Genomic DNA, 53,461 nt, shown 5'->3' with positions numbered 1-53,461 from the left:
CCCGGAAAGGACGAGGATGAAACTGCTGCGCTACGGGGCGAAGGGATCGGAGAAGCCGGGACTTCTGGATGAGGACGGCACGGTCCGCGACCTGTCGGGCCACGTGACGGATCTCGCCGGGGACGGCGTCTCGATCGAGGCGCTGGAGCGGATCCGCGCGATCGACCCGGCCACCCTGCCGGCCGTGGCCGAGCCCGGGCGGATCGGGGCCTGCCTCGCCTCGGTTCCCAACTTCTTCTGCATCGGGCTGAACTACGCGAAACACGCCGCCGAGACCGGGGCCGAGCCGCCGAAGGAGCCGATCCTCTTCAACAAGACGACGTCCTGCCTCTGCGGGCCCGACGACGACGTGATCGTCCCGCACGGCAGCGAGAAGACCGACTGGGAGGTCGAGCTCGGCGTCGTGATCGGCAGGCCGGCCTTCCACGTCTCCGAGGAGGAGGCGCTGGACCACGTCGCGGGCTACTGCGTCGTGAACGACGTCTCGGAGCGGGCCTGGCAGATCGAGCGCGGCGGTCAGTGGACGAAGGGCAAGTCGGCCCCGACCTTCGGCCCCGTCGGCCCCTGGCTCGTCACCGCGGACGAGGTGCCGGACCCGCAGGCCCTGGCCCTGTCGCTGAAGCTGAACGGCGAGACCGTCCAGGACAGCGACACGTCCGACATGATCTTCACCGTGCGGCAGATCGTGTCCTACATGTCGCGTTTCATGGAGCTGCGGCCGGGCGACGTGATCGCCACGGGCACGCCATCGGGCGTCGGCATGGGGATGAGACCGCAGCGCTTCCTGCGCCCCGGCGACACGATGGAGCTGACGGTGCAGGGGCTCGGCACCCAGCGGCAGAGGGCCGTCGCCGCCGACTGACCCCCGGGGGGCGGGGCGCCCGTCGGGGGCGCCCCTCACCGCGCGCGGCGCGCCTTCTCGAACCGGCGCAGCAGCAGGCTGAGGCCGATCGTCATCGTCAGGTAGAGCAGCGCGACCACGTTGTAGGTCTCGAAATAGCGGAAATTTCCCGCCGCCGTGACCTTGCCCAGCTGGGTGATGTCGGCCACGCCGAGCACCGAGACGAGCGAGCTGTCCTTCACCATCGCCACGAGGTCGTTGCCGAGCGGCGGCAGGATGGTGCGGATCGCCTGCGGAAACGTGACGAAGCGGAACCTCTGGAAACGGGTCAGGCCCAGCGCCTCCGCCGCCTCGATCTGGCCCTTCTCCACCGATTGCAGGCCCGCGCGGAACACCTCTGCGAGGAAGCTGGCATAGGCCAGCGTCAGGGCGATCACCGCGCGCCAGAGCAGGGGGAAGTCGCGCCCCCGGACCGGCTCCCACCCCAGCTGGCCGCCAACCCAGTTCCGCAGGTCGACGAGGGCGGGGGCGAAGACGAAGGCGACGTAGAGCAGCAGCACGATGATCGGCACGCCGCGCATCACCTCGACATAGAGCCGCGCCGCCTGCCGGGCGACCAGCGACCCGGAGAGCTGCATCAGCGCGAGGAGAAGGCCGAGCAGACAGGCCGAGGCATAGGCGATCGCGGTCACGAGAACGGTGATCCCCAGCCCCTTCAGCAGAAGCTGCAGGACGCCGGCATAGACCTCGTCCGACAGCACCTCCCAGAACAGCCAGAGGATCGTGAGCCCCACGATCACCAGCCACCAGGGAAAGTCGCCCTCGCGTTTGGGCTTCGGGGGATGCGGCGCCATGGCGGCCCCTTCCTGCGGGAACGGGCGGAGCGCAGCTGCGCGCCCCGCCCGACCGGATCGTGCGGTCAGTTCTGGCTCACTCGCCCATGGCGTAGTCGAGGAACCAGCGGGTGTTCAGCTCGTCCAGCGTGCCGTCCCCGGCGAGCGCGGCGATGGCGGCGTTCATCGGCTCCACCAGGTCCGAACCCTGCGGGAAGATGAAGCCGAACTCCTCGGTCCCCAGCGGCTCGCCCACGATCTTGAGCCCGCCCTCGGAGGCCGCGACATAGCCGTTCCCGGCCGTGCCATCGGTCAGGACAAGGTCGACATCGCCGTTGCGCAGCGCCTCGACGCCCGCGCCGAAGGTCTCGAACAGCTGGATGCGCGGGTTCGCCTCGTCGCCGTCGAGCACGTCGTAGACGCCGACATAGAACGGCGTCGTGCCGGGCTGGGCGGCCATCAGCAGGTCCGGGTCGGCGGCGAAGGAGGCGGCGTCGGTGAACCGCTCCTCGTCGCCGCGGACCAGCATGACCATCTGGCTGGTCATGTAGCTGTCCGAGAAGTCGACCACCTCGGCCCGGTCCTCGCGGATCGTGATGCCGGTCATGCCCATGTCGTACTGGCCCTCGGCCACGGCGGGGATCATCGCGTCCCAGCTCGTCGTCTCGTAGACCGGCACGATGTTGATGAGGCCGGCGATCGCCTCCATCGCGTCGTATTCCCACCCGATCGGAGCCCCCTCGGGCCCGACGAACTGGAGTGGCGGATAGGCGTTCTCGGTCGCGATGACGACCTCGCGGCCGCCCAGGTCGGGCAGGTCCTGGGCGAGGGAGGGCAACGCGGTCAGAGCGAGCGCGGCGGCGGCGATGAGTCGGGTCACGAGGGGCAATCTCCCTGAAGGCGGATCGGTTTGGCTGGCACGCAGTATGGGCGGGCCGCCGCCCGGTGCAAGCCCGTCCCCGGGGGGCGGGGGCCGGGCGACCGATCCGCCCTGCCGGGGCGGGCCTGGGGGCCCGGGGGGGACGGCGGCATCGAGTTGCGGGGGCGGGTCGTTGCGCCCGGGGACCAGACGATCCGCGCGGGGCGGAGGATGCCCGGCCCGGCCCCTCCCGGGCCTTTGCAGGCCCGTGGCGCGCGAAGCGGCACAGGGTGGATGTCCGGCGGGCCTGCTGACGGTCCCCTTTTCGGACTCCCTGCCCAGGCAGGAAGGTGGGCGGGGGGCGCCTCGAGAGTGGACAGCAGCGACCCGGACCCCGGCGCATCGTCGCGGAAGCGTCTTCGTCCGCCGCGCCGCCGACGGCGCGGCCCCGGGTTCGACGCCGCGAGGAAACACGGCGCGGCGCGCCCGCTCCATCGGGGCCCTGCACCATCGGGGCGCTGGAGCCGCCCCGAGCTCGTCCGACCGGTGTCGGGTCAGATCGCCCGTTCGAAATGGACCAGCCGCCCCTCCCAGCCCGCCGGCACCGGACCCCAGGGTCCGCGCTCGACAAAGCCGCAGGCCCGGTAGAGCGCCTGCGCCTCGCAATGCAGCGGGCCGGTATCGAGCCGCATCCGCCGGTAGCCCGCCCTCCGCGCAGCCCCGATCGCGGCGGCGATGAGCGCCCGGCCGATCCCCCGCCCCCGGGCGCCCGGGGTCACGAACATCCGCTTCAGTTCCGCGATCCCGGCCGCGCCGGGGCCGAACATGCAGCAGCCGACTGGCGCGCCCTCGCCATCCCTCGCCAGCAGGATGTCCCCGCCGGGCGGGGCGTGGAGCCGGGGCAGGTCGGAGAGCAGGGCGGCGTAGCCCTCGCGCGGGTAATAGGCCGCGATCAGCGCAAGGTCGTCCGGGTAGCGCGCGTCCAGCCAGTCGCGGAACTCCCCCAGCAGCGCCCGCACCGCCGCGTGATCCGCCTCCGACCGGGCCGGGCCGACCCTCATGCCCGGCGCGGCGGGCGATCAGCGCCCCGCCCCCCGCAATCGGGGCAATCGGCGCGGGCGCCGATCCGCATCACCCGCGTCTCGGCGTAGAGCGCGTCGTGGATCATCAGCCGCCCCCGCAGGGGCTCTCCCGCCTCGACCAGGACCTTGACCGCCTCGGCCGCCATCATCGCGCCGACGATGCCGGGGAGCGGGCCCAGCACCCCCGCCTCCGCGCAGGACGGGACGAGCCCCGGGTCCGGGGCCCGGGGAAAGACGCAGCGATAGCAGGGCCCGCCCCGCGCGGGATCCCAGAGCGACAGCTGCCCCTCCCATTGGGTGAGCGCGCCGGCGATCAACGGCACGCCCGCCGCGACGCAGGCGCGGTTCACCCGGTAGCGCGTCTCGAAATTGTCCGTCCCGTCGAGGACGAGGTCGTACTCCGCGATCAGCTCCTCCGCGATCTCCTCCGAAAGGGCCCGATGATAGGGGCGGACCGTTACGAAAGGATTGAGGGCCGTCATCCGCTCGGCGGCGGAAAAGACCTTTGGCGCGCCGATCGCGGCGTCGACATGGATCACCTGCCGCTGCAGGTTGGTCGCGTCGACGGCATCCGGGTCGATCACCCCGATCGTCCCCACCCCCGCCCCGGCAAGATAGAGCAGCGCCGGCGAGCCCAGCCCCCCCGCGCCGACGACCAGAACCTTCGCCGCCTTCAGCCGCGCCTGGCCCGGCCCGCCGATCTCCCGCAGGACGATGTGCCGGAGCGACCGCTCCAGCTCGGCCGCCCCCAGCCGGCCGGGCGGGGCCTCCGCCGCCTCCCGGACCGGGGCCCGGGCGCCGGCTCCGGCCCGGGCCCGCAGCAGCCGCAGCCCCTGCGCGTAGAGCCAGCCGATCCCCCCCGCCGCCGCCAGCCCGATCCAGAGCGCGGCCGATCCGCCCGTCGCGGCGCGCAGCGGGTGCCCGTCCGGCAGGACCAGATGCAGCGCGATCACCGCGACCAGCAGCAGGCCGGTCATCGTCCAGCGGGCCCGGCGCGGGGCCCCGGTCATCGCCCCGATCCCCCAGAGCGCCGCGATCATCACCCCGACGAGGATCATCCCGCGATCCCGGTCGAGCCGAAGCCGCCCGCCCCCCTTGCGGTCCCCTCGGGCACGCCCTCGACGAAGCCGGCCCGGACCACCGGCGCGATCACCGCCTGCGCGATGCGGTCGCCATGCGCGATCCCGACCGGATCCGCCCCGAGGTTCACGAGGATCACCATGACCTCCCCCCGGAAATCTGAATCGACCGTCCCGGGCGCGTTCGCCACGGTCAGGCCCTGCCGCAGGGCGAGGCCCGAGCGCGGCCGCACCTGCATCTCGAAGCCCGGCTCCAGCGCCATCCGCAGGCCGGTCGGCACCGCCGCACGCGCCCCCGGCGCCAGCACGATCCGGCCCCGGTCCGGCAGGTTCGCCCGCAGGTCCGCCCCCGCCGCCCCCGCCGTGGCATAGGCCGGCAGGCCCAGCGACGCGTCGGCCCCCTGCACGAACTCGCAGATCACGCGCGACATGGCCCGCCCCTTATCTTGCCTGAAATACTCCGGAGACCGGCCCGCCATCCGCCGCGCCGACCGGGCGGGGGCGGCATTCCGCAGGGCTCAGGCAAGGGCGGCGGCGATCCGCGCCGCGAGACGTTCGGCCACGTCCGCCTTGCCCATCCGCGGCCAGGGCTCGGCCCCCTCCCCGGTGATCAGCGTCACCGCGTTCTCGGTCCCGCCCATGATTCCCGTCGCCGGCGAGACGTCGTTGGCCAGGATCCAGTCGCAGCCCTTGCGGACCCGCTTGGCCGTCGCATGCGCCACCACGTCATGCGTCTCGGCGGCGAAGCCGACGACCAGTCGCGGCCGCCCCTCCCCCATCCCGGCGACACCCGCCAGGATGTCGGGATTCTCGGCGAAGTCGAGCCGGGGCGGGCCGCCCGCCCCCTTCTTGATCTTCCGGTCGGAAGCCGAGGCGACCCGCCAGTCCGCCACCGCGGCGGCGAAGATCGCGGCATCGGCCGGCAGTGCCCGGCGCACCGCCGCCTCCATCTCGCGCGCGGTCTCGACGCGGACCACCTCCACCCCGCCGGGCGGGGGCGTGTCGGCGGGCCCGGTGACGAAGACGACCTCGGCCCCCGCCTGCGCCAGCGCCCGCGCGATCGCCGTGCCCTGCGCCCCGGAGGACCGGTTGGCGATGTAGCGCACCGGGTCGATCGGCTCGTGCGTCGGGCCGGAGGTGACGAGCACGCGCCGCCCCGCCAGCGGTCCGCCGCCCAGCGCGGCGTCCACGGCGGCGACGATCTCCAGCGGTTCGGCCATCCGGCCGGGCCCGTATTCGCCGCAGGCCATGCCGCCCTCGTTCGGGCCGACCACGCGCACGCCATCGGCGCGAAGGGTGGCGAGGTTGCGCTGCGTCGCCGCATGCTCCCACATGCGGACATTCATCGCGGGGGCGATCAGCACGTCCTTGTCGGTCGCGAGAAGCAGGGTCGAGGCGAGGTCGTCGCTCATCCCCGCCGCCATCTTCGCCATGAGGTTTGCGGTGGCCGGGGCGACGACGATCAGGTCGGCCGCACGGCTGAGCTCGATATGGCCCATCTCGGCCTCGTCCGTCAGGTCGAAGAGATCGGTGAAGACCTTTCGCCCCGCCAGCGCCGAGACCGAGAGCGGGGTGACGAACTCCGCCCCCGCGCGCGTCAGGACCGGGGTCACCGTGCAGCCCCGCTCCGCCAGGCGGCGGATGAGATCGAGCGCCTTGTAGGCCGCGATTCCGCCGCCGATCACGAGAAGGACGTGTTTGCCGTCGAGCATGGGAGGACCCTTTCCGAGCGGCCTGCACCCTAGGCCGGAGAGGCGCGCCCGGCAACGCCCTCACCCCGCTCTCACATCGGCGTTCCCCCGCCTAGGCGGGGCGCGCCACGGGGGGTAGGGTCGCCGCGACCAAGGGATACGGGAGGTTCCGCCCATGCCGCTCCGACAGCTCTGCCTCGCCTGCGCCTTTGCCGGGGCCGGGGCCGCCCCCCTCGCCGCGCAGGGGACGGGGGACGACGATGTCACAACCTTCACCCTGGACAACGGGATGGAGGTGGTGGTGATCGAGGATCATCGCGCCCCGGTCGTCGTCCATATGGTCTGGTACCGCACCGGATCGGCCGACGAACCCCCCGGCGTCTCGGGCGTGGCCCATTTCCTCGAGCATCTCCTGTTCAAGGCGACCGACGACATGGAGGCGGGCGAGTTCTCGGCCACCGTCGCCGCGAACGGGGGCACCGACAACGCCTTCACCTCCTACGACTACACCGCCTACTTCCAGCGCGTCGCCGCCGACCGCCTGCCCCTGATGATGGAGATGGAGGCCGACCGGATGAACGACCTCGCCCTGACGGCCGAGGATATCGAGACCGAGCGGAACGTCATCCTCGAGGAGCGCAACCAGAGGGTCGAGAACAATGCCGGCGCGCTGGCGGGCGAGCAGATCTCCGCGGCGCAGTATCTCAACCACCGCTACGGCCAGCCGGTGATCGGCTGGCAGCACGAGATGCAGGCGCTGCAGATGGACGACGTGCTCGACTTCTACGAGCTCTACTATTCGCCGAACAACGCCGTCCTCGTCGTCGCGGGCGATGTCGATCCGGCCGAGGTCCGGCAGCTGGCGGAAGAGACCTACGGCGCGATCCCCGCCGAGGACCAGCTGCCCGAGCGGTTCCGCAGCCAGGAGCCGCCGCAGCGCGCCGAGCGGCGGGTCATCTTCGACGATCCGCGGATCAGCCAGCCCTATGTCCGGCGCGGCTATCTCGCACCCGAGCGCGATGCCGGCGCGCAGGAGGAGGCGGCGGCCCTGACGGTACTCGCACAGGTGCTGGGCGGGTCGAGCTTCACCTCCGTCCTGTCCGAGAAGCTGGTCTTCGAGCAGCCGCTCGCCCTGTTCGCGGGGGCCTGGTATTCCGGCCTCAGCCTCGACGCCACGACCTTCGGCGTCTCGGTCGCGCCGCTGCCCGGCGTCCCGCTGGCCGAGGCGGAGGCCGCGCTCGACGCCGCGCTCGCCGAATTCCTCGAAGAGGGGGTGACCGAGGACCAGCTGGAGCGGATCCGCGTCCAGCTCCGAGCATCCGAGATCTACGGCCGCGACGATGTCGAGGGGCGCGCCCGGGAATACGGCGCGGCACTGACCTCCGGTCTCACGGTAGGGGACGTGCAGGCCTGGCCAGATATCCTGGAGGCGGTGACGGCAGAGGACGTGATGACGGCCGCGCGCCGCGTCTTCGATCGCGACAACGCGGTGACCGCCTACGTCCTGCCCGATCGCGCCGCGCTGGAGGCGCCGCCGGCCATGGCCCCGACGCTCGGCCAGCCCGCCGCCCCGGCCGGGCTCGCACCCCCTGCCCGGGTTCCCGGGCCGACCCCGGCCGAGGCGCCCGACGAGGCCGGCGCCCCGGCGGAGGTCCCGGTCGACGCTGCCGGGACGATGGACACGCCCGCCACGATGGACACCCCCACGACGATGGAGGGCGACGATCCCGCCGATCCCGCGCCCGACAGCCCCGCCGACACGACCGACACGGAAGGCAACTGACCCATGCTGCGCCTTGCCCTTGCGCTCTCCCTCCTTGCCCTCGCGCCCGCCGCGCGGGCGCAGATCGCGATCCAGACCGAGACATCGCCCGGCGGCGTGCCGTTCTGGCTGGTCGAGGAGGACGCGCTTCCGTTCATCGCGCTCGAGATCTTCTGGAAGGGCGGGGCCAGCCTCGAACCCGGAGAGATCCGGGGGGCGACCAACCTGATGATGGCGACGCTGGAGGAAGGGTCCGGCGACATGGACGCGCAGGCCTTCCAGGCCGCGCGCGAGGATCTCGCCGCCTCGTTCGGCTTCGACGCCTACGACGACAGCGTCGCGGTCAGCGCCCGCGTCCTGACCGAGAACCGGGACGAGGCGCTGGACCTGCTGCGGCAGGCGATCACCGACCCGGCCTTCGCCCCCGCCGACGTGGACCGGGTGCGCGGGCAGGTCCTCGCCGGGCTGGCGCGGGACGAGGTGACGCCGAACCGGATCGCGGGCGACGCCTTCTGGTCGATGGCCTTTCCGGACCATCCCTACGGGTCGAACATGGACGGCACGGTCGAGACGGTCTCGGCGCTGACGCCGGACGACCTGCGCGCGGTCAAGGACATGGTGCTGACCCGCGAGCGGGTCTCCGTCGGGATCGTGGGCGACATCACCGCCGCGGAGGCCGGGCCGATGATCGACGCGCTGCTCGGCGGGCTGCCCGCCACCGCCCCGCCCCTGCCGGCGGCCGCCGAATATGCGCTGGAGGGCGGCGTCGAGGTCATCCCCTTCGAGACCCCGCAATCCGTGGCGATCTTCGGCCAGCCGGCCCCGTCGCGGGACGATCCCGACTTCTTCGCCGCCTACGTGCTGAACCACATCCTCGGCGGCGGATCATTCGAGAGCCGGCTGATGGACGAGGTGCGCGAGCAGCGCGGCCTGACCTACGGCATCGGGACCAACATCCTGAACCGCGACCAGGCCGACATCTGGATCGGCTCGGTCGCCAGCGCCAACGACCGCATCGCCGAGGCGATCGAGGTCACGCGCGAGGTCTGGGCCGACATCGCCGAGACCGGCGTGACGGAGGCGGAGCTCGAGGAGGCCAAGACCTACCTCACGGGGGAGTATCCGCTGCGTTTCGACGGCAACGGCCCGATCGCCGAGATCCTGGCCGGGATGCAGTACCAGGGGCTGCCCGCCAGCTACGTCACCGACCGCAATTCCTATATCGAGGCGGTGACGATGGCGGACATCCGCCGCGTCGCGGCCGAATGGCTGGATGCGGAGGCGCTGCAATTCGTCGTCGTCGGCCAGCCGGAGGGGCTGGAAGAAGCCGAGTGAATCCTGTGGAAAACCGGCGCCGCCCCCTCGCGCGAGCGGGGGCGGCCTGCTAGCCCTAGGGGCATGAACGCGCCGGACCGCAAGATAACCCCCAACGGACGGCAGATCCGCCAGCTCGACGAGGCCGCGATCAACCGCATCGCCGCCGGCGAGGTGGTCGAGCGGCCCGCCTCGGCCGTCAAGGAGCTGGTCGAGAACGCGATCGACGCCGGCGCCTCCCGGATCGAGGTGACGATCGCCGAGGGCGGCAAGCGGCTGATCCGCGTCACCGACGACGGTTGCGGGATGGATGGCGACGACCTGCCCCTCGCCCTGTCGCGCCATGCCACGTCGAAGATCGACGGGACCGACCTGCTCGACATCCATACCTTCGGCTTCCGGGGCGAGGCGCTGCCCTCGCTCGGCGCGGTGGGGCGGCTGACGATCACGACGCGCACCGCGACCGGGACCGGTGCCCGGATCGAGGTCAGCCACAGCCGCGCCGGCGCCGTCACCCCGGCCGCCGGGAATTGCGGCACCACGGTCGAGCTGCGCGACCTGTTCCACGCGACCCCCGCCCGGCTGAAGTTCCTGCGCACCGACCGGGCCGAGGCGCAGGCCGTGGCCGACGTGGTGAAGCGCCTCGCCATGGCCGAACCCTTCGTCGGCTTCACCCTGCGCGACGCGACGGACGGCGAGCGCGTGGTCTTCCGCGCCGATCCCGAGACCGGCGACCTGTTCGACGCGCTGCACGGCCGGCTGGCGGCGGTGATGGGACGCGACTTCGCCGCCAATTCCGTGCGGGTCGAGGCCGAACGCGAGGGAATCGGCCTGATCGGCTATGCCGGCCTGCCGACCTATTCGCGCGGCGCCGGCGTGGCGCAGTTCCTCTTCGTCAACGGCCGCCCGGTGCGGGACAAGCTGCTGCTGGGTGCGCTGTCGGGCGCCTATGCGGACCTGCTGCACCGGGGCCGCTACCCGGCCGCCGCGCTCTTCGTCGATTGCGACCCGCGCGAGGTGGACGTGAACGTGCACCCTGCCAAGGCCGAGGTGCGGTTCCGCGAGCCGGGGCTGGTGCGCGGCCTCGTCGTGTCGGGCGTGCGGCATGCCCTGGCCGGGGCGGGGCACCGCGCCTCCTCGACGGTGGGCGACGGGCTCCTCGGCCGTGCTGTGGCCGAGCCTGCCGGCCCCCGCATCTACCAGATGGACCTCGCCTCGCGCCCCCATCGCCCCTCGGCAGGGGCCGCGCGGGCGGCCTGGGCGGCGCAGGCCCCGGACGGGGGCGATCCGACCGGGGAGGCCGGTTCTGCTGCCGGGAGCGAGGGCGAAGTGAACGGGGCCCTCGGCACCGGATGGCCGGCAGGCCAGGCTCCCCACGCGCCGGAAGGCGGCTTGGACGACGGCCCCGCCGCCTTCGCCCCCTCCGCCCGGGTGGAGGACGCCCCAGCGGACGGCGGCGCGCAATCCCTGCCCCTCGGCGCGGCGCGGGCGCAGCTGCACGAGAACTACATCGTCGCGCAGACCGAGCGCGGCATGATCCTTGTCGACCAGCACGCGGCGCACGAGCGGCTGGTCTACGAAAAGCTCAAGCGACAGCTGCGCGAGACCGGCATCGCGGCGCAGGCCCTGCTGATCCCCGAGATCGTGGACCTGGGGGACGGCGAGGCCCGCCGCCTCCTGGACGCGGCAGAGGATCTGGCCCGGCTCGGCCTGACGATCGAGCCCTTCGGTCCCGGCACGATCGCGGTGCAGTCGGTGCCTGCCCTGCTGGGGCCGAAGGTGAATGCCGCGCGCCTTCTCGCCGATGTGGCCGACGAGCTGGCCGACCAGGGAACAAGCGCGGCCCTGCAGGAGCGGCTGGAGGCGGTCCTCTCCCGCGTGGCGTGTCACGGATCCATCCGCTCGGGCCGCCGGATGCGCGCAGAGGAGATGAACGCCCTGCTGCGCGAGATGGAGGCGACGCCCCATTCGGGGCAGTGCAATCACGGCCGGCCCACATGGGTCGAGCTGAAGCTGTCCGACATCGAGAAGCTGTTCGGCCGCCGGTAAGCCCCGACCATATCAAAAGGAGAAGGCGCATCGACCGCCATCCTGGCCGATGCGCCTTTCGATACCCCTAACAGACCTCAGGCGAGGTACTGGCCCCCGTTCGCCGTCAGGGTCGCGCCGGTGATGAAGCCGGATTCCTCCGAGGCGAGAAACACGACGCAGCGCGCGATCTCCTCCGGCTCGCCCACGCGGCCGACGGGGATCGCGGGCAAGATCACCTCGTTCATCACCTTCTCGGGCACGGCCTGCACCATCTCGGTGTTGATGTAGCCCGGCGCGATGACGTTGACCGTGATCCCGGCGCGGGCCCCCTCCTGCGCGAGCGCCTTGCTGAAACCGATGTCCCCGGCCTTCGCCGCCGAATAGTTGGCCTGCCCGAACTGGCCCTTCTGCCCGTTGATCGAGGAGATGGAGATCACCCGTCCGAACTTGCGCTCGCGCATTCCGCCCCAGACGTTGTGCGTCATGTTGAAGAGGCCGGTGAGGTTCGTGCCGATCACCGCGTTCCAATGGTCGGGCGTCATCCTGTGGAAGGGCGCGTCGCGGGTGATGCCGGCATTGTTTACCAGCACCTCCACCGGGCCGCACTCGGCCTCGACCCGGGCGATCCCGGCCTTGCAGGCCTCGTAATCCGCCACGTCCCACCTGTAGGTGCGGATCCCGGTCTCGTCGGTGAAGGCCTTCGCCTTCTCCTCGTTGCCGGCATAGGTCGCGGCGACGGTATAGCCCGCCTCCTTCAGCGCCTTGCTGATGGCGGCGCCGATACCGCGGCTGCCCCCCGTGACGAGTGCGGTTCTGGCCATGATCTGTCCTCCCTTAATATCCGTTTTCCTTGAGGAACCGCCGTCCGTCCTCCTCGCCGGCGGCCCAGGTATCCCGCAGCTTCTGCGGATCGGTGAAATCGATCTTGTCGGCCGGGGTCTCCTCCCCGGGTTCGACGTAGAGCCGGCCGCTGGCCGGCTCCAGCCCGTCATAGATCCGGGTCAGCATCACCAGCGTATGCCCCTCGTCCGGGTCGGGCATCGGGGCCTGATCGGCCATGCCGCCGTCGATCACCGGCTTGCCGCCCCATTCGGGCGGCTCGAAGACCGGCGGGATGGTCGCGGCCGCGCAGACGAGGTCGAGCAGCTCGCCCCGCCGCGCGGCCGCGTTCGCATCCACGAGCGTCGAGCTGATCCCGATTCGCTCCGCCCACGAGAAATGCGGCGAACCGACCAGATGCAGTTCCGCCTCGTAGGCCAGGGCGGCGGCGCTGCCGGACCAGGTCGGGGCCATGGTCGACGGCGGGTGACCGATCAGGATCTGCGCGGGCCGTCCCTCGGCGACGACGCGCTGGCAATCGGCGTCGATCACCTCGGCGATGGCCTCGCGATACATCCGCTGATGGGGCGTGAGCCCGTCCTCGCCGGGCGTGTCCCAGGCGATGTTGCTGCCGCGATCCGCGAACCGGTCGCAGAGCACGTCCCGCACCTCGGGGCCCCGCCGCGTCATGAATCCCACCAGCGTCATGGACCCCCCGGACACCCCGGCGAGCCGCGCGGGATCGAGCCCGATCTCGTCCCTCACCGCATCGAGGAAGCCTCCCTGCCACATGCAGCGAAGGCCACCGCCCGAGAAGACGAGCTGATCGAAGGGAGGCAGTCGGGCCGTCATCGTCCGCCGCCGCGCGGGGGCCGGCCCCGCGCGGCGCTGGTCCGTCAGGGCCGCTCGACGCACATGGCGACGCCCATGCCGCCACCGATGCAGAGCGTGGCGAGGCCCCTCTTCGCGCCGCGCCGCTTCATCTCGAAGAGCAGCGTGTTGAAGACGCGGGCCCCGGATGCGCCGATCGGATGGCCGATGGCGATGGCCCCGCCGTTCACGTTCACGATCTCGGGGTTCCAGCCCATGTCCTTGTTCACGGCGCAGGCCTGCGCGGCAAACGCCTCGTTCGCCTCGACGAGGTCGAGATCCTCGGGCTTCCAGCCGGCCTTCTCCAGCGCCTTGCGGCTGGCGTGGATCGGACCGACGCCCATGATCGCCGGGTCGAGCCCGGCCGTGGCGTAGGAGACGATGCGGGCCATCGGCTCGATCCCGCGCCGCTCGGCGTTCTCGGCGCTCATCAGCAGCACGCCCGCGGCGCCGTCATTGATGCCGCTCGCGTTCGCGGCCGTGACCGAGCCGTCCTTGGTGAAGGCGGGGCGCAGCTTCTGCATCCCCTCGATCGTGGCGCCGTGGCGGATGTACTCGTCCTTGTCGACGACGACGTCGCCCTTGCGGCTCTTGACCGTGAAGGGGATCACCTCGTCGTCGAACCTGCCGGCCTTCTGCGCGGCCTCGGCCTTGTTCTGGCTGGCGAGGGCGAACTCGTCCTGCTGCTCGCGGCTGATCTGCCACTTCTCGGCGACGTTCTCGGCCGTCTGGCCCATGTGATAGCCGTTGAACGCGTCCCAGAGGCCGTCCTTGATCATCGTGTCGATGTACTTGACGTCGCCCATCTTGTGGCCCTGACGCAGGTTCTGCGCATGGGGCGACATCGACATGTTCTCCTGTCCGCCGGCACAGATGATGTCAGCGTCGCCAAGCTGGATGTGCTGCGCGCCCAGCGCGATGGCCCGCAGGCCCGAGCCGCAGACCTGGTTGATGCCCCAGGCGGCGCTCTCCTGCGGCAGGCCGGCATTGATATGGGCCTGGCGCGCAGGGTTCTGGCCCTGCGCGGCGGTCAGGACCTGGCCTAGGATCGTCTCGGACACCTCGCCCTTCTCGATCCCCGCGCGCGCCACCAGCGCCTCGAGCACCGCGGCGCCGAGATCGTGGGCGGGGGTGGCGGCGAAGCTGCCGTTGAAGCTGCCGACGGCCGTGCGCGCGGCCGATGCGATGACGACGTTCGTCATGGAAGTGTCCTCCTGCTGCCGCCCTCCCCTCCTGGCGGGCGGGGAGTCGGATGGCGTCCTTGCGAGGTAACGTAGGAGGGGCGGCGCGGGCGATCAAACCGTTTCCGGCGCCGCGCTCTCTCAGCGACGCGGCGCCTGCGATGGGGACGCGCCCCGGCCGGGCGAGGGGGCCAGCCGGGGCACGCCGATATGGAAGCCCTGCAGGCAGTCGGCGCCCATCGCGGCGAAGAGGTCGGCGGTGCCGGCATCCTCGATTCCCTGGGCCACGCTCAGCATGTCGAACTGCCGGGCGATGGAGATCAGCGCCGCGACGATCACCTGGTCGTCGGGGCTGGCGGTCAGGCCAGGGGCGAGCCGGCGGTCGATCTTCACCAGGTCGAAGAAGAAATCCCGCATGTGGGTCAGCGCGATCGGCCCCGCCCCGAAATCGTCGAGGGCGAAGGCGATCCCGCGCGGCTGCATCTCGGCCATGAACCCGGCGGTGATCTCGGGCAGGAGCATGGCGGAGGCCTCGGTCATCTCGAGGATGAGCCGCTCGCCCAGGTGCGAGCCGGGACCGACCCGGCTGTCGAGGACGCGGCGCCAGGCGCCGTCGGCGATCGACCGGGCCGACATGTTGACCGACAGGCGCAGGTCCGGCCGCGCGGCGAGCAGGTCGAGCGCGGCGCCCAGCGTCGCCGCGTCGATCCGGCGGCCCAGCGCGCCGTCGCCGACGACGGGGAGGAAGGCGGCGGCCGGCAGCACCCGCCCCCCGGCATCCAGCATCCGGACCAGCACCTCCTGGAAGGCGGGCCGCCGGTCGGCCGCGCCGACCACCGGCTGCAGCGCCAGCCGCAGCCGCCCGGCGGAGAGCGCCTCGGCCACCAGCGCCTCGATGTCGCGGTCGCGGCTGTCGAGCGCGGCCGAGAACGGATCCGCGGCCGGCCCGGACCGGACCGGGCGGGGGGACATCCCGCCGCCCTCCGGCTGCATCTGCTGGATCCGGCCCATCGCACGCCCCACCCCCCGGCGCGAGATCGCCGGTCCCCCGCATTCTGCCCGCGAGCCGCCTAAGGTTGTCTGAACAGCGAAAATTGCGGACATTCCGCGCCGCGCGACCCGCCCGGGAGGACCGCCATGACCCATCGCTGCGCCTGGTGCGGGGCCGATCCGCTCTACGTCGCCTATCACGACACCGAATGGGGCGTGCCCGAACGCGACCCCCGCGCGCTGTGGGAGAAGCTGGTGCTCGACGGGTTCCAGGCGGGCCTGTCCTGGATCACCATCCTGCGCAAGCGCGAGGCCTTCCGCGCCGCCTTCGCCGGGTTCGATCCGCGCCGCGTCGCCGGCTGGGGCGAGGACGAGGTCGCCCGGCTGCTGGCCGATCCCGGCATCGTCCGGCATCGCGGCAAGATCGAGGCGGCGATCGACGGCGCCCGCGCCTGGTGCCGGATCGAGGACGAGGAGGGCGGCTTCACGCCCCTCGTCTGGTCCTTCACCGGCGGCGCGGTGCGGCAGAACGCCTGGCCCTCGATGGCCGAGGTGCCGACCGAGACGGAGGAGAGCCGGGCGATGTCCAGGGCGCTGAAGGCGCGGGGATTCCGCTTCGTCGGGCCGACGATCTGCTATGCCTTCATGCAGGCGACGGGAATCGTGAACGACCACGTCGTGCCCTGCTTCCGGCACGCGGAGCTCTGCTGACCCCAGCGGCGGGGACGGAGAGGGGGCGAGGCCGCCGGCGACGGCGTTTCGCGGGCGCTACCAGCGCGAGAGCGCGTCCTCGTCCGCGTCCTTCGCCGCGACCCAGGCCGCTCCGTCCGCCGTCACCTCCTTTTTCCAGAAGGGGGCGCGGGACTTGAGGTAGTCCATCAGGAACTCCGCCCCGGCGAAGGCATCCGCCCGGTGCGGCGCAGCGGTCAGGACCATCATGATGACCTCGCCGGGGGCGAGAGACCCGTGACGGTGGATCACGCGCGCGCCGGTCAGCGAGAACCGCGTCGCCGCCTCGTCCCGGATCGCCGCGATCGCCGATTCGGTCATCCCGGGATAATGCTCGATCTCCATCCGGAGCAGGCCGCCCGCCACGTCGCGGACCACGCCGGTGAAGCTGACCACCGCGCCGCCGCCCCCCGCGTCGAAGGCGGCGAGCTCGGCGCCGGGATCGAACGTCTCCGCCTGAACGCGGACGTCGCGGACCATCTCAGCCGCCCGTCATCGGGGGAAAGAACGCGACCTCGCGCACGCCGTCCAGCGGCGCGTCCCACTCCGCCAGCTCCTGGTCGAGGGCGACCTTGAGGGCGGACGTGTCGGCGAAGGCGGCCTCGTAGCGCGCCTCGCGGGCGCGCAGCTCGTCCACCAGCGCGGAAACGGTCGGGGCCGACGTTTCCACCCGCTCGCGCGGCAGGCCGATCCGCTCGCGCACCCAGGCGAAGTAGAGCACGTCGATCATGAGGGGTCCCTCAGATGGGGCAGCGCCTTGCGGAAGTAGTCCCACCCGGTGATCAGGGTCAGCGCCGCCGCGACCCACAGAAGCATCACGCCGAAGAACGTGACCCAGCCGGCCGGCCCTTCCGACAGCCGGGCAAGGCCGCTGCTCTCGGGTCCGCCCGCGTGGTTGAGGTAGTCGAGGCCCGTCCCCCAGAAGAGGATGCCGATCGACACCATCTGCGCCGTCGTCTTCCACTTGGCCAGCTTCGTCACCTTCAGCGTGCCGGCGGTCGCGCCGAGGAATTCGCGCAGGCCCGAGACGAAGGTCTCGCGGAAGAAGATCAGCGTCGCCGGCAGCAGGATCCAGGGATTCATGCCCGAGAACCCCGTGATGACGAGCAGTGCGATCAAGACCATCGCCTTGTCCGCGATCGGGTCGAGCATGGCGCCGAACCGGCTCTCCTGCTTCCACAGCCGGGCGAGATAGCCGTCGAACCAGTCGGTGATCGCCGCGCCGATGAACAGCGTCAGCGCCAGCCAGTCCGCCCAGGGGCGGTTGAAGTACAGGAACATGATCGCCACGCCGGGCGCGGCGAGCAGTCTCAGCACGGTCAGGATGTTCGGCACGGTCCAGGTCATCGGGCCTGATGTAGGACGGCGCGGCGGCCAGTGCCAGCCGCGACTGCCCGGCGATGCCCCGTGGCGGCCCCGGCGGCGCCGCGCCGGTGACCCCGTCCGCCGGCCGGACGGGCGCGAAACGGTCCGTCACCGACCGGACGGCGCCGAGGGGCGACGGGGCGCAAGGAGCCGCCCGGCGCCCCTTGCCTTCGCCGGCGCCCGGGGCGAGGGATCGGACGAACCGGAGAAGGGGCAGAGGATGAGCGCGACGGACACGAAGGAATCCGGCAGCCGGGTGGACTATGCCGAGCTGGCCAAGCGCATCGCCGCGCTGGCCGAGGGCGAGCGGGACGTCATCGCGCTGATGGCGACGCTCGCCTGCGAGATCCACCACGCGGATGCGCGCTTCGACTGGACCGGCTTCTACCGCGTGACCGAGCCGGGGATGCTGCGCATCGGGCCCTATCAGGGCGGTCACGGCTGCCTCTCGATCCCCTTCGACCGCGGGGTCTGCGGCGCGGCGGCGCGCACCGGCGAGGTGCAGCTCGTCGACGATGTCGACGCCTTTCCCGGCCATATCGCCTGCGCCAGCTCCACCCGGTCCGAGATCGTGCTGCCGGTCCGCGACGCCTCCGGCGCGCTGATCGCCGTGCTCGACATCGACAGCGACCGCCCGGCCGCCTTCGACGCGGCGGATGCCGAGGGGCTGTCGGCGATCCTTGCCGCGACCTTCGGCGCGCCTCCGGGTCAGGCCCCCCGCACCGGCAGGGGGGCCTGACCCCCCAGGTCGATGACGCCTCGGGACGGCCCCCCGGGGGCGAGGGGCCGCCCCCCTTGTGCCCCGGCCATGCGGGGGGCAAGGGGGGCGCATGACCGCCACCCCCTCCTCCCTCGCCGCCGCGCCGGCGGATGCCGCCCCGCCCCGCCGTCCGGCGCGGGTCGATACGGCGCGGGGGCTGCGCTTCGCCCTGGCGGCCTATGCGATGTGGGGGCTGCTGCCGCTCTACCTCAAGGCTCTGTCGCATGTCCCCGCGCTGGAGGTCGTGGCGCATCGCGGCCTGTGGTCGGTGCCGGTCGCCGCCGCGGCGGTGATCCTGGGCGGCAGGCTCGACGCGCTGCGGGCGGCCCTCACGCCGCGCCTGGTCGCGATGGCGGCGCTGACGGCGGCGCTGATCTCGGTCAACTGGTGCGTCTACGTCTGGTCGGTCTCGGCGGGGCGGACGGTGGATGCCGCGCTCGGCTACTACATCAATCCGCTCTTCTCGATGTTCCTCGGCTGGGCGCTGATGGGCGAGCGGCTGAGCCGGCGGCAGGTCGCGGCCATCGCGCTCGCCGCGCTGGCGGTGCTGGTCCTGACGGTGGAGTCGCGGACCGTGCCCTGGGTGGGACTGACCCTCGCCGCGACCTTCGGCTTCTACGGCTACTTCAAGGCCGCGCTGCCGCTGGGCGCGAGCGAGGGCTTCCTCCTCGAGGTGCTGATCCTCGCCCCCGCGGCGGCGGCGATCCTGTGGTGGACCGGGGCGACCGGCGGTGGCGCCTTCGGGGGCTCGACCCGCGACACGCTGATGCTGGCCGGATGCGGCGTCGCCACGGCGGTGCCGCTGCTCTGCTACGCGACGGGCGCGCGGGGGCTGACGCTCTCGACCATCGGGATCCTGCAATACACCGTGCCGACGGCGATCTTCGCCATCGCGGTCTTCGTCTTCGGCGAACCCTTCGGCACCGGGCGGGCCATCGCCTTTCCGCTGATCTGGGCGGCGCTCGCGCTCTACACCTCGGCGCTGTGGCGGCGGCGATGACGCTCGGCAGCGCCTACGATCCGCCGCAGGATCCGCTCGTGGTGCTGCAGGCCGATCACGAGGTGGTGCTGGTGGACAAGCCCGCCGGCCTGCTGTCGGTGCCGGGCAAGGGCGAGCACCTGGCCGATTGCCTGCTCGCCCGGGTGCAGGAGGCGTTCCCGACCGCGCTGCTGGTGCACCGGCTGGACCGGGACACGAGCGGGGTCATGGTCTTTGCGCTGACGCCGCACGCCCAGCGCCATCTCGGGCTGCAGTTCGAGAAGCGCCAGACGAAGAAGGTCTACGTCGCCCGCGTCTTCGGCGAGCTGGCGGAGCGCACCGGGACCGTGGACCTGCCGCTCGCGGTCGACTGGCCGAACCGGCCGAAGCAGCGTGTCGACCACGAGGCGGGCCGGGAGGCGATCACCGACTGGCGCGTGGTGCGGGCCCGGGACGGCGAGAGCCGGGTGCGGCTGATGCCGCGGACGGGCCGATCGCACCAGCTGCGCGTCCACATGGCCGAGATCGGGCACCCGATCCTGGGCGATCCGTTCTACGCCGAGGGAGCGGCGCGGGAGCATCCCCGGCTCATGCTCCATTCCGAGACGCTGCAGTTCCGACATCCCGATGGCGGCCAGGGCACGCGGGTCACCGCCAAGGCCCCCTTCTGAGGCGGGCGCGGGCGGGTCCGTCCGGCCGGGGTCTTCGCGATCCCTGCGAAGGGGGGGCCGCGGCACCCCGGATCGCCGCATGTCGCTTGTGCGTATTTCGGCGCTGGCCCCCGGCACCGGGCCGTCCTAGCTTCCGCTCGTCCGCGAGGGAGGAGCCCCATGACCGACATCGTCACCGTCGAGAAGCTCGTCAAACGCTACAAGGGCGGCTTCGAGGCGCTGAAGGGCGTCGACCTCGCGATCCGCGAGGGCGAGATCCTCGCCCTGCTGGGGCCGAACGGGGCCGGCAAGACGACGCTGATCTCGGCGATCTGCGGCATCACGATGCCCAGCTCCGGCTCGGTCCGGGTCGGGGGCAAGGACGTGGTGAAGGAGTATCGCGACACCCGCTCGATGATCGGGCTGGTCCCGCAGGAGGTGAATCTCGAGCTGTTCGAGACGGTCTGGAACCAGGTGCGCTTCAGCCGCGGCCTGTTCGACAAGGCCCCCGACGACGCCTTCCTCGAGGAGATGCTGAAGGGCCTGTCGCTGTGGGACAAGAAGGACAGCAAGACGATCGAGCTGTCGGGCGGGATGAAGCGCCGGGTGCTGATCGCCAAGGCGCTGAGCCACAATCCCCGCATCCTCTTCCTCGACGAGCCGACCGCCGGCGTCGATGTCGAGCTGCGCCGTGGCATGTGGGAGACCGTGGCCGAGCTGAAGCGGCAGGGCGTCACCATCATCCTGACCACCCATTACATCGAGGAGGCCGAGGCGATCGCCGACCGCATCGGCATCATCTCCGCCGGAAAGATCCTGCTGGTCGAGGAGAAGGACAGCCTGATGGCCCGCCTCAGCCAGAAGGAGCTGCGGATCGAGCTGGCCGAGCCGCTGGACCGCGTACCCGAGGCGCTGGCCGATACCGGCCTGACGCTGGCCGAGGACGGCCGGCGCTTGGTCTATTCCTACGACACGGCCGGCGGCGGGGGGACGGGGATCACCGCCCTGCTGTCGCGGCTGAAGGAGGGCGGCGTGCGGATGACCGACATCTCGACCCACCAGTCCAGCCTCGAGGAGATCTTCGTCGATCTCGTCGAGCATGACGGCGCCGACCGACAGGAGACCGCGCAATGAATTTCCTCGCCGTCGGCGTGATCTACCGCCGGGAGATGGCGCGGTTCTTCCGCACCTTCCTGCAATCGCTGCTCGCCCCCGTCATCTCGACCTCGCTCTACTTCGTCGTCTTCGGCGCCGCGATCGGCAGCCGGATCGAGGAGGTGGAGGGGGTGAGCTACGGCGCCTTCATCGTGCCGGGGCTCATCATGCTGTCGGTGATGGGGCAGGCCACGTCGAACGCGTCCTTCGGAATCTACTTTCCCAAGTTCTCGGGCACGATCTACGAATTCCTCTCGGCCCCGGTCAGCTTCCTCGAGGTCGTGCTCGGCTTCGTCGGCGGGGCGGCGACGAAGGCCTTCATCATCGGCCTCATCATCCTCGCCACGTCCTTCCTCTTCGTCGACCTGACCATCGCGCATCCGCTGGCGATGCTGGCCTTCCTCGTCCTGACCTGCGTCAGCTTCTCGCTGATGGGGTTCATCATCGGGATCTGGGCCGAGAACTTCGAGCAGCTCTCGCTCATTCCGCTGCTGATCATCACCCCGCTCGTCTTCCTCGGCGGGGCGTTCTACTCGGCCTCGATGCTGCCGCCGCTGTGGCAGACGATCACCCATTTCAACCCGGTCTTCTACCTGATCTCGGGCTTCCGCTGGGCCTTCTTCGAGCAGGCGGACGTGCCGGTCGCGGTCAGCCTCGCCGCGATCGCGGCCTTCACCGCGATCTGCCTCGCCTTCATCTGGTGGATCTTCCGCACCGGGTGGAAGATCCGGGCCTGACGGAGCTGCGGCGATGCTGAAGGGGATCGATCCGCTGCTCGATGCCGACCTGCTCTGGGCGCTGGCGGCGGCGGGTCACGGGGACGCCGTCGCGCTGGTCGATGCGAACTTTCCCGCCGAGGCGCTGGCGCGGGACAGCGTGACGGGGCGGCTCTGCCGGATCGGCACCCCTGATTCGGCAGACGCGCTGCGCGCGATCCTGTCGCTGATGCCCGTCGATACCTTCGTCGGCGATGCGGCGGTGACGATGGATCCGGTCGGCGCACCGGGCTCGATCCCGCCGGCGGTCGCGGAGATGCGGCGCGTCCTCGACAAGGCGGAGGGGCGCGCGGTCGCGGTCACGCCGGTGGACCGCTTCGCCTTCTACGCCGCGACCCGCGCCGCCTTCTGCGTGGTCCAGACCCGGGAGGAGCGGCCCTATGGCTGCATGATCCTGCGCAAGGGCGTCCTTCTCTCGGCGCCCGCCTGAACTTGTAGCCCGGCGGGGCGCGGCCTATGTCGCGGGTCATGGCCCCCTCCCGATCCCTGCTGAGCCGCCCCGCCTTTCTCGCCCGCAAGCCCGTCGTCTCGGTGATCCGCCTCCAGGGGCAGATCACGAACTCGGCGCGCGGGCTGGACGACCCGTCGATGGGCCCCGCGATCGACCGCGCCTTCGCCAAGCGGCCGGTCGCCGTCGCGCTGCAGATCAACTCGCCCGGCGGCTCGCCCGTGCAATCCTCGCTCATCGCAGCGCGGATCCGGCGGCTGGCGGATGAGAAGGGGATCCCCGTCCTCGCCTTCTGCGAGGATGTCGCCGCGTCGGGCGGATACTGGCTGGCGACGGCGGCGGACGAGATATTCGTCGATCCCGGCTCGCTGATCGGGTCGATCGGCGTCATCAACGCGGGTTTCGGGTTGCAGGGCACGCTCGAGAAGATCGGGGCCGAGCGGCGCGTGCACACCGCCGGCCGGTCCAAGAGCTTCCTCGACCCGTTCCGCCCCGAGAAGCCCGAGGATGTCGAGCGGCTCGATCGCTGGCTGACGCAGCTGCACCAGGTGTTCATCGACCATGTGAAATCCCGGCGGGGCAGCCGCCTCAAGGACGATCCCGACCTCTTCACCGGCGAGATCTGGATCGGCCGTCACGCGGTCGAGGTCGGCCTCGCCGACGGGGTCGCGCATCTGCATCCAGAGATGAAGGCCCGGTTCGGCGACAAGGTCCGCTTCCGCCGGTTCGGCCCGAAGAAGGGCCTGCTGAACCGCTTCGGCGCGCGGATCGTCTCGGACGCGATGGCCGAGATCGACGACCGCCTCGCCTTCGGCCGGTTCGGCCTCTGACATGATCGTCAAGGTCGTCCTGCTCTTCCTCGTCTTCATGGCCGTGCTCGCCATGTTCGGGCGCCTGCGCTTCCCCGGTTCGGACCGGATCGCCCGGCTGGGTGGCGGAAAGAAGTGCCGCGCCTGTGGCCGGCCCCGGATCGGCAAGGCCCCCTGTCCCTGCGGAAAGGATCGCGCATGATACTCGACTGGGCCTCGGTCGCGGCGGGGCTGGTGATCCTCGTCCTCGCGGGGGACTTCCTGGTGAAGGGGGCGGTGAACCTCGCCCTGCGGCTGGGGATCCCCGCCCTGATCGTCGGCCTGACGGTCGTCGCCTTCGGCACCTCGGCGCCCGAGCTGCTGGTCTCGGTCCAGGCCAGCCTGATCGACCAGCCGGGCATCGCGCTCGGCAACGTGGTCGGGTCCAACATCGCCAACGTCCTCCTCGTCCTGGGCATCCCGGCCCTGTTCGCCACGCTCCATACCAGCGGCGACGAGACGCGGCGCAGCTACCTGATGATGCTGGGCGCGACGCTGCTCTTCATCGTCGTGCTCTTCTTCGGGCCGCTGGACTGGATCCACGGCCTCGTCCTGCTGGCCGGTCTCGCGGCGATCTTGTGGGACAACATCCGGACCGCCCGCGCCCACCGTCGCGAGCAGCGCGCCGCGAAGGCCGCCGCCGAGGCCGACGAGCTGGCCGAAGTCGAGGGCGCGGATCCCGGCATGCCGGGCTGGAAGATCGGCCTCTACCTCGTGCTCGGCCTCGCCGGTCTGCCGCTGGGCGCGGACTTGCTGGTCGACGGCGCCGCCACCATCGCCGGCCGGTTCGGCGTGTCGGACACGGTGATCGGCCTCACGCTCGTCGCGGTCGGCACCTCGCTGCCCGAACTGGCGGCCACGACGCTCGCCGCGTTCCGGCGCGAGACCGACGTGGCCATCGGCAACGTCATCGGCTCGAACGTGTTCAACCTGCTGGCCATCATCGGGATCACCTCGCTGGTGACCCCGGTGCGCGTCCCGCCCGAGATGCTGCGGACCGACATCTGGGTGATGCTGGCCGCCGCTCTGGTCCTGATGCCCTTCGTCTGGGGGCGCAGCGTGACGCGCGCCGTCGGGCTGGTTTTCTCCGCCCTCTACGCGGCCTACGTTGCGGCCCTGATCCTGATCTGAGGGCGAGACCATGACGATGCGGCGGGCACTGGTCACGGGGGGCGGCGGCCGTCTCGGCCGGGCGATGGCGATCCATCTGGCGGAACGCGGCTTCTCGGTCGCCATCCACTATCACCGCTCCGAGCGGGGGGCGGAGGAAACCGCGGCCGCCTGCCGGGGCGAGGGGGCGGGCACGGTCCTCGTCCGGGCCGACCTCCTCGACGACGGCGAGACGGCGCGCCTCGTGCCCGAGGCGGCGGCGGCGCTGGAGGGGCCGGTCGACCTGCTGATCAATTCCGCCTCGCTCTTCGAGCCCGACAATCTGGGCGGGATCACCGGCGAGAGCTGGCACCGGGCCATGGGCACGAACCTGCGCGCGCCCGTCATGCTGACGCAGGCCTTTGCCGCGCAGTGCAAGGAGCCCGAGATCGACGAGGACGGCGAGGCGCAGGCCCGCGCCCTGGTGGTCAACATGCTCGACCAGCGGATCGAGAAGCTGACCCCGAACTACATGAGCTACACGCTCGCCAAGACCGCGCTCTGGACCTTCACGCGGACCGCGGCGCAGGCGCTGGGGCCGAAGGTGCGGGTCAATGCCATCGCGCCGGGCACCACCCTTCCGTCGGGCGGGCAGGACGAGGCGCAGTTCCGCGCGCGCCGCCGCGAGAGCATCCTGCGTCGCGGCCCCAACCCGCGCGACATCACCGCGGCGCTCGGCTATTTCATCGACGCCCCGGCCGTGACGGGCCAGGCGCTGATCATCGACGGGGGCCAGCACCTGATGTGGCAGACCCGGGACATCCCGCAGCGCGACTGACCCCGCGTCAGAGTTCTGCACCGCGCGGCGGCGCCCCCTCCTTTCGGACCAAACGGGCCCGGAAAATCAGTTGTTTACAAAGCATTCATAATTTTCAATAGCGAAAACAATGCCTTGCAAAGCTGACTAGATTTTAGGCAAACAGTCGAAGGTCCGGGTGCGCAAGGGAAAATCCCGGCTGCCCCGGTTTTCCCCACGAGGTTATCCCCAGCTTCCGTGGATTTCTTCGGCCTTGTGACCCCCCCTCGGCTATTGCAGCCGGACCCCGGAATCACGATCTGGACGCCATGCCCGAGACCCCCTCAGACCCCGGCCCCGACAGCACCCCGCAAGGCACCGCGAGCCGCCCCGCCCGGACCGGCTATGCCTGCATCAAGGGATACCTGCGCACGCTCGACGGCTCGCCCGGGGTCTACCGGATGCTCGATGCCGAGGCGCGGGTCCTCTATGTCGGCAAGGCGCGGAACCTGAAGGCGCGGGTGTCGTCCTATTCCCGCCCCAGCCCGCAGCATTCGAGCCGCATCGCGCGGATGATCCGCGAGACGGCGTCGATGATGTTCCTCACGACCCGGACCGAGACCGAGGCGCTGCTGCTGGAGCAGAACCTCATCAAGCAGCTCAAGCCGCGCTACAACGTGCTGCTGCGCGACGACAAATCCTTTCCCAACATCCTCGTCACCGGCGACCATGCCTTTCCGCAGATCAAGCTGCACCGGGGATCGAAGCGCGAGGCGGGGCAGTATTACGGCCCCTTCGCCGGAGCGGGCGCGGTGCGCCGCACGCTCAACCAGCTGCAGAAGGCGTTCTTGCTGCGCAACTGCACCGACAGCATGTTCGACAGCCGCACCCGGCCCTGCCTGCTCTACCAGATCAAGCGCTGCTCGGGCCCCTGCGTCGGCCATATCAGCGAGGCGGACTACGCCGCCTCGGTCAAGGATGCCGACCGCTTCCTCAAGGGCAAGTCCACCCAGGTGCAGGAGCATCTCGCCGTCGAGATGGAGATCGCCTCGGCCAAGATGGAATTCGAGCGCGCCGCCGCCCTGCGGGACCGGATCCGTGCGCTGACCTCGGTCCAGTCGGCGCAGGGGATCAACCCGCAGGGCGTGGCCGAGGCCGACGTGATCGCGCTCCATGTCGAGGGGGGGCAGGCCTGCGTGCAGGTCTTCTTCATCCGCGCCAACCAGAACTGGGGCAACCACGACTACTACCCCCGCCTCAACGGCGAGGAGGACGCGTCCGAGATCATGGAGGCCTTCGTCGGCCAGTTCTACTCGACCCGCGAGCCGCCGCGGCAGCTGCTGCTGTCGCACGGGCTGGACGAGCCCGACCTGATGGCCGAGGCGCTGGGCGAGAAACGCGGCGGCAAGGTGCAGATCGCGGTCCCCCAGAAGGGCGAGAAGGCCGAGCTGGTCGGCCACGCCGCCCGCAACGCGCGCGAGAGCCTCGCCCGGCGGATGAGCGAGAGCGCGGCGCAGGGCAAGCTGCTGGACGGCCTCGCCGACGCGCTGGGGCTGGACGGGCCGCCGCGCCGGATCGAGGTCTACGACAACAGCCACATCATGGGGACGAACGCGGTCGGCGCGATGATCGTGGCGGGGCCCGAGGGCTTCGAGAAGGGCCAGTACCGAAAGTTCAACATCAAGGACGACAGCCTGAACGGCGACGATTTCGGCATGATGAAGGAGGTGCTGACGCGCCGCTTCTCGCGCCTGCTGAAGGAGGATCCCGACCGCGAGAGCCCGGCCTGGCCGGACCTGCTGCTGATCGACGGCGGCGCGGGGCAGGTCTCGGCCGTCCATTCCATCCTCGCCGAGCTGGGGGTGGAGGACGTGCCGATGGTCGGGGTGGCCAAGGGCGTCGACCGCGACGCCGGCAAGGAGGAGTTCCACCGCCACGGCCAGCGCCCCTTCGCGCTGCGCCACAACGACCCCGTCCTCTATTTCGTGCAGCGCCTGCGGGACGAGGCGCACCGCTTCGCCATCGGCACCCACCGCGCCAAGCGGGCCAAGCAGGTCGGCGCGACGCCGCTGGACGACGTGCCGGGCGTGGGCGCGACGCGCAAGCGCGCGCTCCTGCAGCATTTCGGCTCGGCCAAGGCGGTGAGCCGGGCGAACCTGTCCGACCTGAAGGCGGTCGAGGGGATCAGCGAGGGGCTGGCCGAGAAGATCTACGGCTACTTCCACGAGAACGGGTAAGGGGCGGCGCGCCTCCCGCCGACCGGCGGCAGCGGTATCTTCCTTCCCTGCGAAGGGGAGATCGGCGCGCCCCGATACCGGCGACGGGCGGGGCGAGTGCCCGGGGGGCGAAGCGCCTCGCGGTCCGGCGCGGGGCCGATGCGGGACCGGCGCGGGACCGATGCGGGCCGGTTCGAGGTCGGCTCCCGGGGTCCGTCCCGCCGGGGCGCGGACGGGGCACATCCGGGCCGGGGCGGGACACCGGGGACGGTGCGCCTCAGCCCGCCTTCGCGAGTTCCCAGACGTGACCGCCGGGATCCTGCACGCTGACGGTGCGGACGCCCCAGGGCCGGTCCATCGGCCCGTTGAGCGGGACCAGCCCCCGCGCGCGCAGTTCCTCCGCCGCCGCGTCCACATCCTCCACGCCCAGCGTGTAGACCGCCCTTACGCCTCTGCCCGCAGCGGCGGGGGCGATCAGCTCTTCCACCGCGCTGTCGTGAAGGACGTTGACCAACGTGTCGCCCGCCCTGAAGACGACGGACTCGCCGTCCTCGTGGACCGGCTCCGCGCCGAGGAACGACAGGTACCACGCCCGGCTCGCCGCGAGATCGGCGGTGAAGATCGTCAGCGCCGCCGGCGTGCCGGCCCAGCTCGTGTCCCCCATCTCAGTCCCTCTCGATGGCGATGGCGGTCGCCTCGCCCCCGCCGATGCAGATTGCCGCCACGCCGCGTTTCAGGTCCCGCGCCTCGAGCGCGTGCAGCAGCGTCACCACGATCCGCGCGCCCGAGGCGCCGATCGGATGGCCCAGCGCGCAGGCCCCGCCATTCACGTTCAATTTCCCGCGCGGCACGCCGGTCTCTTCCATGAAGGCCATGGGCACGACGGCGAAGGCCTCGTTCACCTCCCACAGGTCGACCTCCCCGACCGACCATCCCAGCCGCCGCAGCAGCTTCTGCGCCGCCGGGACCGGCGCGGTGGTGAACCAGCCGGGCGCCTGCGCGTGGGAGGCATGGCCCGCGATCCGCGCGCGGACCGGCAAATTACGCGCCTTGGCCACCTGTTCGGCCGCGATCACCAGCGCCGCCGCCCCGTCCGAGATCGACGAGGTGTTGGCGGCCGTGACCGTGCCGCCCTCGCGGAAGGCGGGCTTCAGCAGCGGTATCCGGTCGGCGCGGGCGAGGCCCGGCTGCTCGTCGACCGAGACGACCTTCTCCCCCTTCCGTCCCGGCACGGTGACGGGCGCGATCTCGGCCGCGAAGGCCCCGCCCTGCGCCGCCAGCGCTCGCTCGAGCGAGCCCAGCGCGTAATCGTCCTGCGCCTGCCGCGTGAACCCGTAGCGCGCGGCGCAGTCCTCGGCGAAGGTGCCCATCAGGCGGCCCCGGTCGTAAGCGTCCTCCAGCCCGTCGAGGAACATGGAATCGACGACCTGCCCGTGACCCAGGCGGGCCCCGCCGCGCATCTTCGGCAGCAGGTAGGGGGCGTTCGTCATGCTCTCCATCCCGCCCGCGACCATCAGCCCGGCATGGCCCAGGGCCACCTGGTCGAAGGCCATCATCGCCGCCTTCATCCCCGAGCCGCACATCTTGTTCAGCGTCGTGGCGGGCAGCTCGGCCCCCAGGCCGGCGGCGAACCCCGCCTGCCGGGCAGGGGCCTGGCCCTGCCCCGCGGGCAGGACGCAGCCCATCAGCAGCTCGTCCACTCCGGTGAGGGCGGCCCCGTCCGGCCCGGCTCCGGCGAGGGCGGCGCGAATCGCGGCGCCCCCGAGCTCCGGCGCGGCGAGGGCGGCCAGCGCCCCCTGCAGCCCGCCCATCGGCGTGCGCGCCGCGCCGCAGATCGCCACTGTTCGCATGTCGTGCCCTTTCCGGGTTCGTGCCGCCGCGTTCGTTTCGCATTGCGCGACGCTGCCCCCAAAGGGCCGCGTTCGTTTCACTCTCCCGCCCCCCCGTCCGGCGATCAAGTCCCGGTAGCTGCATGGCTTCCCCCGGCGTCGCGCGATTTCAGCCCCCACCCATGCGCGGCGCCGGGGACTTCCCCTTCCCCCCATCGCCGGCCTAGTGTCCCGCCGATCTCGAGGGAGGATCCCATGCGCGATTTCCACCTGCCAGGCCGGTCCACAATTCATGCCGTGAACGGGATGTGCGCCACGTCGCACCCCATCGCCGCCCGCGTGGCGGTCTCGGTGATGGAGGCTGGCGGAAACGCCGTCGACGCCGCCATCGCGGGCGCCGCGACCCTGTCCATCTGCGAACCCCCGATGTGCGGGCTGGGCGGCGACATGTTCGCCCTCGTCGCCGAGCCGGGGCAGGACGTGGTGGCGCTGAACGGGTCGGGCCGCGCGCCCGACGGGTTCGATGCCGGGCGCCTGCGGGCCGAGGGACACGCGACGATCCCGCTGGACGGGGCCCATGCGGTCACGATGCCGGGCGCGGTGGACGGTTTCTGCGCACTGGCCGAGCGCTACGGCAGCTGGGGCCTGGACCGGATCCTCGCGCCCGCGATCCGCTACGCGGAGGAGGGCGTGCCGGTCGCTCCCCGCACCGCCTTCGACTGGGCGATGGATGCCCACCGCCTGTCCGGCGCGGCGCGGCGGCACTGGCTGGCGAACGACGCGGCCCCCGCCGCCGGAACGCTGTTCCGGGCGCCCGGCATCGCCGAGGTGCTGCGCCGGATCGCGACCGACGGACGCGCCGGCTTCTACGAGGGCGAGGTCGCCGCCGACATGGCCGCCACTCTCGCCGCTCTGGGCGGCAGCCATGTCGAGGAGGATTTCGCCGCCGTCGCCCATGACTGGGCCACCCCGATCTCGACCGGCTGGGGCGGGATGGAGGTGCTGGAGCATCCGCCGAACGGCCAGGGCGCGACCGCGCTGCTGCTGCTCGAGATCCTGAAACAGCTGGGGATCGAGGGTCTCGATCCCCTCGGCGCCGAGCGGGCCCATCTGGAGGCGGAGGCCTCGAAGCTCGCCTACGAGGCGCGCGACCGCTACGTCTCGGACCCCGATCACGGCGGGGTGGAGCGGATGCTGGACCCCGCCCTGGCCGAGCGCCTTGCCGGGCTGATCGATCCCGAGCGGGCCCGGCCCGCGACCCGGCCCGAGGTCGGCGCCGCGCACAAGGACACCGTCTATCTCTGCACGGTCGACAGCGCGGGGCGGGCGGTGTCGCTGATCTACTCGGTCTTCCACGGCTTCGGCGCGGGGATCGCCTCCGAGAAGTTCGGGATCATGTTCCAGAACCGCGGGGCGGGCTTCACCCTGGCCGAGGGGCATCCGAACGAGGGCGCCCCGGGCAAGCGGCCGCTGCACACGATCATTCCCGGCATGCTGCGCCGGGATGGGCGTGTGCTCGGCCCGTTCGGGGTGATGGGCGGCGCCTACCAGCCCTGCGGTCATGCGAGGTTCGTCGCCAATCTGGAGACCTACGGCATGGACGTTCAGGAGGCGATCGACGCGCCCCGCTGCTTCGCCGGGCCGCAGGGCCTGGCCGTGGAACGCGGCTACCGACCCGAGGTGCGGGACCGGCTGGCGGCGATGGGCCACGAGGTCCACACGCCGGAGACGCCGATCGGGGGGGCGCAGGCGATCCTGATCGGGGCGGACGGGGGACTGACGGGCGGCTCCGATCCCCGCAAGGACGGTTGCGCGTTGGGGTTCTGAGGGGCGCTCAGTTCAGCTGCAGCTGGAGCGGATAGGTCCCGTCCTCCATCGGACCGAAGAGGTCCGGCAGGTCGGGATGCTCCACCGGCTCGCCGGAATAGTCGGCGATCAGGTTCTGCTCGCTGACATAGGCGACGTAGTAGCTCTGATCGTTCTCGGCGAGCAGGTGGTAGAAGGGCTGGTCCTTGGCGGGCCGCGCCTCTTCGGGGATGGCGGCGTACCATTCCTCGGTATTGCTGAACCGGGCGTCGACGTCGAAGACGACGCCCCGGAACGGATGCCGCCGGTGCCGGACGACCTGTCCGAGATGGTATTTCGCTCGGGTCTTGATCATCGTCACCATCCTTCGTTCCCCTTGATAGAAGCGCGGCCGGCCTCCTGTCCACAGGGCCGCCGCCCGCGGGGCGCGAAACAAATCGTTGATGCCGCCGCATCCCCGCCATCCCTGTGCCGCAGAATGGCCGCAGGTTCCGGCGGAGCCCCGCCGCCCCCGGGACTGGCTGTTTCATCACCGGGCCGAACCGGTTAGGCTCTTTCGCAAAGCGTCGCAAAGGCGCGAACCCGTCGCAAAGACGAAACGCTGACGAGCGAGAGGCAGATGAGCAGACTCCTTCGCGTCGCGGCCCTGTTGTTGTTCGTGGCCTCCTGTGGGGGGTCGCGGGACATCGAGGCGCCGCGCGATCTCGACAATGCGTGCTCGATCCTGGATCAGCGCCCGCATTTCCACCGCGCCTTCCAGACCGCGGAACGCAACTGGGGCGTGCCGACGGCCGTCCTGATGGCCATGATCTACCAGGAATCGAAGTTCATCGGGAATGCGCGCACCCCCTTCCAGTGGGTGCTGGGCGTGATCCCGGTCGGACGGCAGAGCAGCGCCTACGGCTATTCCCAGGCCCTCGACGGGACGTGGGAGGAATACCAGCAGCAGCATGGCGGCCGCGGGGCCGAGCGCGACGACATCGACGACGCGACCGATTTCATGGGCTGGTACATGAATGCCACGCAGCGCGAGCTGGGGATTCCCCTCAACGACACGCGCAACCAGTACCTCGCCTATCACGAAGGGCGCGGCGGCTACCGGCGCGGGACCTATCGCAGCAAGGCCTGGCTGATGCGCGTCGCGGGCGAGCTCGAGGCGCGGGCCCTGCTGTACCACACGCAGCTCAGCCGCTGCGGCCGGGTCTGACCGGGCCGCTGCCCGCCGTCCTGATCGGCGGGCCGTCCCATGTCGGCAAGTCCACCCTCGCCGCACGGCTCGTCGCGGCGCGGGGCTGGCGGCTGGTCGCGACCGATGCGCTCGGCCGGCATCCCGGCCGGGTCCATCCCGGCCTGCCGGAGCCTGTGGCGCAGTTCTACGACCGGATGGACGACGCGGCGATCTGGTGGTTCAGCCAGGTCCACCACGCCAACCTGCGTCCGCTGGTCGAGGCGGCACTCGTCCCCGGGACGGTGATCGAGGGATCGGCCCTGCGCCCGGACCTTCTCGCGCAGGCCGCCGCCCGCGGCGCCGAGACAGTCCTGCTGACGGCGCCGGAGGCGCTGCTTGCCGCCCGGATCCGCGCCGGGGCGGCGGACCTTCCGGAGAGATGGCGGGTGCGGGCGGAAACCTTCCTGCGCCGCACCCTGCGCGACCGCCGGGAGGCCCTCGACGCCGCCGCCCGGCACGGCATCGTCCCCGTCGACGTCACCGACGGGGGCGCGATGGCCGCGCTGCAGGCGCGGCTCGGGCTCTGACCGGTCAGAAGCCGCGGTTGCCCATCTCGTTGCGGATGTTGAACAGGACGTCGCCGATCGACCCGCCGCTGCGCAGGTCGTTGAGGATCACCGTGGTCTGCTGCCCGGTCTCGTCGGTGACGATCCATTGCCGCAGCTCGACCGGATCGGCAGTGTAGACCATCTGGATGTTGCCGTATTCCGGGTGGTCGGGATCCTGCGCGGTGATCGTCGTGGTCGTGCCGTCCGAGGTATGGCCCGTCACCATCCGCGCCCGCGTCAGGTCCACGTTCGGGGCGAGGATGATCGAGAGCGGCGTCTGGTTCAGCGGGTAGCGCTCGGGCGGCTGGTTCGACCGGCCGTCGAAGACCGCGACCTGCCCGCCGCCCGCCATGACGAGGCTCTCGTCCGGTGCGTTGTATTCGAACCGCACACGGTTCGGCCGCTTGATGTAGATCGTCCCGGTCGAGATCGTCCCGTCCGGGTTGATCTGGGTGAAGCCGCCGGTCGCGGTCTGCAGCTGGTTGAGGTAGTTCGACACCGCGCCGAGCGAGAGCTGCTGGGCGAGCGCCGGCGCGGCGGTCAGGCCGACCAGCGGCAGCGCGAGGGCGGCGGAGAGGAGGGTACGGCGGCGCATGGGCTGTTGTCCTTCGTCTGATCTCGCGGCGAAGCGCCCACAGGGCAATCCGCCGGTCCGGGGTCATATGGGGGCACATGCGGCCCATGTCCCGCGTTAAGCGATATCACGCCGGTCGCGTTCCGATAACGATGGCGCCATGGGAGCGGGCGCGGCGCGGGAACCGCCGGCCGCAGGTTCCCGTTGCCAGTGCGACCGCACCGGATTCCCCGTCCGGGGCGGGATCGCATTCGGAACTGCAGGAGGCACCACCATGCCCGAGAATTTCGCCGGCGGCCTGTCCGCCCAGACCCGCACCAAGGTCTGCGAGCTGCTGAACGAGCGTCTCGCCGACCAGATCGCCCTCACCCTCGCCGTCAAGCAGGCGCACTGGACCCTCAAGGGACCGGGCTTCATCGGCGTGCACGAGCTGCTGGACGAGGTCGCGGATCGCCTGCGCGACGGGGCCGACCTGATGGCCGAACGCGTGACGATCCTCGGCGGCTTCCCCCACGGCACCGCCGAGGCCGTCGCCGAGAAGTCGACCCTCGCCGCCTACCCGACCGAGGAAGAGGACATCGCGGTCCACGTCAAGAAGCTGACCGAGCTGTTCAAGGATCAGGGCGAGAAGGTCCGCAAGGCGCTCGAGGCCGCCGGCGATGCCGGCGACGACGATACCGAGGACCTGTTCACCGAAGTGAGCCGTCAGCTCGACAAGGACGCCTGGTTCATCGGCGCCAACGCCAAGCCGTAGGGCCGGACGGAGTCGCGACGGGAAAGGGGCGCCGAAAGGGCGCCCTTTCTCATGCGCCCCCTTCCCGTATGTCCGGGGCGGCTTCCGCCCCTGCGGGGCCGGAGGGGATGACGAAAACGTCCAGCCCCTCGACGTCCCGCTCCAGCCGCGCGAAGCCGCGGGCGAGGTAGAAGGCCGCCTTGTCCGGCGTCGCGCAGAGATGGCAGGTCGGAAAGCCGGCCCGCGCGGCCTGTTCCCGCGCGGCCCCTATCAGCCGCCCGGCAAGGCCCTGTCGCCGATGGGCGGGATCCACCCAGAGGGCGGCGATCCAGGGCGTCAGGCCCGGCCGGGCGGCGAGGTCGTCCTCGATCAGCAGGACGGAGCCGCGATACGCCCCGCCCTCATGCGCGACGAGGGCGGCGGGGTAGTCCCGCGATGCGATCATCGGGTCCAGCAGCGCACGGTAGCCGGCGAGCGAGAGGCCGCTCTCGCTCCACCAGGCGCGCCAGCCGCGATCCGCGACCGCGTCCGCGAAGTCCGGCCGCACGGAGAGGGGCGAGATCCTCATTCCCTCAGCCCAGCTGACGCTGCTCGCGCAGGTCGTCCGAGGCGGTCTCCTCGGCCAGCACGTCCTCGGGATCGGCGCCTTTCAGGTCGCGCTCGATCTGGGTCATGTTCTCGCGCACCTTGGCGACGTAGGGCGCGTTCCGCTCGGAGGGGATGTTCGGGTCGTAGAGGCTGGCAAGCTCCACCATCGAGCGCCGGTCGCTCGCCTCGAAGGCCCGCGCCATGAGCGTCGCGCGCCGGTGATCGTGGCCCAGCGCCTCGAAGGCCGAACGCCCCGCGCGGATCGAGCTGTCATAGGTCTCGCGCACGATGTCGCGGCAGCCGGCGGCCCACAGCTCGTAGGTGTGGTGCCGGTTGCGGGCGCGGGCGATGACATGCACCTCCGGATGGTGCTTTCCCATGTATTCGACGACGCGCATCGTGCTGTCGGGATTGTCTAGCGCCACCACGACGAGGCGCGCCTCGCCGACCCGCGCAGCCTCGAGGATGTCGGGCCGGGTCGCGTCGCCGAACCAGACCGGCACGCCGAAGGTGCGCAGCATGTCGAGCTGCGAGGCGCTGTAATCGACCACCGTCGTCTTGTAGCCGTTCAGCCGCAGCATCCGGTTGACGATCCCGCCGAAGCGCCCGTGGCCGAGGATCACGATGCTCTCGGGATCCTCGATCCGGTCGGGGGCGCGCCGGCTTCGCGCCGCGAGGCGGGGCGCCAGCACCCGCTCGTAGAGGATGAACAGGCCGGGCGTCGCCAGCATCGACAGCGCCACGACGAGGAGCAGCCGGTCGGCCAGCGCCCCCGGCAGAACCGCGTTCGCCACCGCGAAGGAGATCAGGACGAAGCCGAACTCCCCCGCCTGGGCGAGACCGAGCGAGAACAGGGCCCGGTCCCCGTCGCGCAGGCCGAACAGCGTTGCGATGACGAAGAGCCAGACCGCCTTCAGCGCCATCAGGCCCAGCGTCAGGCCCAGGATCGAGAGCCACCCCTCGGCCAGCAGGGCGAAGTCGATCCCCGCGCCCACCGTCATGAAGAACAGGCCCAGCAGCAGCCCCCGGAACGGGTCGATGTCGGCCTCCAGTTCGTGCTTGTAGGGCGAGGTGGCCAGCACGACCCCGGCGAGGAACGTGCCCAGCGCGGGCGACAGGCCGACGAGGCTCATCAGCAGGGCGATCCCGACGACGAGGCCCAGTGCCGCCGCGATGAAGAGCTCGCGCATCTGGGCCCTGGCCACGTGGCGGAAGAGCGGCTCGGTCAGGTAGTAGCCCCCCGCGCCGACCGCCGCGACGGCGCCGAGCGTGACCAGCGCCGCGCCCCAGCCCGGCAGCCCCTCGACGAGGCTCATGCCCGGGCCGTGATCGCCCGCCGCCTCGGCCGGCATGGCCCCCGCCGCGATCCCCGCCTCGGGCGAGACGGTGCCGTGCTGCACCGCCTCGGCCGCGCCGTGCATCAGCTCGGGCATGGCGAGCAGCGGCAGGAGCGCCAGCATCGGGATCACCGCGATGTCCTGCGTCAGCAGGACCGAGAAGGTGGATTGCCCGCCATCGGATTTCAGCAGCCCCTTCTCGGTCAGGGTCTGCAGCACGATCGCGGTCGAGGAGAGGGCGAGGATCAGCCCCGCCGCGAGGGCGAGGCTCCAGCCCAGGCCAAGCGCGGTTCCGGCGGCCATCACCAGCGCCGCCGTGCCCGCCACCTGCAGCCCGCCGAGGCCGAGCAGCTGCATCCGCATGCCCCACAGCCGCTTCGGCTCCAGCTCGAGCCCGACGAGGAACAGCATCATCACGACGCCGAACTCGGCGAAATGCTGGATCTGGACCACGTCCACGTTCAGCGCCGCGAGGAGCGGCGACAGAACGATCCCCGCCAGCAGGAAGCCCAGCACCGAGCCGAGGCCGAGCCGCGTCGCGAGCGGCACGGCGATCAGCCCCGCGACGAGGAAGAGGAAGGCGAGCAGCAGCGTTGTCGTCATGGCGGGCCCCCGGCATCTCGCGGTCGCGGTCGCGGTCGCGGTCGCGGCGAGCCTAGCCTGCCGCGCCGGCGCGGCAAAGCGGTCGGCGGCATGCGGAATGTCGTCACCGTGACTGGCGCGGGCGCCGCCGCGCCTTAAGGTGGGGCCCGTACCGTGCCCCAACCCGGAAGTGACACCCGATGACGTACCGCCCCCTCCTCGCCGCGATGCTGGCCGCCCCGATCCTCGCCCCGGCATTCGCGATCGGCGCCGCAGCGCAGGACGCGCCGACCGACTGGGACAGCGTCGTCGAGGAAGCGCGCGGCGGCGAGGTGAACTTCTTCCTCTGGGGCGGGGCGGACAACATCAACGCCTATGTCTCGGACTACGTGGGCGGGCTGCTCGAGGAGGAGTACGGCATCACCCTCAACGCCGTGCCGCTGACCGATACGGCCGACGCGGTGAACCTCGTCCTGTCCGAGCGCGAGGCCGGCGTGACCGAGGGCGGCGCGGTCGATCTCGTCTGGATCAACGGCGAGAACTTCCGCACGATGAAGCAGGGCGATCTCGTCTGGTGCGGCTGGACGGACGTGCTGCCGAACGACGATCTGATCGACTGGGAGAACCCCGCCATCGCCAACGATTTCGGCGTGCCGGTCGAGGGCTGCGAGGCGCCGTGGTCCACCGCGCAGTTCGCCTTCGGCTACGACAGCGCCCGGACCGAGGAGCCGCCCCGGTCGATCCCCGACCTCGTCGAATGGGTGAAGGCCAATCCCGGCCGCTTCACCTACCCCGCCCCGCCCGACTTCAACGGCTCCGCCTTCGTGCGGCACGTGTTCTACCACGCCGCGGGCGGGGTCGACGGGCTGATCGGGCCGTTCGACCAGGCAACCTACGACGCGGCCGCCGAAGAGGCCTGGGACATCCTGAACGAGATGGAGCCCCATCTCTGGCGCGAGGGCGCGACCTACCCGACCTCGATCACGCAGCTGCAGCAGATGTTCGCGAACCGCGAGGTCGACCTGATCTTCGACTACAACCCCTCGCAGTTCGGCGTCTTCGTCGAGGACGGCACCTTTCCCGAGACCACACGCAGCTACGGCCTCGATGACGGCACGATCGGCAACACGAATTACCTCGCCATTCCCGCCAACGCCGCCAACCGTGCCGCCGCGATGGTGGCGGTGAACGTGATGCTGTCGGGCGAGACGCAGCTGGAGAAGGCCCGCCCCGGGGTCTGGGGCGCCCCGCCGGCGATCGACGTCTCGCGCCTGCCGCAGGACCTGCAGGACGGCTTCGGGGCGCTGCCGCAGCATCCCTCGGTCGTGCCCGCGGCCGAGCTGGCCGAGACCGCCCTGCCCGAGCTGCAGGGGGAATGGGTCTCGGCCATCGATGCGGGCTGGCAGGAGAATGTGGGCCGGTGAATCGCGCCGGCCGGACCGGGCGCCCTGCGGCGGGGTCCGGCCGGAATCCATGCGATCCCTCCGATGGAGGGGCCGGATCATCCCGGCCGCGCCGGTGAGGACGGTTCCGACATGGGTGCTGCTGACGCCCGCCCTGGTCGTCGTGCTCGGCCTGTTCGGGGGCGGGCTGGCGCTCGGGGCGCTGCGCAGTCTCGACGCCGACCCGCTGCCGGGGCAGATGGCCTGGTCGCTCGCCGCCTGGGGCCGGGTGCTGGGCGACGGCGGGACCTGGGCCTCGTTCGGGCTGTCGCTCTGGATCGCGGGGGCGTCCACCCTGCTGTCGGTGCTGTTCGGCGTCGCTGTCGCGCTCATGCTGCGCGGCGCGTTCCGCGGCCGGGCCTTGGCGAGCTGGCTGGTCCAGCTCAACCTCGCCGTGCCGCATCTCGTCGGCGCGGTCGGCATCCTCTACCTGCTGTCGCAATCGGGCGTGCTGGCGCGGATCGCCTTCGCCGCGGGGGCGATCGAGGGGCCGGCGGATTTCCCGGCGCTGATCTGGGATCCCTGGGCGGCGGGGATCGTCCTGCAATACGTCTGGAAGGAGGTGCCCTTCCTGGCCCTCGTGACGCTCGCCGCACTGCAGGGAATCGGCCGGGACTACGAGGCCGCGGCGCGGTCGCTCGGCGCCGGGCCGGCCCGCGCCTTCGCCCATGTCACCTGGCCCCAGATCCGGCCGGCGGTGACGGGCGGGGCGGTGATCGTCTTCGCCTTCGCCTTCGGCGCCTACGAGATCCCGGCCCTGCTCGGCGCCTCGTATCCGAAGGCGATGCCGGTCCTGGCATGGGAGCGGTTCACCGACCCCGACCTCGCCCGCCGGCCGGAGGCGATGGCCCTGGCCCTGCTGATCGCGGCGCTCTGCGGGGCGCTCGTCCTCGCGGGGGCGCGGGGGCTGCGCCTCGGGGGCGTCCGGTGAGGGGGGCGGCGGCGCTGGCCCTCGGCCTGCTCCTGGTGGCCCCGCTGGTCCCGCTCGCGGTCTGGTCGGTCGCGCGCGGCTGGTTCTTTCCCGACCTGCTGCCCGCCCGCCTGACATGGGAGGCGTGGTCCGCCGCGCTGTCCCCGCGCAGCGGCGTGCCGCAGGCGCTGGCCCTCTCGGCGGGGATCGCGGCGGCCTCGGCCCTGCTGGCGGTCCTGGTCGGGCTGCCGGCGGCGCGGGCGCTGGGGATGCGGCGGTTCCGCGGCAGCGGCGCCGTCCGGCTGGCGCTGCTCGCCCCGGTCATCGTGCCCGGCATCGCCATCGTCCTCGGCCTGCACGGCCTCTTCCTGCGGCTCGGCCTCGCCAATACCGTGCCCGGCGTGATCCTCGTCCACCTGATTCCCACCCTGCCCTACGCGGTCCTCGCCATGGCCGGTACCTTCGCCGGGCTCGACCCCGATCTCGAGGCGCAGGCCCGGTCGCTCGGGGCCCGCCCCGCCGCGGTGCTGCGCCACGTCACGCTGCCCGCCATCCTGCCCGGGATCGTTGCGGGCGGCCTCTTCGCCTTCCTCGTCAGCTGGGCGCAATACGCCCTGACGCTGGTGATCGGCGGCGGCAAGGTGGTCACGCTGCCGCTGCTGCTCTTCTCCTACGCCACCTCCGGGCGGAACGACCTGACGGGGGCGATCGGCATCCTCTACCTCGCGCCCGGCGCGCTGGCGCTCGTCGTCTCGGCCCGGCTGCTGACGGGGCGGGGCGCGGGCCTCGCCACGATGCATGCCACGATGCGCGCCAAAGTGCGCGCGTGACCGGGCTGCGGCTCGAGGGGCTGACGGCCCGCTACGGCGACCACGCGGCGGTCGCGGGGCTCGATCTCGCGGTGGCCCCGGGCGAGCGGCTGGCCCTGCTCGGCCCGTCCGGTTGTGGCAAGACGACGACGCTGCGGATGATCGCCGGCCTGCTCGCCCCCGCCGCGGGACGGGTGCTGATGGACGGGGCCGACGTGACCCGGCATCCGCCCGAGCGGCGCCAGGCCGTGCTCGTCTTCCAGTCCGGAATGCTCTTTCCCTCGATGAGCGTGGAGCAGAACGTCGCCTTCGGCCTGCGGATGCGCGGCGTGCCCCGCGCCGCGCGGCGGGACCGGGCACGCGCCATGCTGGCCCGGGTCCGGCTGGACGGGCTGGCCGACAGGCGCCCCGCCGATCTCTCGGGCGGGCAGGCGCAGCGCGTCGCCCTGGCCCGCGCGCTGGTGCTGGAGCCGCGCCTCCTGCTGCTGGACGAACCGCTCTCCAGCCTCGATGCCGGGCTGCGCGACGAGATGCGCGAGCTGGTCCTCGCCCTCCAGCGGGAAAGCGGGGTGACCACGATCATGGTCACCCACGACCAGGCCGAGGCGGTGGCCATGGCCGACCGGATCGCCCTGATGCTGGACGGGCGGCTGCGCCAGGTCGGCCCGCCGGAGGCGCTGTGGCACCGGCCGGCGGACGCGCAGGTCGCCCGGTTCTTCGGCGGGGTGAACTTCTGGCCGGGGCGCGGCGACGGCACCCGCTTCGATTGCGCGCTCGGCCCGGTCCCCTGCGCGGCGGAGGGGCCGGGCCTGCTCACGATCCGCCCCGAGGCCGTGCGCCTCGACGCGGCCGGGCCGGGCGCGCTCCCCGCGCGCGAGACCGGGCGCCGCTTCCTCGGCGCGGTGACGCGGCTGCGGCTGGTGGTCGGCGCGGACGGGGGCGAGGTGATCGCGGACAGCCCCGCCCCGCCTGAAACGATCACGCAGGTCACCCTGCCGCGCGCGGCGCTGCATCTCCTCCCGCCGCCCTGATCTGCTTCGCCTCGGTCTCCTTCGCCCGGGCCTTCCTCGCCCCGTTCTCCTTCGCAGGGTCCGAAATACCGCGGGGGGTCAGGGGGGCGGCGCCCCCCTGCCTCCGCCGGCGGCGGCCGTCAGCGGACCGGCGGCAGCCGCGCATCCGTCAGGGCGCAGTCGCGGCGGACCCCGTCGCCGCAGGTCCGCAATTCGAGATCCCGCGTCAGGCAGATCCGCGCTTCCTGGATGTAGCCGTCCCGGCAGGTGATGGTGATCCCGTCCGCCTCCAGCCCGGGATCCTCCGCGAGGAAGGCCTCCTCCACGAGTCCGGCGGGAAGGGTCACCTCGCGCCCCAGGCGGCGCAGCAGCTCCGGCCGCGCGACCCGCTCGAAGGCCGCGCGCGCGGTCCCGAAGTAGTCCGCCGGGGCGAGGCCCGAGCAGCTGCCGTGCTTGGCCCACTGGTACCGGGCGAGGCCGGGCGTGCCCATGATGTCGGCCATCGCCTCCGCCATCGCCCGGCCCGGCGGCGGCTCCGCGGCTTCGCAGTCCTGAGGCCAGCCGCCGTCCTCGTATTGCGGCCAGAGCCCGTGCAGGATCCACCCGAACCCGGTCCCCCCGTCGCATTGCGCCGAGTCCCGCCCATCGCCCTCCAGCGCGCACCAGCTGGGCGACCACGAGAGCGACAGGACGTAGTAGTCGAACTCGCCGGCGCGGCCCTCCGCCCGGGCGGAGAGGGGCGACAGGACGGCGAGGGCCGACAGTGCTGCGAGCAGCGCGAGCGGGCGGACCATTCCAATTCCCTTCCCAAGGGGCCTCGTTTCCCCTATATCGCGCCGCGAGTTCCCCGACACCGCGAACTTGGCCCGCCAGACCCGGGCCGCCCGTCCCGGGCGTGAGGCAGCTATTGCGTGAAGGAGAGAGAGACATGGCCGACAAACCGCTGATGGCCAAGGCGACGGCCGTCTGGCTCGTCGACAACACCACGATCAGCTTCCGGCAGATCGCCGATTTCGTCGGCCTGCACGAACTCGAGGTGCAGGGCATCGCCGATGGCGACGTCGCCGCCGGGGTGAAGGGCTTCGATCCGATCGCGAACCAGCAGCTCGACCAGTCCGAGATCGACAGGGCCGAGAAGGATCCGAACCACAAGCTGAAGCTAAAGTTCAATCCCGCCTCGGTCGGCGAGGAGAAGCGCCGGGGCCCGCGCTACACGCCGCTGTCCAAGCGCAACGATCGCCCCGCGGCGATCCTGTGGCTGGTCAAGTTCCACCCCGAGCTGACCGACGGCCAGATCGGCAAGCTGGTGGGCACGACCAAGCCGACGATCCAGTCGATCCGCGAGCGCACGCACTGGAACATCTCGAACATCGAGCCGATCGACCCGGTCGCGCTGGGCTTCTGCAAGCAGACGGAGCTCGACGCCGCCGTCCAGGCCGCCGCCCGCAAGAGGGCGCGCGAGGGCGGGGTGATGACCGACGACGAGCGGCGCAAGCTGGTCTCGACCGAGCAGTCGCTGGGCATGGCGCCCGAGCCGCGGATGCCGACCGCGATCAGCGGGCTCGAGACCTTCACCCTGGGCGAGTCGGGCGAGGATCCGCGCGGGCCCGAGGTCGAGGACGAGGATGACGACATCCGCGATGTGCGCGACGCGGATTCGTTCTTCAACCTGCCCAAGGGCGAAGAGGACGAGGACGACGACGAGGATTGATCCCGGTCGGGACGGCGGGCGCGGCCGGTCAGGTCGCGCCCGCCGTCCCGTTCCGTCCCGCCCTGGGCGGCCGCTCAGGCGGCCTTCCGCTCCGCCAGGGACAGCAGGGCGCGCCGCACGTCGGCGAAGCCCGGCAGCTCGTCGATCGGATCGGTCCGGGCTGTCTCGTCCACCGTCGTGCCGCGGATCGCGAGGATCCGGCGATGCCGCTCGGCGTAGTCGGCGCGGGTCTCCCTGGCCCTGACGCGGCGCAGCAGACGGTTTCCCTCGACGACCTCGCCGATATAGGCGCCGTCGAAATCGATCACCGTTCCCAGATAGGCGATGAGGAGGCCGAGCGACGTGCCGTCGATGCCGTAGACGATGTCGTCGCGCACGATTGCGACCTTCGATCCGGACAGATCGTAGAGATCAACGGGCTTCTTTTTCATCCTTGGCAACCTTGCTTCGCGGCTGCCCCCAACCGAGGGTTGAACTAAGGTCGGGTTAACCAACTGAGAACCTGACATTAAGGGCAGGTCTCCCGCGCCGGGCCTAGCGGTAGACCATGTCGATCCGCCCGAAGGCCCCGTCGCGATGATCCTCGACGAAGGCCGCGTGGTCGCGCTCCAGCCGCTCGGCCGTCTCGCGCGCGAAACGGACCATGTCGCGCTCGAACAGGCGGCGCGGCCGGGCCGCGTGGCAGATCGAGGGTTCGATGTCGTAGTCCACATGGCCCAGATCGTCGGACCTGGCATGCGACTGGGCGAGGGCCGCGCCGCAGGTCCGCGCATAGGCCTTCCAGCCCTTCCTGCCGAGCGCGGCGAGGTCGATGTCGTCCCGGAACGGCGCGCGCTCGCGCGACATGAAGCTCTCGCCGTCGATCTCGACCGCCCCGTAGAAGATGTCGCCATGGGCCAGCTGGACCTTCTGGCCGTGGACGACCCGGTCCGCCTCCCGGCCGGCGTCGAACGCGCTCGGCGGGGTGAGCCCCTGCAGTGCCGAGGCGCGGGCCCGCTTGAACTCGATGATGATGTCGTCGCTCGCGTCCTTCGCCGGCCCCTCGACCAGCACGTAGTAGCGCGGCAGGCCGAGCGAGGCCGTCCCCTGACCGTGCCGGATGCAGACATCCTTCACCCTCAACGCCCCCGCGCGGTCCGGCACCTCGAACCCGTCCCGTCCCGCCAGCGCATCGACCGCCTTCTGGAACCGGGGGATCTCGCCCGAGACCGGCTGCAGCTCGTCATCGGGTCGGAAGCCGCGCCCGCCCGGCTCGAGGTAGTCGGACCAGAGCCAGTCGCGCCGCTCCCGCCACGCCGCGTCGAAGAGCCGGCGGATCACCTTCGGCGAATTGTGCATGCGGTAGCTGTCGTTCGTCTCGGTCCCGCTCTCGGCATAGCCCGCCATCGCGTCGAGATAACCGCGCACGAAGCGCTTCACGATCTTCGCCCGCCTCTTCGGCTCGAGGCCCCCCTTCTCCTGCGCCGCGATCCAGAAACCGGTCGCGCCACGCTTCAGGTCCCAGGTGAAGGGGGCGTAGAGCGTCTCGTCGAAATCGTTGACGCCGAAGATCGGCGTACCGTGCTCGTCCGGCATGATCCCGAAATTCGACGGATGGACGTCGCCGAGGGCAAGGACGGTGGGCATCCGGCCGTCCTGTCCCGCGATGTCGCGGTAGAACAGCAGCGCCGTCCCCCGGAAGAACGAGAAGAGGCTGCCCGCCAGCTTGTCGAACTTCACCTGCGCCGCCGGGATCCGGTCCTCGATCCGCCGGGCATGGTCCTCGCGCAGGGTGGAGCGGACATGCTCGCGTCTTGCCTGCCCGGTGAGGAAGGCGGGCGGGACGACGGTCCGCTCCTCCGCGATGGCGGCGGCCAGGCGCGCGAAGGCCTCCGTCCGTTTCTCGGCCTTGCGGACCGGTTTCAGCCGGGGCCCGCGCTCGGGGGACCGGTCCGGTCCGTCGTCGTCGTTCCCGCCCTCTTCCCGCGCCATGGCCGCGTCCCTCCGTCCGATCCCGGCGAACGCGGCGTCACCCGGCGGCGTTCCGTCAGAGGGCGCGCCGCGCCTTCAGCGCCGCGCCGATCGTCCCCTCGTCGAGATAGTCGAGCTCTCCGCCGACCGGCACGCCCTGCGCCAGCGAGGTCACCTCGACCCCGCCCAGCTGGTCGGCGATGTAATGGGCGGTCGTCTGGCCGTCGATCGTGGCGGCGAGGCCGAGGATCACCTCGCTCACCTCCTCGGTCCGGATCCGGTCGAGGAGCTTGGGGATCCGCAACTCGTCCGGCCCGACGGCATCGAGGGCCGAGAGCGTGCCGCCGAGCACGTGGTAGCGCCCCTTGTAGGCGCTCGCCCGTTCCATCGCCCAGAGGTCCGACACGTCCTCGACCACGCAGATCTGGCCGGTCGCGCGCGTCTCGTCGGCGCAGATCGCACAGAGATCGCCAGTCCCCACGTTCCCGCAATTGACGCAGTCGCGGACGGTGCGCCCGACCTCGGCCATCGCCTCGGCCAGCGGCACCATCAGCTGTCCGCGCTTCTTGACGAGGTGCAGCACCGCCCGCCGGGCCGAGCGGGGGCCGAGCCCGGGCAGCCGGGCCATCAGCTCGATCAGGGTCTCGAGATCGGCGGGCGGCCGGGTCATCGGGGCCGCGCCATCAGAAGGGCAGCTTCATGCCCGGCGGCAGGCCCAGCCCCTCGGTCATCTTGGCCATCTCGGCCTGCGCCTTCTCGCCCGCCTTCGACTGCGCGTCCTTGATCGCGGCGAGGATCAGGTCCTCGACGACCTCCTTCTCCTCGGCGGAGAAGATCGAGGGGTCGATGTCGAGGCCGGTCAGTTCGCCCTGCAGGGTGGCCGTCGCCTTGACCATGCCGGCGCCGGACTGGCCCTCGACCGTCATGCGGGCCATCTCCTCCTGCAGCTCGGCCATCTTGCCCTGCATCTCCTGCGCGGCCTTCATCATCTTGCCCATGTCGCCGAGGCCGCCCAATCCCTTGAACATCCGTTCTCTCCTGTCATTCGCGTTCCCTTGGAGATAAGGGCGCGGGGGCCGGGCCCGCAAGGCGTGGGCGGGTCGGGCCGCAGGCCTGGAACGGGTTGCCCGCACCGCCCCGCGCCTTACGATCAGCGGCGACAGAACAAGGGGGTCCCCCATGGCGGACGGCACTGCGGAAATCGGCCTGATCGGCCTCGGCACGATGGGCTCGGCCCTCGCGCTCAACATCGCCGAGAAGGGCTTCGACATCGCGGTCTGGAACCGCACGCCCGAGGTGACGCGCGACTTCGCGAAGGAAGCGGGCGAGCTGGCGCCGAGGGTCACCCCGACCGAGACGCTCGAGGAACTGGTCGCCGCCATCGCCGAACCGCGGGCGATCATCCTGATGGTCCCGGCCGGCGACCCGGTCGACCAGCAGATGGCGGCGCTGCGTCCCCTGCTCGGGCCCGACGACCTCATCATCGATGCCGGCAACGCCAATTTCCACGACACCAATCGCCGCGCGGCCGAGGATGGCGGCCCGTTCCTCGGCATCGGCGTCTCGGGCGGCGAGGAGGGGGCACGCCACGGCCCCGCCATCATGGGCGGCGGCGACCGGGCGAACTGGGACCGCGTCGCGCATATCCTGACCGCCATCTCGGCGAAGTACCAGGATCACCCCTGCGCCGCCTGGATGGGCGAGGAAGGGGCGGGCCATTTCGTCAAGGCCGTCCATAACGGCATCGAATATGCCGACATGCAGATGATCGCCGAGATCTACGGCATCCTGCGCGACGGCATGGGCATGGAGGCCGCCGAGATCGGCGACGTGTTCGAACGCTGGAACGACGGCCCGCTCGACAGCTACCTCGTCGAGATCTCGGCCAAGGTGGCCAAGGCGACCGACGCCGCCACCGGCCGGCCGCTCCTGAGCGTGATCGAGGACGCCGCCGGCCAGAAGGGCACCGGCCGCTGGACGGTGATCGAGGCGCAGCATCTCGGCGCGCCGATCCCGGCGATCGATTCGGCGGTCATGGCGCGCAACGTGTCGGCCCGGCGCGACCTGCGGGCCGAGGGCGAGCGGCTGTTCGGCCGCGGCCCCGAGACAATGCCCGACGCCCCCGCGCTCGAGACGCTGGAAAAGGCGCTGATCGCGGGCAAGATCATGTGCTACGCGCAGGGCTTCTCGATGATCGCCCGCGCCTCGGACCAGTTCGGCTGGGCCCTGCCCCTGCCCGAGATCGCCCGCGTCTGGCGCGCCGGCTGCATCATCCGGTCCGAGATGCTGAACGACATGGCCTCGGCCCTGACCGACGATCCCTCGCGGCTGCTGATCTTCGCCCCCGATTTCGCCGAGCGGGTGAAGGACACGCAGGAAAGCCTGCGCGAGACGGTCATCGCCGCGCAGCGCGCGGGAATCGCGGTACCGGCGCTGGGATCCGGCCTCGCCTGGTTCGACCTGATCCGCACCGCGCGCGGCACCGCCGACATGATCCAGGGCCAGCGCGACTTCTTCGGCCTGCACGGCTTCGTCCGCATGGATACGGGCGCGACCGACCAGCACGGCCCCTGGGCCGGCTGACCGACCGAAAAAGCCCGCCACTTCACCGATCCTTAAACTGTCCCGGGCCAAGAGGGGCCCGTGGACAACCCGGATCGGATGACGATGGCACAAGGCCCTGACCTGAGGCTCGAGCTCGGCGCCCCCGAGTGGCGGGACGACTTGAAGAAGATCGAGGGCGCGGTCCTCGCGGACAGCGCCCGCGGGATCGTGATCGACGCGGCGGGCCAGTCGCGGATCGGCACGCTCGCCGCGCAGCTGGTCGTCGCGATCCGCCGCCACGCGGCGGTCGAGAAGCGCGATTGCCGGATCGAGAACGTCAGCGACGACCTCCGCGCGGAGGTGGAGCGGATCGGCCTCGCCCGCGCGCTGTTCGAGGAGGTGACGCCGTGACGGTCGCGATCCTCGCCATCGACGATTCCCGCACCATCCGCGAGATGGTCAGCCGCACGCTGACCGGCGCCGGTTTCGACGTGACCACCGCCAATGACGGCGCCGAGGGGGTGGAGGCCTTCGCCACCCGCCGCTTCGACGCGGTCGTCACCGACATCAACATGCCCCGGCTCGACGGGTTCGGCGTGATCGAGGCGATCCGCGGCGGCGACACGAACCGGCGCGTGCCGATCCTCGTCCTCACGACGGAGAGCGGGCCTGCGCTGAAGGACCGCGCCAGGAAGGCCGGCGCGACCGGCTGGATCGTCAAGCCGTTCGAGGATCGCGCCTTCGTCGATGTGCTCAACCGCGTGACCGGGAGGGACTGAGTCATGTCCGAATCGCTGCGCGACATGTTCTTCGCCGAATGCGAGGACCTGCTCGACGCCCTGTCCGAAGGGCTGGCCCGGATGGGCGAGGGCACCCAGGACGGCGAGACGGTGAACGCCATCTTCCGCGCCGTGCACTCGATCAAGGGCGCGGCCGGCGCCTTCGGCCTCGAGGCCATCGTCGGCTTCGCCCACAGCTACGAGACGGTGCTGGACCGCGTCCGCTCGGGCGAACTGGAGCCCGATGCCGAGACGCTGCGCACGATCATCCGCTCCAGCGACGTGCTGTCGGACCTCGTCGACGCCGCCCGCAACGACCGCGACGACACGCCCGAGGCGATGGGCCCGCTGCTCGAGGCGCTGACCGCGCTCTCCGCCGCCAGTGCCCATGCCGCCCCTGCCCGCCCGGCGGGAGAGGCCGCCGTGTTCGAACCGATGGCCGCGATGCCCATCGCCATCCTCCCCATCGAGGGGCAGGAGGCCCGGTTCGCGATCGACTTCACCCCCGAGCGCAGTCTCTTCGACAACGGCCACGATCCCGCGCGTCTGCTCAAGGCGCTGGGGGCGCTCGGCCGGCTCGACCTGCTCTGCGACACCGCGGCGATTCCCGTCCTCGGCACGTTCGACCCCGAGGAACCGTTCCTGTCCTGGCGGATGGTGCTGGAAGGGGACATCGCCGAGGGCGAGATCCGCAACGTGTTCTCCTTCGTCGAGGGTCTCTGCAGGCTTTCCGTGATCCGTCTCGACGACGATGCCCCCGCCCCCTTCGACGTCTGCGCGGAGGCCCCCCGCATCGCCGCAGAGGAGGCGAAGCCGGATCCGGTCCCGGTTCCGCCGATGCCCGGCCCGGACGATCCCGGCGAGCCGGGGGCCACCGCCGCCCGGTCCACACCGTCCGCCTCCGCGCCCCCTCCCTCCGCCGCGCCCCCCGCCGGTGCGAACAGCGCCGCCCGGCCGACGCTGCGAGTGGATCCCGAACGCGTCGATCGCCTGATCAATACCGTGGGCGAGCTCATCATCAACCAGGCCGTCATCAGCCAGCGCCTCGCCGCGCTCGGCGCCGAGCCGAACTCCGAGATCATGGGCGATCTCGACGATTACCGGCACCTCGCCCGCGACATCCAGGAAGGCGTGATGGCGATCCGCGCCCAGCCCGTGAAACCGCTCTTCCAGCGGATGGGCCGCATCATACGGGAAGCGTCCGAGGCGCTCGGCAAGGACGTCGTCATGGTGACCGAGGGCGAGGGGACGGAGGTCGACAAGACCGTCGTGGAACGGCTCGCCGACCCGCTCACCCACATGGTCCGCAACGCGGTCGATCACGGGATCGAATCGATCGCCGACCGCCGCGCAGCCGGCAAGCCGGACCAGGGTACCGTGCGCCTGCTGGCCGCCCATCGCTCCGGCCACGTCCATATAGAGATCTCCGACGATGGCGGCGGTCTCCATCGCGAGCGCATCTTCCAGACGGCGGTGGACAAGGGGCTGATCCCCCCCGACGCAAAGCTGACGGAGAGCGAGATCGACAACCTGCTCTTCCTGCCAGGCTTTTCGACCGCGTCGAAGATCAGCAAGCTGTCGGGTCGCGGGGTCGGGATGGACGTGGTGAAGACCGCGATCACCTCGCTGGGCGGACGAGTGACGATCGCCAGCCGCCCGGGCGCGGGCTCCACCTTCTCGATTACCCTGCCGCTGACGCTGGCGGTGCTGGACGGCATGATCGTCACCGTGGCGGGGCAGACGATGGTGCTGCCGCTGCATTCGATCCTCGAGACGATCCGGCCCAATACCCGCGACGTCAGGCCTCTCGGCGCGGAGGGCCACGTCCTCTCAATTCGCGGCTCCTACGTCCCGATCATCAGCCTCGCCCATGTCCTCGGCCTCTCGGACGAACCGTTCGATCCGCAATCCTGCATCTTCGTTCTGATCCGGACCGAAGGGTCGTCGCCCGTCTCGCTTGCCGTGGACTCGATCTCGGACCAGCGCCAGGTCGTCATCAAGAGCCTCGAAGGGAATTACGGGACGATTCCCGGGATCTCCGCCGCCACGATCCTGGGCGACGGCAAGATCGCCCTGATCGTCGATACCGACACGGTCGTCGTCCTCGCCGCCCAGAATCCCTCGATCCAGATGTTCCGCAACAAGGATGAAAGCCATGAGCACCTCGCCGCGCTGGGATGAGAGCGAGATCATCGAGTTCGTCTCCCTCGTCGCCGGGGGACAGAGCTACTGCCTCGAGATCACGCAGATCCGCGAGATCCGCCGGTGGAGTTCGGTCACGCCGCTGCCCTATTCCGAACGCTCGGTCCTGGGCGTGATGAACCTGCGCGGCGCGGTGATCCCGATCATCGACCTGTCCGAGAAGCTGTCGCTCGGCCCCACCGACCCGACCGAACGGCATGTGATCATCGTCGTCGCCAACAAGGACAGGACGATTGGCCTGCTCGTCGATTCCGTCTCCGAGATCCTGACGGTCAAAGGCGAGGCGATCCGCGAGACCCCGAACGTGAAGGGCGAATCCTCGATCAAGGCCATCTCCGGGCTGCTCTCGATCGAGGAGGAGATGTCCCGCGTGATCGATCTGGGAGCCCTTCTGCCGGGCCATCAGGACGAGGCCGCATGAGAAGCGCCGCCCATATCGACGCACCCCGGACCGCCCCCGGCCAGATGACCGACGCGCAGTTCGCGACGATCTCGGCCGTGGCGCATTCCGAATACGGGCTGAACCTCGAAGAGTCGAAGAAATCGCTCATCCTCTCCCGCCTGTCCAAGCGACTGACGATCCTCGGGCTCGACGATTTCGGTGCCTATTGTCGTCTGATCGAAAGCGGGGATCCGACCGAGCGCGATCATTTCGTCAACGCGATCACCACCAACGTCACCCATTTCTTCCGCGAGCCGCACCATTTCGATCATCTGGCGGGCGAGGCGCTGCCCCGGCTTGTCGGTGAAGCGCGGGCCGGCAAGCGGGTGCGTCTGTGGTCAGCCGGATGCTCCACGGGGCAGGAGGCCTATTCCATCGCGGCGACGGTCACATCCATCCTCCCGGATGCCGGTCGCCACGACCTGCGAATCCTTGCGACCGATATCGACACCAACGTGCTGGCTACGGCCGAGACCGGCCGCTACGACGACGAGGTCGTGCGCGCTCTCGACACCGAGAAGCGGCGGCGGCTCTTCTCTCAGGACGGGGGGCCCGGCCACGGGATCCGGCGCGACCTGAAGAACCTCGTGACCTTCCGCCAACTCAACATCAACAAGCCCTGGCCGATGACCGGCCGGTTCGACGTGATCTTCTTCCGGAACGTGGCGATCTACTTCGATCGCGAGGTTCAGGAGAGGCTCTGGTCGCGCTTCGCCGATGTGCTCCGCCCCGGGGGCTTTCTCTATATCGGCCATTCGGAACGCGTGTCCGGGCCGGCGGCCGCCAGCCTGAAAAGCTGCGCTGTCACAACCTATTCCCGCATCTAGGAGCGATCGAAGATGTCTTTGAAGGACTCGCTGCGGATCATGGTGGTCGACGACATGTCGGTCAGCCGGGGTTTGCTGACCCAGGCGCTCGAGGAGATCGGGATCTGGAAGGTCGATGCCCAGAACAGCGGAGAGACGGCGCTCGGCAAGCTCGTGGCGAGCCCGGTCCACCTCGTGATCTCCGACTACAACATGCCGGGGATGGACGGCCTGCAATTGCTGCAGGCGCTTCGGTCGAACCGCTCCACCCAGCAGATCGGATTCATCCTGGTCACGGGCACGCCGACGCCCGAGATCATCGAGGCTGGACGCAGGATCGGGCTGAACAACCTCGTCAAGAAACCGTTCACCACCGCGGGCCTCAAGCAGTCGATCGAAGCCGTCGTAGGGCGGTTGTGACCGACATGCCTCTCGACAGGGTCGCCCTCGCCGACGTGCTTCTCTCCCTGAAGAAGAGTGTCGAGACCGTGCGACACGACCTTCTTGCGCGGGAAGGCGTGATCCTCGAAGGCTTCATCCGGACCGAGATGGATCCTGCCCTGCTCCGCGAGTTGCAGAGCGCGGACATCCTCACGCAGATCCTCGACGATATCGCCCGCATCCTCGGTGCCTGCGCGGGCGACCTGCCGAAGGATGGCCCGTCGATCGGGGCGGATATCCTCCTCTGTTCGATCCGCCTCGAGAAGGTCCGGGCCGCCATGTTGGGAGAACATCTTCACGTGCCGGCATCCGCCGGTGTCGAGCTGTTCTGACCGTGGCCGCCTCCGCCTCCAGGCCCGCCGAACGCCCTTCCGTCCTGGTCGCCGATCGCAGCCTTTCGGCACGCGAGGCGATCCAGTCCCGTATCGAGGCGGAGACATCGATCGACGTCATCGCGACGGCCCGTGATCTGACGGCCGCCTATCACCTGTCAGAGCATCTCAGACCCGCTGCCGCGATCGTCTCTGCCGACCTCGCGGCGCAGCCGGAATTCGAGGTGCTCGCCCTCCTGTTCCGCGGCCTCGGGACCAGGTGGATCCTGACCGGCCATGACGGGACCGCTTTTACCATGCCGGCCTTTCCCGCCAGCGACACGCGGCAGACCACCGACCTGATAGAATGGGTGGCGCGCCTCGGCGCGCCGCATGCGATGCCCATCCACCGAACCGAACGGAAGGGGCGCCTCGACACCCCCCCTACCAGCGACCGTTCCGAAACGGACGAGCTCATCTTGATCGGGGCGAGCACCGGGGGAGTCGACGCACTTCTGACGGTGCTGGGGCAGTTTCCGCGCGACTGCCCGCCGACCCTCGTCGTTCAGCATACCGGCAAGGCCTTCAGTGCCGGTCTCGCCAGACTCCTGAACGCCAACGTCGCCCCCCTCGTCGAGGAGGCGTCCGACGGCGTGCCCCTCCGCCGGGGGGCGGTCCTGATCGCACCAGGCTGCGAACGGCATCTGACGATCGCACGGGAACCGGGCCGGGTCGCCCGGCTGGCAGACGGTCTTGCCGTTCACGGCCATCGTCCGTCCATCGACATCCTGTTCCGGTCGGCGGTTCCCGTCGGGCCGCGGGTGACCGCGGCCCTTCTCACCGGGATGGGGCGGGACGGTGCGGAGGGTTTGCTGCACCTGCGGCGGGCCGGGGCCCGGACAATCGGACAGGACGAGGCGACGAGCGTGGTCTACGGCATGCCGCGAGTCGCCTGGGAAATCGGTGCCGTCGAATATCAGCTCCCCTTGGCGGCGATCGGCCCCGCCCTCGTCCGGGGCGGCACAATCACTTCAACGACACGGAGATAGGGCGATGGCGAACGTCGAGACGGTCATCCAGGGCCAGTTCAAGATCTCGGCCGATGCGGACACGATCCTGTCCACCGTCCTTGGCTCCTGCGTTTCCGTCTGCCTGTTCGACGACGTCCGCGGCCTTGGGGGGATGAACCATTACCTCCTGCCGGATGTCCGCGAGGGTGCGACAAATGCGACGGACATGAAATACGGCGCCCTGTCGATGGAGCTGTTGATCAATGCGATGCTGCGGCAGGGGGCCCTCCGGCGGGACATGCGCGCGAAACTGTTCGGAGGCGCGCGCATCACCAGGGCCTTCGACGATATTGGGGGCCGAAATGCGGATTTCGCACGCAGCTACATGCAGCGGGAGGACATTCAGGTCGTCGCCGAAAGCTTGGGCGGAACGCAGCCGCGCAGGGTGCATTTCTGGCCGGTCGGCGGCCGAGCACGACTGCTGCTGGTCGACTCGAAGGTCGTCGAAACGCCGCCGAAGCCCGTGCACCCCAAGGCCGACATAACCCTGTTCTGAACGGGGAGAATGATCAAGCTAGGGGGAGGGTTCACATCGTCCGAGAGAATCGTGATCCTATCCTTTTTAGGTCTGGCGGTGACTTACTCTCCCACGACTTGAGCCGCAGTACCATCAGCGCTTCGGGTCTTAACTTCCGAGTTCGGGATG

The 53,461-nt window shown here is 71.0% G+C and carries 59 protein-coding genes, 1 rRNA gene and 1 pseudogene (1 of these 61 cut by a window edge); 36 read left to right on the top strand and 25 right to left on the bottom strand.

Translation table 11 applies throughout. The features are described 5' to 3' along the window. Positions 1-72, top strand: the final stretch of a protein-coding gene (locus BUE30_RS07780; RefSeq protein ID WP_073327999.1) for a GntR family transcriptional regulator. Its footprint begins 687 nt before the window's first position; only the last 72 of its 759 coding nucleotides appear in the window; its start codon lies beyond the left edge, outside the window; its stop codon occupies positions 70-72. After that, on the top strand, positions 17-862 hold the full coding sequence (locus BUE30_RS07775; protein ID WP_073327997.1) for a fumarylacetoacetate hydrolase family protein: 846 nt from the start codon (positions 17-19) through the stop codon (positions 860-862). Before BUE30_RS07780 ends, BUE30_RS07775 begins: the two co-directional genes overlap by 56 nt. A 35-nt stretch (positions 863-897) precedes the next feature. Here the strand turns inward: BUE30_RS07775 and BUE30_RS07770 are convergent, their stop codons facing one another. The 6 genes from BUE30_RS07770 to coaBC form a co-directional block, all read right to left on the bottom strand. Next, positions 898-1,695: an amino acid ABC transporter permease gene (locus BUE30_RS07770; RefSeq protein WP_073327994.1), complete on the bottom strand. Its 798-nt coding sequence runs from the start codon at positions 1,693-1,695 to the stop codon at positions 898-900. A 76-nt stretch (positions 1,696-1,771) separates the two neighbouring features. Beyond that, a complete protein-coding gene (locus BUE30_RS07765; RefSeq protein WP_073327991.1) occupies positions 1,772-2,554 on the bottom strand; it encodes a transporter substrate-binding domain-containing protein in 783 nt (260 codons plus the stop codon). 533 nt (positions 2,555-3,087) lie between these two features. Next, positions 3,088-3,594 carry a GNAT family N-acetyltransferase gene (locus BUE30_RS07760; protein ID WP_073327989.1) on the bottom strand — a complete coding sequence of 169 codons (507 nt, stop codon included), beginning with the start codon at positions 3,592-3,594 and terminating at the stop codon, positions 3,088-3,090. After that, on the bottom strand, positions 3,591-4,673 hold the full coding sequence (locus BUE30_RS07755; protein WP_073327986.1) for a HesA/MoeB/ThiF family protein: 1,083 nt from the start codon (positions 4,671-4,673) through the stop codon (positions 3,591-3,593). The genes BUE30_RS07760 and BUE30_RS07755 overlap by 4 nt, the downstream gene beginning before the upstream one ends. Beyond that, entirely contained in the window at positions 4,670-5,125 is a 456-nt protein-coding gene (gene dut / locus BUE30_RS07750; protein WP_073327983.1) for a dUTP diphosphatase, read from the bottom strand. The genes BUE30_RS07755 and dut overlap by 4 nt, the downstream gene beginning before the upstream one ends. Before the next feature lie 87 nt (positions 5,126-5,212). Further along, on the bottom strand, positions 5,213-6,406 hold the full coding sequence (gene coaBC / locus BUE30_RS07745; protein WP_073327980.1) for a bifunctional phosphopantothenoylcysteine decarboxylase/phosphopantothenate--cysteine ligase CoaBC: 1,194 nt from the start codon (positions 6,404-6,406) through the stop codon (positions 5,213-5,215). A 154-nt stretch (positions 6,407-6,560) separates the two neighbouring features. Between coaBC and BUE30_RS07740 the strand changes: the two are divergent. The 3 genes and pseudogenes from BUE30_RS07740 to mutL all read left to right on the top strand — a co-directional run. Next, positions 6,561-7,898, top strand: a pseudogene (locus tag BUE30_RS07740) (M16 family metallopeptidase); the annotation flags it as partial. Positions 7,899-8,171: 273 nt separating this feature from the next. Continuing rightward, positions 8,172-9,482: a M16 family metallopeptidase gene (locus BUE30_RS07735; protein WP_073327977.1), complete on the top strand. Its 1,311-nt coding sequence runs from the start codon at positions 8,172-8,174 to the stop codon at positions 9,480-9,482. Positions 9,483-9,545: 63 nt separating this feature from the next. After that, positions 9,546-11,510 (top strand): DNA mismatch repair endonuclease MutL, encoded by a 1,965-nt coding sequence (gene mutL, locus BUE30_RS07730; protein ID WP_073327975.1) that lies wholly within the window; start codon positions 9,546-9,548, stop codon positions 11,508-11,510. Positions 11,511-11,587: 77 nt separating this feature from the next. Here mutL and phbB read toward each other — a convergent pair whose 3' ends face one another. The 4 genes from phbB to BUE30_RS07710 all read right to left on the bottom strand — a co-directional run bounded on the left by phbB (position 11,588) and on the right by BUE30_RS07710 (position 15,373). Further along, positions 11,588-12,313, bottom strand: a complete 726-nt coding sequence (phbB, locus tag BUE30_RS07725; RefSeq protein ID WP_073327972.1) for an acetoacetyl-CoA reductase — start codon at positions 12,311-12,313, stop codon at positions 11,588-11,590. A 13-nt stretch (positions 12,314-12,326) separates the two neighbouring features. Next, entirely contained in the window at positions 12,327-13,163 is an 837-nt protein-coding gene (locus tag BUE30_RS07720; RefSeq protein ID WP_073327969.1) for a patatin-like phospholipase family protein, read from the bottom strand. A gap of 44 nt (positions 13,164-13,207) precedes the next feature. After that, positions 13,208-14,383 carry an acetyl-CoA C-acetyltransferase gene (locus tag BUE30_RS07715; RefSeq protein ID WP_073327966.1) on the bottom strand — a complete coding sequence of 392 codons (1,176 nt, stop codon included), beginning with the start codon at positions 14,381-14,383 and terminating at the stop codon, positions 13,208-13,210. A 120-nt stretch (positions 14,384-14,503) separates the two neighbouring features. Further along, on the bottom strand, positions 14,504-15,373 hold the full coding sequence (locus BUE30_RS07710) for an EAL domain-containing protein (RefSeq protein ID WP_244526304.1): 870 nt from the start codon (positions 15,371-15,373) through the stop codon (positions 14,504-14,506). 126 nt (positions 15,374-15,499) lie between these two features. On the opposite strand from BUE30_RS07710, the gene BUE30_RS07705 reads away from it, so the two are divergent. Continuing rightward, positions 15,500-16,063: a DNA-3-methyladenine glycosylase I gene (locus BUE30_RS07705; RefSeq protein ID WP_073327962.1), complete on the top strand. Its 564-nt coding sequence runs from the start codon at positions 15,500-15,502 to the stop codon at positions 16,061-16,063. Positions 16,064-16,120: 57 nt separating this feature from the next. Here BUE30_RS07705 and BUE30_RS07700 read toward each other — a convergent pair whose 3' ends face one another. From BUE30_RS07700 to pgsA, 3 genes are read right to left on the bottom strand one after another with little or no spacing between them, the layout of a single operon-like run. After that, positions 16,121-16,561 (bottom strand): molybdenum cofactor biosynthesis protein MoaE, encoded by a 441-nt coding sequence (locus tag BUE30_RS07700; RefSeq protein ID WP_073327959.1) that lies wholly within the window; start codon positions 16,559-16,561, stop codon positions 16,121-16,123. Position 16,562: 1 nt separating this feature from the next. Then, on the bottom strand, positions 16,563-16,811 hold the full coding sequence (gene moaD / locus BUE30_RS07695) for a molybdopterin converting factor subunit 1 (RefSeq protein WP_073327956.1): 249 nt from the start codon (positions 16,809-16,811) through the stop codon (positions 16,563-16,565). Next, positions 16,808-17,428 carry a CDP-diacylglycerol--glycerol-3-phosphate 3-phosphatidyltransferase gene (pgsA, locus tag BUE30_RS07690; RefSeq protein WP_073327953.1) on the bottom strand — a complete coding sequence of 207 codons (621 nt, stop codon included), beginning with the start codon at positions 17,426-17,428 and terminating at the stop codon, positions 16,808-16,810. Before pgsA ends, moaD begins: the two co-directional genes overlap by 4 nt. Before the next feature lie 238 nt (positions 17,429-17,666). Here pgsA and BUE30_RS07685 point away from each other — a divergent pair, with 238 nt between their 5' ends. The 11 genes from BUE30_RS07685 (at position 17,667) to uvrC (ending at position 27,184) form a co-directional block, all read left to right on the top strand. After that, positions 17,667-18,185, top strand: a complete 519-nt coding sequence (locus tag BUE30_RS07685; protein WP_073327950.1) for a GAF domain-containing protein — start codon at positions 17,667-17,669, stop codon at positions 18,183-18,185. A gap of 91 nt (positions 18,186-18,276) precedes the next feature. Continuing rightward, a complete protein-coding gene (gene rarD / locus BUE30_RS07680) occupies positions 18,277-19,206 on the top strand; it encodes an EamA family transporter RarD (protein WP_073327946.1) in 930 nt (309 codons plus the stop codon). Continuing rightward, on the top strand, positions 19,203-19,856 hold the full coding sequence (locus BUE30_RS07675) for a pseudouridine synthase (protein WP_073330137.1): 654 nt from the start codon (positions 19,203-19,205) through the stop codon (positions 19,854-19,856). Before rarD ends, BUE30_RS07675 begins: the two co-directional genes overlap by 4 nt. Before the next feature lie 159 nt (positions 19,857-20,015). Then, positions 20,016-20,969: an ABC transporter ATP-binding protein gene (locus BUE30_RS07670; RefSeq protein ID WP_073327943.1), complete on the top strand. Its 954-nt coding sequence runs from the start codon at positions 20,016-20,018 to the stop codon at positions 20,967-20,969. Further along, the gene (locus tag BUE30_RS07665) at positions 20,966-21,727 is read left to right on the top strand and encodes an ABC transporter permease (RefSeq protein ID WP_073327940.1); all 762 of its coding nucleotides are present in this window, start codon (positions 20,966-20,968) and stop codon (positions 21,725-21,727) included. Before BUE30_RS07670 ends, BUE30_RS07665 begins: the two co-directional genes overlap by 4 nt. Positions 21,728-21,740: 13 nt before the next feature. Further along, complete coding sequence (locus BUE30_RS07660; RefSeq protein WP_073327937.1) at positions 21,741-22,196, top strand: RbsD/FucU family protein; 456 nt, start codon at positions 21,741-21,743, stop codon at positions 22,194-22,196. Positions 22,197-22,234: 38 nt separating this feature from the next. Next, positions 22,235-23,044, top strand: coding sequence for a S49 family peptidase (locus BUE30_RS07655; RefSeq protein WP_073330134.1), 810 nt, complete (start codon positions 22,235-22,237; stop codon positions 23,042-23,044). A 1-nt stretch (position 23,045) separates the two neighbouring features. Continuing rightward, complete coding sequence (locus tag BUE30_RS07650) at positions 23,046-23,225, top strand: hypothetical protein (RefSeq protein ID WP_073327934.1); 180 nt, start codon at positions 23,046-23,048, stop codon at positions 23,223-23,225. Then, positions 23,222-24,193, top strand: a complete 972-nt coding sequence (locus BUE30_RS07645; RefSeq protein WP_073327931.1) for a calcium/sodium antiporter — start codon at positions 23,222-23,224, stop codon at positions 24,191-24,193. The genes BUE30_RS07650 and BUE30_RS07645 overlap by 4 nt, the downstream gene beginning before the upstream one ends. A 10-nt stretch (positions 24,194-24,203) precedes the next feature. Beyond that, positions 24,204-24,989, top strand: a complete 786-nt coding sequence (locus tag BUE30_RS07640) for an SDR family oxidoreductase (RefSeq protein ID WP_342068326.1) — start codon at positions 24,204-24,206, stop codon at positions 24,987-24,989. A gap of 287 nt (positions 24,990-25,276) precedes the next feature. After that, entirely contained in the window at positions 25,277-27,184 is a 1,908-nt protein-coding gene (gene uvrC, locus BUE30_RS07635) for an excinuclease ABC subunit UvrC (protein WP_073327925.1), read from the top strand. 256 nt (positions 27,185-27,440) lie between these two features. Here the strand turns inward: uvrC and BUE30_RS07630 are convergent, their stop codons facing one another. After that, positions 27,441-27,827: a VOC family protein gene (locus tag BUE30_RS07630; protein ID WP_073327922.1), complete on the bottom strand. Its 387-nt coding sequence runs from the start codon at positions 27,825-27,827 to the stop codon at positions 27,441-27,443. Between the two features lies 1 nt (position 27,828). Further along, positions 27,829-29,013, bottom strand: a complete 1,185-nt coding sequence (locus BUE30_RS07625) for an acetyl-CoA C-acyltransferase (protein ID WP_073327919.1) — start codon at positions 29,011-29,013, stop codon at positions 27,829-27,831. 234 nt (positions 29,014-29,247) lie between these two features. On the opposite strand from BUE30_RS07625, the gene BUE30_RS07620 reads away from it, so the two are divergent. After that, the gene (locus BUE30_RS07620; RefSeq protein ID WP_073327916.1) at positions 29,248-30,819 is read left to right on the top strand and encodes a gamma-glutamyltransferase family protein; all 1,572 of its coding nucleotides are present in this window, start codon (positions 29,248-29,250) and stop codon (positions 30,817-30,819) included. A gap of 7 nt (positions 30,820-30,826) precedes the next feature. Here the strand turns inward: BUE30_RS07620 and hspQ are convergent, their stop codons facing one another. Next, positions 30,827-31,153: a heat shock protein HspQ gene (gene hspQ / locus BUE30_RS07615; protein WP_073330131.1), complete on the bottom strand. Its 327-nt coding sequence runs from the start codon at positions 31,151-31,153 to the stop codon at positions 30,827-30,829. A 264-nt stretch (positions 31,154-31,417) separates the two neighbouring features. Between hspQ and BUE30_RS07610 the strand changes: the two genes are divergently transcribed. Both BUE30_RS07610 and BUE30_RS07605 read left to right on the top strand, forming a co-directional pair. Further along, complete coding sequence (locus BUE30_RS07610) at positions 31,418-32,005, top strand: transglycosylase SLT domain-containing protein (RefSeq protein WP_073327913.1); 588 nt, start codon at positions 31,418-31,420, stop codon at positions 32,003-32,005. 155 nt (positions 32,006-32,160) lie between these two features. Then, positions 32,161-32,553 carry a hypothetical protein gene (locus BUE30_RS07605; protein ID WP_083601258.1) on the top strand — a complete coding sequence of 131 codons (393 nt, stop codon included), beginning with the start codon at positions 32,161-32,163 and terminating at the stop codon, positions 32,551-32,553. A 4-nt stretch (positions 32,554-32,557) separates the two neighbouring features. Here BUE30_RS07605 and BUE30_RS07600 read toward each other — a convergent pair whose 3' ends face one another. Next, positions 32,558-33,169 (bottom strand): LolA family protein, encoded by a 612-nt coding sequence (locus tag BUE30_RS07600; RefSeq protein WP_073327910.1) that lies wholly within the window; start codon positions 33,167-33,169, stop codon positions 32,558-32,560. A 253-nt stretch (positions 33,170-33,422) separates the two neighbouring features. On the opposite strand from BUE30_RS07600, the gene dps reads away from it, so the two are divergent. Further along, a complete protein-coding gene (gene dps / locus BUE30_RS07595) occupies positions 33,423-33,902 on the top strand; it encodes a DNA starvation/stationary phase protection protein Dps (RefSeq protein ID WP_073327907.1) in 480 nt (159 codons plus the stop codon). A 49-nt stretch (positions 33,903-33,951) separates the two neighbouring features. Here the strand turns inward: dps and BUE30_RS07590 are convergent, their stop codons facing one another. Both BUE30_RS07590 and BUE30_RS07585 read right to left on the bottom strand, forming a co-directional pair. Further along, on the bottom strand, positions 33,952-34,449 hold the full coding sequence (locus BUE30_RS07590) for a GNAT family N-acetyltransferase (RefSeq protein WP_073327904.1): 498 nt from the start codon (positions 34,447-34,449) through the stop codon (positions 33,952-33,954). A gap of 4 nt (positions 34,450-34,453) precedes the next feature. Then, positions 34,454-36,409 (bottom strand): cation:proton antiporter domain-containing protein, encoded by a 1,956-nt coding sequence (locus BUE30_RS07585; protein ID WP_073327902.1) that lies wholly within the window; start codon positions 36,407-36,409, stop codon positions 34,454-34,456. 179 nt (positions 36,410-36,588) lie between these two features. On the opposite strand from BUE30_RS07585, the gene BUE30_RS07580 reads away from it, so the two are divergent. Genes BUE30_RS07580 through BUE30_RS07565 form a run of 4 tightly spaced genes read left to right on the top strand, consistent with a single transcriptional unit; the run spans position 36,589 to position 40,580 of the window. Then, positions 36,589-37,812 (top strand): ABC transporter substrate-binding protein, encoded by a 1,224-nt coding sequence (locus tag BUE30_RS07580; protein WP_073327899.1) that lies wholly within the window; start codon positions 36,589-36,591, stop codon positions 37,810-37,812. Positions 37,813-37,861: 49 nt separating this feature from the next. Further along, positions 37,862-38,761 carry an ABC transporter permease gene (locus BUE30_RS07575; RefSeq protein ID WP_073330120.1) on the top strand — a complete coding sequence of 300 codons (900 nt, stop codon included), beginning with the start codon at positions 37,862-37,864 and terminating at the stop codon, positions 38,759-38,761. Continuing rightward, the gene (locus tag BUE30_RS07570) at positions 38,758-39,570 is read left to right on the top strand and encodes an ABC transporter permease (protein ID WP_244526303.1); all 813 of its coding nucleotides are present in this window, start codon (positions 38,758-38,760) and stop codon (positions 39,568-39,570) included. Before BUE30_RS07575 ends, BUE30_RS07570 begins: the two co-directional genes overlap by 4 nt. Beyond that, positions 39,567-40,580, top strand: a complete 1,014-nt coding sequence (locus BUE30_RS07565) for an ABC transporter ATP-binding protein (protein ID WP_073327897.1) — start codon at positions 39,567-39,569, stop codon at positions 40,578-40,580. Before BUE30_RS07570 ends, BUE30_RS07565 begins: the two co-directional genes overlap by 4 nt. 119 nt (positions 40,581-40,699) lie before the next feature. Here BUE30_RS07565 and BUE30_RS07560 read toward each other — a convergent pair whose 3' ends face one another. Further along, positions 40,700-41,353, bottom strand: coding sequence for a ribonuclease T2 family protein (locus tag BUE30_RS07560; protein ID WP_073327894.1), 654 nt, complete (start codon positions 41,351-41,353; stop codon positions 40,700-40,702). Positions 41,354-41,487: 134 nt separating this feature from the next. Here BUE30_RS07560 and BUE30_RS07555 point away from each other — a divergent pair, with 134 nt between their 5' ends. After that, entirely contained in the window at positions 41,488-42,270 is a 783-nt protein-coding gene (locus BUE30_RS07555) for a DUF1013 domain-containing protein (protein WP_073327892.1), read from the top strand. Positions 42,271-42,344: 74 nt separating this feature from the next. On the opposite strand, the gene BUE30_RS07550 is transcribed toward BUE30_RS07555, so the two are convergent. The 4 genes from BUE30_RS07550 to BUE30_RS07535 all read right to left on the bottom strand — a co-directional run bounded on the left by BUE30_RS07550 (position 42,345) and on the right by BUE30_RS07535 (position 45,248). Further along, positions 42,345-42,701: a hypothetical protein gene (locus BUE30_RS07550; protein ID WP_073327889.1), complete on the bottom strand. Its 357-nt coding sequence runs from the start codon at positions 42,699-42,701 to the stop codon at positions 42,345-42,347. A 103-nt stretch (positions 42,702-42,804) separates the two neighbouring features. Further along, positions 42,805-44,241: a DUF2252 domain-containing protein gene (locus BUE30_RS07545; protein ID WP_083601254.1), complete on the bottom strand. Its 1,437-nt coding sequence runs from the start codon at positions 44,239-44,241 to the stop codon at positions 42,805-42,807. 55 nt (positions 44,242-44,296) lie between these two features. Then, positions 44,297-44,890: a recombination mediator RecR gene (recR, locus tag BUE30_RS07540; protein ID WP_073327886.1), complete on the bottom strand. Its 594-nt coding sequence runs from the start codon at positions 44,888-44,890 to the stop codon at positions 44,297-44,299. Positions 44,891-44,903: 13 nt separating this feature from the next. Further along, on the bottom strand, positions 44,904-45,248 hold the full coding sequence (locus tag BUE30_RS07535; RefSeq protein ID WP_073327883.1) for a YbaB/EbfC family nucleoid-associated protein: 345 nt from the start codon (positions 45,246-45,248) through the stop codon (positions 44,904-44,906). A gap of 151 nt (positions 45,249-45,399) precedes the next feature. On the opposite strand from BUE30_RS07535, the gene gndA reads away from it, so the two are divergent. From gndA to BUE30_RS07485, 10 genes are all read left to right on the top strand, one after another. Then, positions 45,400-46,803, top strand: a complete 1,404-nt coding sequence (gene gndA / locus BUE30_RS07530) for an NADP-dependent phosphogluconate dehydrogenase (protein WP_073327880.1) — start codon at positions 45,400-45,402, stop codon at positions 46,801-46,803. A gap of 84 nt (positions 46,804-46,887) precedes the next feature. Continuing rightward, the gene (locus BUE30_RS07525; RefSeq protein ID WP_139300514.1) at positions 46,888-47,175 is read left to right on the top strand and encodes a hypothetical protein; all 288 of its coding nucleotides are present in this window, start codon (positions 46,888-46,890) and stop codon (positions 47,173-47,175) included. Beyond that, positions 47,172-47,543 (top strand): response regulator, encoded by a 372-nt coding sequence (locus BUE30_RS07520; RefSeq protein ID WP_073327874.1) that lies wholly within the window; start codon positions 47,172-47,174, stop codon positions 47,541-47,543. The genes BUE30_RS07525 and BUE30_RS07520 overlap by 4 nt, the downstream gene beginning before the upstream one ends. Positions 47,544-47,546: 3 nt before the next feature. Further along, positions 47,547-49,724: a chemotaxis protein CheA gene (locus BUE30_RS07515; RefSeq protein WP_073327873.1), complete on the top strand. Its 2,178-nt coding sequence runs from the start codon at positions 47,547-47,549 to the stop codon at positions 49,722-49,724. Then, a complete protein-coding gene (locus tag BUE30_RS07510; protein ID WP_073327872.1) occupies positions 49,699-50,166 on the top strand; it encodes a chemotaxis protein CheW in 468 nt (155 codons plus the stop codon). The genes BUE30_RS07515 and BUE30_RS07510 overlap by 26 nt, the downstream gene beginning before the upstream one ends. Beyond that, complete coding sequence (locus BUE30_RS07505) at positions 50,163-51,014, top strand: CheR family methyltransferase (protein ID WP_073327869.1); 852 nt, start codon at positions 50,163-50,165, stop codon at positions 51,012-51,014. Before BUE30_RS07510 ends, BUE30_RS07505 begins: the two co-directional genes overlap by 4 nt. 12 nt (positions 51,015-51,026) lie before the next feature. Next, positions 51,027-51,413 (top strand): response regulator, encoded by a 387-nt coding sequence (locus tag BUE30_RS07500; RefSeq protein ID WP_073327866.1) that lies wholly within the window; start codon positions 51,027-51,029, stop codon positions 51,411-51,413. A gap of 5 nt (positions 51,414-51,418) precedes the next feature. Beyond that, a complete protein-coding gene (locus BUE30_RS07495) occupies positions 51,419-51,766 on the top strand; it encodes a hypothetical protein (RefSeq protein ID WP_073327864.1) in 348 nt (115 codons plus the stop codon). A 2-nt stretch (positions 51,767-51,768) separates the two neighbouring features. Further along, positions 51,769-52,794 carry a chemotaxis protein CheB gene (locus BUE30_RS07490; RefSeq protein WP_083601252.1) on the top strand — a complete coding sequence of 342 codons (1,026 nt, stop codon included), beginning with the start codon at positions 51,769-51,771 and terminating at the stop codon, positions 52,792-52,794. Positions 52,795-52,798: 4 nt separating this feature from the next. After that, positions 52,799-53,311: a chemotaxis protein CheD gene (locus BUE30_RS07485; RefSeq protein WP_073327861.1), complete on the top strand. Its 513-nt coding sequence runs from the start codon at positions 52,799-52,801 to the stop codon at positions 53,309-53,311. Positions 53,312-53,381: 70 nt separating this feature from the next. Here BUE30_RS07485 and rrf read toward each other — a convergent pair. After that, positions 53,382-53,461, bottom strand: a 5S ribosomal RNA gene (rrf, locus tag BUE30_RS18250); the annotation flags it as partial.

This window comes from Wenxinia saemankumensis, assembly GCF_900141735.1.
GTDB lineage: Bacteria > Pseudomonadota > Alphaproteobacteria > Rhodobacterales > Rhodobacteraceae > Wenxinia > Wenxinia saemankumensis.
This window is presented reverse-complemented; position numbering and strand designations above follow the sequence as displayed.

What these genes read in the sequence shown, in the direction of transcription:
- BUE30_RS07775 (WP_073327997.1), top strand. Translation starts at nt 17, where the DNA reads ATGAAACTGCTGCGCTACGGGGCGAAGGGATCGGAGAAGCCGGGACTT.
- BUE30_RS07770 (WP_073327994.1), bottom strand. Translation starts at nt 1,695, where the DNA reads ATGGCGCCGCATCCCCCGAAGCCCAAACGCGAGGGCGACTTTCCCTGG.
- BUE30_RS07760 (WP_073327989.1), bottom strand. Translation starts at nt 3,594, where the DNA reads ATGAGGGTCGGCCCGGCCCGGTCGGAGGCGGATCACGCGGCGGTGCGG.
- BUE30_RS07755 (WP_073327986.1), bottom strand. Translation starts at nt 4,673, where the DNA reads ATGATCCTCGTCGGGGTGATGATCGCGGCGCTCTGGGGGATCGGGGCG.
- dut (WP_073327983.1), bottom strand. Translation starts at nt 5,125, where the DNA reads ATGTCGCGCGTGATCTGCGAGTTCGTGCAGGGGGCCGACGCGTCGCTG.
- coaBC (WP_073327980.1), bottom strand. Translation starts at nt 6,406, where the DNA reads ATGCTCGACGGCAAACACGTCCTTCTCGTGATCGGCGGCGGAATCGCG.
- BUE30_RS07735 (WP_073327977.1), top strand. Translation starts at nt 8,172, where the DNA reads ATGCTGCGCCTTGCCCTTGCGCTCTCCCTCCTTGCCCTCGCGCCCGCC.
- mutL (WP_073327975.1), top strand. Translation starts at nt 9,546, where the DNA reads ATGAACGCGCCGGACCGCAAGATAACCCCCAACGGACGGCAGATCCGC.
- phbB (WP_073327972.1), bottom strand. Translation starts at nt 12,313, where the DNA reads ATGGCCAGAACCGCACTCGTCACGGGGGGCAGCCGCGGTATCGGCGCC.
- BUE30_RS07720 (WP_073327969.1), bottom strand. Translation starts at nt 13,163, where the DNA reads ATGACGGCCCGACTGCCTCCCTTCGATCAGCTCGTCTTCTCGGGCGGT.
- BUE30_RS07715 (WP_073327966.1), bottom strand. Translation starts at nt 14,383, where the DNA reads ATGACGAACGTCGTCATCGCATCGGCCGCGCGCACGGCCGTCGGCAGC.
- BUE30_RS07710 (WP_244526304.1), bottom strand. Translation starts at nt 15,373, where the DNA reads ATGGGCCGGATCCAGCAGATGCAGCCGGAGGGCGGCGGGATGTCCCCC.
- BUE30_RS07705 (WP_073327962.1), top strand. Translation starts at nt 15,500, where the DNA reads ATGACCCATCGCTGCGCCTGGTGCGGGGCCGATCCGCTCTACGTCGCC.
- BUE30_RS07700 (WP_073327959.1), bottom strand. Translation starts at nt 16,561, where the DNA reads ATGGTCCGCGACGTCCGCGTTCAGGCGGAGACGTTCGATCCCGGCGCC.
- moaD (WP_073327956.1), bottom strand. Translation starts at nt 16,811, where the DNA reads ATGATCGACGTGCTCTACTTCGCCTGGGTGCGCGAGCGGATCGGCCTG.
- pgsA (WP_073327953.1), bottom strand. Translation starts at nt 17,428, where the DNA reads ATGACCTGGACCGTGCCGAACATCCTGACCGTGCTGAGACTGCTCGCC.
- BUE30_RS07685 (WP_073327950.1), top strand. Translation starts at nt 17,667, where the DNA reads ATGAGCGCGACGGACACGAAGGAATCCGGCAGCCGGGTGGACTATGCC.
- rarD (WP_073327946.1), top strand. Translation starts at nt 18,277, where the DNA reads ATGACCGCCACCCCCTCCTCCCTCGCCGCCGCGCCGGCGGATGCCGCC.
- BUE30_RS07675 (WP_073330137.1), top strand. Translation starts at nt 19,203, where the DNA reads ATGACGCTCGGCAGCGCCTACGATCCGCCGCAGGATCCGCTCGTGGTG.
- BUE30_RS07670 (WP_073327943.1), top strand. Translation starts at nt 20,016, where the DNA reads ATGACCGACATCGTCACCGTCGAGAAGCTCGTCAAACGCTACAAGGGC.
- BUE30_RS07665 (WP_073327940.1), top strand. Translation starts at nt 20,966, where the DNA reads ATGAATTTCCTCGCCGTCGGCGTGATCTACCGCCGGGAGATGGCGCGG.
- BUE30_RS07660 (WP_073327937.1), top strand. Translation starts at nt 21,741, where the DNA reads ATGCTGAAGGGGATCGATCCGCTGCTCGATGCCGACCTGCTCTGGGCG.
- BUE30_RS07655 (WP_073330134.1), top strand. Translation starts at nt 22,235, where the DNA reads ATGGCCCCCTCCCGATCCCTGCTGAGCCGCCCCGCCTTTCTCGCCCGC.
- BUE30_RS07650 (WP_073327934.1), top strand. Translation starts at nt 23,046, where the DNA reads ATGATCGTCAAGGTCGTCCTGCTCTTCCTCGTCTTCATGGCCGTGCTC.
- BUE30_RS07645 (WP_073327931.1), top strand. Translation starts at nt 23,222, where the DNA reads ATGATACTCGACTGGGCCTCGGTCGCGGCGGGGCTGGTGATCCTCGTC.
- BUE30_RS07640 (WP_342068326.1), top strand. Translation starts at nt 24,204, where the DNA reads ATGACGATGCGGCGGGCACTGGTCACGGGGGGCGGCGGCCGTCTCGGC.
- uvrC (WP_073327925.1), top strand. Translation starts at nt 25,277, where the DNA reads ATGCCCGAGACCCCCTCAGACCCCGGCCCCGACAGCACCCCGCAAGGC.
- BUE30_RS07630 (WP_073327922.1), bottom strand. Translation starts at nt 27,827, where the DNA reads ATGGGGGACACGAGCTGGGCCGGCACGCCGGCGGCGCTGACGATCTTC.
- BUE30_RS07625 (WP_073327919.1), bottom strand. Translation starts at nt 29,013, where the DNA reads ATGCGAACAGTGGCGATCTGCGGCGCGGCGCGCACGCCGATGGGCGGG.
- BUE30_RS07620 (WP_073327916.1), top strand. Translation starts at nt 29,248, where the DNA reads ATGCGCGATTTCCACCTGCCAGGCCGGTCCACAATTCATGCCGTGAAC.
- hspQ (WP_073330131.1), bottom strand. Translation starts at nt 31,153, where the DNA reads ATGATCAAGACCCGAGCGAAATACCATCTCGGACAGGTCGTCCGGCAC.
- BUE30_RS07610 (WP_073327913.1), top strand. Translation starts at nt 31,418, where the DNA reads ATGAGCAGACTCCTTCGCGTCGCGGCCCTGTTGTTGTTCGTGGCCTCC.
- BUE30_RS07600 (WP_073327910.1), bottom strand. Translation starts at nt 33,169, where the DNA reads ATGCGCCGCCGTACCCTCCTCTCCGCCGCCCTCGCGCTGCCGCTGGTC.
- dps (WP_073327907.1), top strand. Translation starts at nt 33,423, where the DNA reads ATGCCCGAGAATTTCGCCGGCGGCCTGTCCGCCCAGACCCGCACCAAG.
- BUE30_RS07590 (WP_073327904.1), bottom strand. Translation starts at nt 34,449, where the DNA reads ATGAGGATCTCGCCCCTCTCCGTGCGGCCGGACTTCGCGGACGCGGTC.
- BUE30_RS07585 (WP_073327902.1), bottom strand. Translation starts at nt 36,409, where the DNA reads ATGACGACAACGCTGCTGCTCGCCTTCCTCTTCCTCGTCGCGGGGCTG.
- BUE30_RS07580 (WP_073327899.1), top strand. Translation starts at nt 36,589, where the DNA reads ATGACGTACCGCCCCCTCCTCGCCGCGATGCTGGCCGCCCCGATCCTC.
- BUE30_RS07575 (WP_073330120.1), top strand. Translation starts at nt 37,862, where the DNA reads ATGCGATCCCTCCGATGGAGGGGCCGGATCATCCCGGCCGCGCCGGTG.
- BUE30_RS07560 (WP_073327894.1), bottom strand. Translation starts at nt 41,353, where the DNA reads ATGGTCCGCCCGCTCGCGCTGCTCGCAGCACTGTCGGCCCTCGCCGTC.
- BUE30_RS07555 (WP_073327892.1), top strand. Translation starts at nt 41,488, where the DNA reads ATGGCCGACAAACCGCTGATGGCCAAGGCGACGGCCGTCTGGCTCGTC.
- BUE30_RS07550 (WP_073327889.1), bottom strand. Translation starts at nt 42,701, where the DNA reads ATGAAAAAGAAGCCCGTTGATCTCTACGATCTGTCCGGATCGAAGGTC.
- BUE30_RS07545 (WP_083601254.1), bottom strand. Translation starts at nt 44,241, where the DNA reads ATGGCGCGGGAAGAGGGCGGGAACGACGACGACGGACCGGACCGGTCC.
- recR (WP_073327886.1), bottom strand. Translation starts at nt 44,890, where the DNA reads ATGACCCGGCCGCCCGCCGATCTCGAGACCCTGATCGAGCTGATGGCC.
- BUE30_RS07535 (WP_073327883.1), bottom strand. Translation starts at nt 45,248, where the DNA reads ATGTTCAAGGGATTGGGCGGCCTCGGCGACATGGGCAAGATGATGAAG.
- gndA (WP_073327880.1), top strand. Translation starts at nt 45,400, where the DNA reads ATGGCGGACGGCACTGCGGAAATCGGCCTGATCGGCCTCGGCACGATG.
- BUE30_RS07525 (WP_139300514.1), top strand. Translation starts at nt 46,888, where the DNA reads ATGGCACAAGGCCCTGACCTGAGGCTCGAGCTCGGCGCCCCCGAGTGG.
- BUE30_RS07515 (WP_073327873.1), top strand. Translation starts at nt 47,547, where the DNA reads ATGTCCGAATCGCTGCGCGACATGTTCTTCGCCGAATGCGAGGACCTG.
- BUE30_RS07510 (WP_073327872.1), top strand. Translation starts at nt 49,699, where the DNA reads ATGAGCACCTCGCCGCGCTGGGATGAGAGCGAGATCATCGAGTTCGTC.
- BUE30_RS07505 (WP_073327869.1), top strand. Translation starts at nt 50,163, where the DNA reads ATGAGAAGCGCCGCCCATATCGACGCACCCCGGACCGCCCCCGGCCAG.
- BUE30_RS07500 (WP_073327866.1), top strand. Translation starts at nt 51,027, where the DNA reads ATGTCTTTGAAGGACTCGCTGCGGATCATGGTGGTCGACGACATGTCG.
- BUE30_RS07495 (WP_073327864.1), top strand. Translation starts at nt 51,419, where the DNA reads ATGCCTCTCGACAGGGTCGCCCTCGCCGACGTGCTTCTCTCCCTGAAG.
- BUE30_RS07485 (WP_073327861.1), top strand. Translation starts at nt 52,799, where the DNA reads ATGGCGAACGTCGAGACGGTCATCCAGGGCCAGTTCAAGATCTCGGCC.